Source organism: Enterobacter sp. HG048 (assembly GCF_024702055.1).
GTDB classification, from domain to species: Bacteria; Pseudomonadota; Gammaproteobacteria; order Enterobacterales; family Enterobacteriaceae; genus Enterobacter; species Enterobacter dykesii.
The window spans coordinates 114,792-170,538 of the sequence record NZ_JANLIZ010000007.1 but is presented as its reverse complement, the minus strand read 5'-3'; the positions used below and the strand labels follow the sequence as shown (position 1 = coordinate 170,538).

Here is a 55,747-nt window from a genome sequence, read left to right as displayed (position 1 = left end):
CTTCTTCTTCCCGTTTTTCACGCAGTTCAGGCGTGAGTTCAGTTACGTATTCAAACCCCAGCTTTGCATAGAACGGCGCGTTCCACGGTACGTCCCTGAACGTCGTCAACGTTAGCGACGCCAGCCCCAGCGTGCGGGCATGGTCAGCCGCACGGGCGATGAGCTGCCGGCCAATCCCCTTTCCCTGCCAGTCCAGATCAACCGAAAGCTCCACGATAAAAAGCGACGAAGAGTGCGCTTCGGCGAGGATAAACCCGACGGGCTGGCCGTTCGCCAGCGCCAGCCAGCTTAGCCCACGTTCGGCATACCCAAGGTGCTGCTCAGCGGAAATGACCTCGCCGTCGGCAAGCCAGGCGAGATCCGGACTTTCACGAAAGCGCTCGCCCGCCGCGCGTTCAATGGCGGGCAGGGCGATAATGTCGTTAGGGGTAGTGGGGCGAATATGAATGTGCATGGCGGCAAGTATAGCCTCACCCGTCGCCATTATTCCGAGCAGATCAGCACCGGCGAGTAAAAATTGCTGATCACCAGCGCGTCTTCCGGCGTGCGCTCTATCGTCAGAAGCCTTTTATTGCCCAGCGTCAGGCCCGCGACGTACTTTTCAAAGACCCCGGGCGGCATGGCATCGTGGCTAAAACGCTCCACTTTTTGAATGATAATTTCATACAGTTCGCCCTCCACGTGACGCCATTTAAACATCTCCTGGCGGGAAACCTCCCAGCTGCGCGGGGCATTCACCACGCTGCCGTTTAGCGTGATGTACCCCGTTTTGTCAGGATGAAAACGCATAATGATCTCGCCGTCAAAGGTGAAATCGTGGCTGTCGCGCCGGTCGGAGAAGGTCAGGTTTCCATCGCAGGCTACCGATAGCGGGGGCGTGTGGAAGTACCAGGCCAGCGCGGCGCCCAGCAGCAGCAGGTTGAGGAGCAGGATTAGCCAAACTTTTTTGTGTTTCATATCACCACTCGTAATAGTAAAGCGTACGACAGGCGCTGGCTTTGCCCCGCGTGAGTGAACACTGGGAGAGCACCAGCCGCCCTTCGTGGCCGTAGAAAAGCGTTCTCTGAATGTGCATATAGAAAATCGAATTTTTCAGGCACGGAAGATGGCCGTCCTGCTGAAGAGTCTGCGCCAGCCCAATCGCCTTCTCATGGAACACGTCCGCCAGCGGCGTAAAGGTGTAGACCGGACAGGTGCCGATATGCGTCAGCAGATGGATCTCCCGCTGCGAGTTTTCTGGCTTGATGAGCGCTATCCAGATGCATAGCGCAACGACGACCAGCGTGAGCGCGCCGCAGAACAGCCATTCCGGGCGAACGCGCCATGCAGCTTGCGCCGTTTCGGCGGTCGGTGGGGCCTCCTCCAGCGGGGTAACCGTGACGTCTGCGCTGAGCATAAAGCCTGTTTTCGGTACGGTAACGATAAACAGCTCGTCGGGTAGCAGGGTCGCCAGCATCTTGCGCAGAATGCTGATGTACTGGTTTAAGGAGTTATTAGACCCCTGGAGCCCTCGCCGATCCCAGACTTCCTGAAGAAAGGTTTCCCGTTCGACCACGTTCCCATGATGCTGAACCAGCAGCCTCAGGATGGTATTGGCCGTACAGGTGAGGAGCTGCGCATCGTCATCCGGCGCATTGATAAGAGAAACAGAACCGTCCTCGTCGTTATAGACGATGGCGTCAGCAAGCAGGTATTTCATAAGTTGTTGTAATAAAAACAGAGATAACGAATATAAAGAGAAGGCTTACGCCTTCCGGGCAGCACTGCTGGCTATTTTAACGCCACTGTTACCGATAACATTGATCCAGGCAGGATTTTGGGTGGTTTAATAAGTCAGCGTGATAATCACGTCATCAATAAATTCCCCGGTACCCGTTAGCGGCTGCGCCGGGACCTCGCCGTAAACGGTGTAGTTCTGGGTGCCGCCTGCGGGATTGGTGACCTGCAGCGCATCGCCGCTGTTTTGATCCCCCCAGCGTTGCGTGGCCGCCTCATCCTGCCAGAGCCCGTAGCGCAGGCACTGGCCCTCGCTGTTGCAGAGCTGCCGCTGATTACCGCTGGCATGGTTACCTTTGCCCATGGCAAGGGTGAACGCGATTCCGGCCGGACAGCGCGTGGTGACGGTGGCGGTGGATCGCGTCGGGCGCAGGGTAGCGGTGCTGGTCAGGGTGCCGAAGTTAAGCGGAGTTACGTGCTCGATGTAGCATCCCTGGCTGATTTCGGCCTGCGCGTTGGTGCCGCCCTGCACCTGCTCCCCCTCTGCTGAACCGTCCGAGCAGTTTTGCAGCGCATCCTGACGCATGGCGCTGTGCCAGGCGATGCGCAGATTCATGTTGTAGTTGTAATAGTGGTAGGCCGGAAGCTGGCTTTGCCCTGCCGGAATGGTGGCGATAAGCGGAAAGGTACCGCTGACGTTGGCATTGCTTTCCGCGGCCAGGGTCTGCTGAATCAGATTCCCGCTGCTGGCAGGCCCCAGCTCCTGAGCGCGCGCTGCGCCGTTAAGCAGGCGGAAGAGGAGGGTGTACTGTTTCCCCTCCTGGTCCCCCGGCGAGATCATCTCAAAAGGCGGGGCGTCTACGCTGCTCAGGCAGACGTTGATATATTCCGTCCTGCCCTCGTTGTCGGCCTGGCAGCTAAATTTTACCTCGGTGTTGACGGAGGTTGTATTGCCCGCCACGACGTTGCCAAAGTTAATGGCAGGCGTGGAGGTTATCCAGCAGGCTGCCGCCATCGCCTTCACGGACAGGACGAGCAGCAATAATAACGGCGCTCTTAATGACACAGTTGTTCTCCGATATTCTGTATTGATGACGCGGTACGCGGCGCCGCAAGCGTGACCCGGCATTCCCTCTCACCGGTCTTCACCACCAGTTCACCCGGCAGGGGCGGATCTTCAAGCCAGATAAAGCCGTCGCGTCCCACGATCGTGGCGCCCTGCGGCGTTGACACGACGCTGCCCAGCGGGAGCGGCCTGCGGTGGCTGTCGACCAGTCGGGCCTGAACCGTGACGGCGTGATGGACGTTAAAATCGACTTTTACCGCGCTGCTGTTGCCCGGTCTGGCATGCATGTCGGTGACGGGAGCGATCACATCGGCGGGCAGATCGAGCGGGTTAATGCTGATTTTGCTGTTGTGGTAACGCGGCAGGTCGGTCAGCATGAGGTAACCGTCCCCATCCGTTTCACCGGCCGGGCGGTTTTCCAGCATCACCGGTACGTGCCCAATGCCGTGCGTTGACACCAGCGCTATGCCCTGCTGGATATAGCGCAGCGCGTGCAGGCTGCCATCCAGCAGCGTCAGGCTGCCTTCGGCAGAGGCGTACTGGTTGCCCTGGTGAGCACCTTGCTGCAGCCCAACGTGCCATTCGCCCGCTCGTCCCAGATAGCCTACGTCCGCATATCTTTCACGTCGTTCGCCAAAGCCCTGGCCCAGCTCCCATGACCAGCCGCCGGCCTCATCGTCCGGCTGGTGGCGGTAATCCATGCGCGGTTTATCCCGGCTGGCCTGAACGGAGAGCGTGTCCTCGCGACCCAATGGGACGGAAAGCAGCAGCTGAACGTGACTCGACGAATCCGTAAACGAGCGGGTATAGCTCAGCGTGGTGGAGATGTGTGCTGGCAGCGACAGCGACCAGGAGGCGTTGAGGTAACGCTGTGTATTGCCCTGAATGTTCTGCTGTACCCAGCCCGCGCCAACGGTTCCGAAGTGGGGGACGGACTGGCTTACCCAAACGCTGTCGCTGCGTCTGACGGGCGCGGCACCGCTCATACGGGCGTTGTCGGCGAATCCCGCCCCGGTACGGACGGTGCTGGCAGAAATGCCCGTTCCTCTGCCGTTCCACTGCCAGCCGAGGCCCCACTGAACGCCCTGTCCGTAAGGGCTGTCGCTCACGGCAACGTGCTGGCTGACCACCCCTACGGCGGGAGAGACCAGCCAGTCAGCGCCCGTGCCCACGTTGCGCAGCCTGCGCTGCTGTTCCGTATGCAGCGCCAGCGTCAGGTGATTATTCACCCCATAGCGCCAGCCCGCGTCCAGCAGAGGCGAGGCGGCATAGTCGTCGGAGTGCTGGGCGTAGTTTTCCCGCATCCAGCCGATGTCCAGCGAGCCGCTGCTGAGCCCTTCCGCCAGCATGCCCGGCGCGCCGTAGAGATCGAGCTGTACGGCGCGACGCTGGCCGTTGATATCGGTAATGACCACCTCCGCCTGCCCGCTGCCGGTGAAGGAGGGCAGGGTATCCAGCAGAAAGTCTCCCGGCGTGACGCGCTGACTGCTCTGCTTAAGGCCGTCGATATACAGATCGACCGTGGAAGGCAGCACGGCCGTGTCGCTGTAGCGGCTGCGCGGTTCGGTATTAAGCTGGGGATTGAGCTCAAAATTACGTGCCCAGTGCAGACCGCCAAAGCGTACCTGCCGGCTCCAGCGGGTGCCGGTGGTGATGCTGTCGCCCAGCGCCAGCGTGGTCAGCGAGTCGGTATTATCCCACTGCCAGCGGGTTTCGAGACGGGTGTGGGTAGGCCGACCGGCGCTGTTTTCCTCCCCGGCATGGCTTGAAAAACTGCTGCTGAACGTTCCGGGTAATCCTCCGGACGCGGTCAGCATGGTCTGGGCGTTAAGCTGGCGCTTCCCCTGCGCATCGCTCGCGTAGAGCGCGTATCCGAGCGTATACGCGCTGACGGGCTGCGCATCAGGATAGCGGTAAAGCGGTGTGGGCTTTGAGACGGTCAGATGCTGCTGGCCCTCGAACGCCTCTGCCTCTGCGGTAATCGACACCTGCTGGGACAGCACGTCGACATTGACCTTCAGGCCCGGCAGGGACGTCAGCTCAACCCACCCGGCGCGATCGTCTGGGGCGTGAAGCCCCAGCTTTTTCATGTCGCTGCGGCTTATCCATAGCGCATTATCCACCACCCGGCAGGCCCAGAGCTCGCCTCGCGGGGCGTGGTTCACGGTAATGGCCAGCCATTGTACGGTGTCGGCGGGTTCAGCCCGGGCTGACAGCATGAGCGGTAGCCAAAACAGGAGCGCGAGAAGCGAGCGGGCGCAGGGGTATCTGGCTGGCATGGTGGTCATCATTGAGATAGACGCGCAGCGTGCTGAGCGCGTGTCGTGAAGCCTGCTTAAGCGGTAAAAGGGCGGTTTGTCCCGGGAGCACATAGCCCGCCAGGCCTTTAATCGAGCCTACAACCTGCCCATCGGCCGTCAGGGCCTCGAGGTGGCTCAGACGGATGTGGCGGTTTCCGGCGTTAAAGCAGCGGAGGGTAGCCGGCATTTCTGCCTGCTCACAGCTCAGTGCATCGTGGCTGGCTGGCGCGTCCTGGTTCCCGGCAATAAACACCGGAATCGAGTAGCGCAGCAGGAAGTGCACCGCGTTGGGATTGGCGGCACGGGACGTGGCGTCCGGCAGCTCGTCGATGACCAGCCGGTAACTTTGCTCCTGTGCACGGATGCCAGGCTGCATGACGATAATGCGCACCAGCTGCTGCTGGCCCGGCGCCAGTGATGTCATCGCCGGGCTGCTGACCACCTCCCCGGTGGCCACCAGAACATCTTTACCGTTTTTTTGCGTCCATTCGTATACCCGAATCTGCGCATGGATGGCCGCTTTCCCACTGTTAGTGAGATAGACCGCCGCTGCCCGCTGATTGCTCTGCAGGTCGAGCGTTACCGGGGCCACCTGAAGCGTGGCGGCCAGCGCGTAGCGCGACAGCAGTGCCAGCATCATGAGCCACAGAATGAAGCAGGGAAGGAAGCGACGCACGATCAGTACTCCAGTTTTAACGTGATATCGTCGCTGTAGGTACCTGCCTGGGCGGTTGTCAGCGCCCCGGCTTCAATGATGCCATACAACGTTTCCTCCTGTTCCGAACCGTTGCCGGTATCGTCCAGGCCATTCGTGCCGGTGATTTGCGTCTGTTTGCCTTCGTCGGCAAAGAGCTTCCAGGCAATCTTCTGCGCGCCCTTTTCGCCGTTTTCCGGCTTCAGCCAGAAGGTACCGTTTTCGCCGTCGTTGCTGGTGGCTGTGAGGGTGAAAGGCGTGCCGTTGGTACAGACGATATCGACCTGCGTTTTGGCCTGGATTTCGCTCGACTCATCGGAGCCGTGACGCGAGAAGTTGAGGTCGTTGGCTTTAAGGGTGCACGACTTCACGACCTCAAGTGATACGTGCATCGTCGCGCTTGCAGTACTGTCTGCGGCGATCGCAGCAGCAGGAAGCAGGAGAACGGAACAACATACAAGGGTGGGAATAATTTTCATGATCTTATTTCCTGACGTGAGTAACAGTGCAATTACAAAGCGAATGACTGAGCGTCCAGCAGGCAGAGTTTTCGATGGAATTCCGCCAGGCTGTGACAACAAAATTTGTTCATCGCGTTACGCTTGTGGGTGTAGATCGTTTTAGGGGACTTATTCATGATTTTTGCGATGCGAACCGGACTGAATCCTTTATGGAGCAACATGCAAACCCGCCTCTCCTGATGCGAGAGCGTGGCGGCGTTTTCGAAGGAAAATGTCGTGTCGCTAAAACAGTGGCTTAGCTGCGCAAACGAGAGGTTGTCCGCGACCACTCGGACCCGCTCGTTGCGCAGGCAGGCGTGAACGTCGCAGACCCGAGCGGCATCCGTAAATACCAGCCAGTTCTCTCCAGCGTGTGTATTGAGCAGCCGTTCCTGGAGATGTAAAAGCCCTTCAGAATTAACGTTATGAATCCAATACATCTCCGGGCGAGGGGTAACGGCCATCGAAATCATCGAATGGAGGCCAAGCCATAAAAACGCATTGCCGCTCAGAACGATGACCTGATAGCCAGCATTAGGAATGAAGGGCGTCATTTTTTGCCCCACAGATAGCCCTGGCCGTAGTCGGCCACGCTGGCACGGGCCAGCGCGAAATCCCCTGCGGTTTCGATGCCTTCTATCAGCACCTTGCTGGCGACGCGCTTGAACTGGCGGGTGAGATGCAGGAACTTTGCCTGCTCGATGCGTCCGCTCCAGAAGGTATGTTTATCAATCTTGACGCCGCAGAAGCGGATCTGGCTGGTCAGAAGATCGGGAAGAAGGTCTTCGCAGACATCGTCTGCCCAGACTTCGATCCCCCACTGGTGGAGCGTCGCGATGCATTTCCGCAGTGCCTGGCTTTGCGTATCCTCGAGCTGGACCATCGTATGGAGATCGGTGACCTCGATAGCAAGTCTCTCCGGGCAGGGTGTCTCTTCTTTTAGCCTGTCGAGGAAGTCCGTTTCCAGCAGTAAATCCGATGTCGCATTGAGATAATACTTGTCGCCATCCTTGCAAAACATGGCATGACGAAGCTGCGCAAAGAAGTGCGCTTTACGCTGCGTTGCGGGCATCGAGCCAAAGTAATCTTCAAGATTGACGTGGGGCTTTGCCGTAGACAATACCTCCCAGGCAATCACATTTTCACTGCGCAATGCCCGGATGGATTCGAACTTATAGCCGGTTAGCATGATAAAAGTGCGTAACGCTCCGTTGTGATTTCAGGAGTCGCACATTTTATGGATTTGTATTTTGGCGGGATATTTATAGATAAAAACGACCCATATAAAGTGTTTTTATCTAATTTATAAGCATGCTATAGGATTATTTATTTTCATAAGCGCCCGACAGTACGCCGGGCGCGACGCGTATTAACCCGCTCTGCTGACGATTTTGATTTCAACCATGCCGATCCCGAGCTCGCGCGGTGAGTGCCCAAGGATATTCCCCTCGTTCGTGGACTGCGGGTCCGGCGGCACGATCACCAGGGTATTGCTGCGCGAAGGATTCTCAAAATGCAGCGTCTGCGTGCTCACGTCGTTCCCGAGCGTCAGCGTCTGCTCCCGATCGCCCACGCGCACGGGGACGGGCTTGTTAGCGTTGGGGCCATACGCTCTGGCGGTGATCACCAGGTCGAACTGTTCCGGCAGGGGATGGGCGTACTCAATTTTTACCTCGTTGCCCAGCTGCGCGTTGGACCAGCGCCCCCACGACTCCGGACGCGAGATGCCGCTAAACTGCTTCACTTCCTCGGGCGCGCCGGCCACGTTAAAGATAAAGCTATCCGCTTTGTAGCGAATATCGTTATCGCTGACTTTAAGCATGTCGATGTTGTGCTGATAGCGCGCGGTATCAATCACCGTATCGTTGAACGCGGTTTTGCCTTTCCACTGCGCCTTATCCACGTGCTGCACGGTTTGCTCCCCGCCGAGCTGACCCTGAGAGACGCACCAGTCGGTAGAAAGCGCCAGCGGCTGCGACCAGAGCTGGCCCATTTTGTAGCACCGGTCGACCCAGACGAAATTATCGCGTGGGGCAAAATCGGCCAGCTGATAGCGCAGCGGCGCGGAATATTCGCTTTCCGGCAGCGGCTCGACGCGCCCCTCCGACACGCGCACCAGCAGCGGCAGACGGAAGCTGCTGCCCGAGAAGGCAATCGTGTTTTTATCCCGATCGACGGTGAAGTCCTTCATCTCTTTCGGGAAGTTCCACAGGCGGATAATGTCTGGCTTCCAGGCGAGAATTTTATCCTTCATGTTGAGAAACACTTCCGACAGGGATTGCCCCGACAGCGTGCTGCGGCCAAGGCCAATAAAGTTGTCGCCGCCCAGAATGTCCAGCACGGTTGCGCCGTTATCCATGGAGTTGCGTTTGGTGGCAATTAGCTCCTGCTGCGGCTGGTCGCCGCGCAGGACGAAGAACAGGTTGCTGCGATCCTGCTTGTTGAGCCGATCCCAGGCGCTGTTTTTCATCGCCAGATGGTCAGACGAAACGACGATGACGGTGTTTTTAAACCAGGGCGAGGCTTTGATTTTCTCGACCAGCGCGGCAATGTGCTCCTGGCTGCAGGTCACGGCGCTGAAAGACTTGTTGCTTTTGCCGTCCACGTCATAGCTTTTGCGTTTACAGCTGCGCGAGACGAACCCGTCCGGATGGTGGGTATCCACCGTCAGCGCAAAAAGGGAGAAACGCTTGCCCGTGCGGGAAAGCTCCTCGAATTTCTTCCAGGTTTCGTCGAGTACCGTATCGTCATAGAAGCCCCAGTCGTTACGGTAGCTCGGATCGGCAACCGTCGTTTTTAACTCTTCTGAGCCATACAGGTGGTCAAAACCGTGGGATTTCAGGAACACGTCTTTTCCGGCAAAGCGCAGGTTTGCCCCCTGCACGAAATAGTTTTCGTAGCCGGAGTTTTTCAGGATATCGCCGAGGCAAATATTCTGCGGGAAGAACGTCGACATCGAGGCTGAGGCGTTACCTTCAAAAGGCGCGAACAGCGGGATACCGCACTGGGAGGCAACCATCCCGGCAATCGTGTAATCCGTACCGGGCAACTGCATGGTGTGGCTGAAGTCGAGCCCTTCGTTTTTCAGCGCGCCCAGGTCTGGCGTCAGGTTCGGGAAGGCATCGTTATCAAAGTACGTGCGCTCCAGGCTTTCACCGTAGATGTAGACCAGATTGAGCTTCGGGTTGGCGATTGTTTTCGACGGTTCTTTGTAGTAAGCCGCGAAATCCGGATCGCCATCGCGCGACTGGGATTTCACCAGCTCGGCGATCTGATGGAACGCCGGGCTAGCGTCGACGGAGGCCAGCGCCAGGAATAATGCCAGCAGGCTGTAGCCATGATGGTGCGGAAGATGGCGACGTCGACGCAGCACCCAGGCCAGCGCGCCAAAAATCGTCACCAGCGCGGCGATAAGGCCGAGCCCCGGAAGAATGTATTTGCCCACACCCGCGCCCGTCAGGCTGTTCGTCAGCGTGTAGAGCACCGCATCGTTAATACCGTCACCGGTAAAGTAGTCGCTGGCGTATAAGGTAATGTTTAAAATAATAAAAATGCCTAGCACCACCAGCGTGGCGATAAACCACCAGGTGTGACGGCCGGCTTTCCAGGCGTAAACGCCGACAGAAGCCAGAAAAAGGATAAGAGACATGAATTCTGACAACAGCATATCCTCATGACGCCAGGTGCTTCGCTGGCTAACTGTTTATTTTTGAGTCATACAATGTAATTGCGATGTCGTTAAGCTGCAATTTTAGTGTCACGAAAGTGTGCTGTTGTTAGGATTTGGTTTAGAAAATCGTTTTTATGAAGATGGACACATCCTGACAAACGGACGCTGAGACGGTGGCAGGTGGGAAAAAGGCTCGTTTAGCGCCGCGCTGCAAGACTATCGCATTAAACGCGGCGTGTTGTGGCAGAAAATGGGGTGGCTCAGGAGAGGAAATTAACGCCTTGTTTCAGCACCAGATCGCAGGCTTTGGTTTTCACCTGTTTTGCCAGAGAAGAGTTGCCGAGGGTGCTCAGATTCAGCTGCTGGCCGTTTTGCGCGTTAAGCAGGCCCTGAATGCCGTCCATATAGTTGGTGTCCGCTTTCTGCTCCTGGGTATCCAGACCTAGTTTACCCAGCACCTGATTTTTCACGTTTTGCGCGTCGGTCACTGAGGCCAGCTTTTGCTTCGCGCAATATTCCAGAATCCCCGCCGCGTTGTTCATCGTGCCCGCGCTAAGGCTCTGAGAGCTGTTGCCCAGCAGGCTGGTGAGGGAAGAGGCGGAGAGTCCACCCTGAGAGCTGCTGCTCTCTTTGGTCAGCTCATTTGCTGCGCTTGACAGGGACTCCTGCCAGGACGCCGCTTGCGCTATGCCGGTCACCAGCAGCGCGCCTAAAAAGGTGCTGATTAGAATCTGTTTTTTCATCATGGCTCTCTCAAAAAGGTCCGTTTTGGGCCGAAGGGGTTCCAGTATATACCTATGCCCTGACGGCGATTCCTGGAACTGTCTTAATACTCTTTGCCGGTAACGCGGCTGCGGTAACTTTCCCAGTCGAAGATGACATAGAGACTGTTACCGAGCTTCATGCGGTCCATGACGCGCTCTCCCAGCAGGCGGGTCATCTCGTCAATGTTGTGGTTCGTCAGCATGCCGGTAGGGCGTTTGGACGAGGAGCGGCGATCGACAATCTGGTTGATGATCACTTTTTCATAGCGGGATTCTGTCTGAACGCCAATCTCGTCGATGACCAGTAAATCGACATTGCTCAGATCGTTAAGCAGCTGTTCTTCGCTGGTTTCGCGGTTGCTGAAGGTATCTTTCATCGCGGACATGATGTCGGCCACGGTGATGATAAGAACCGATTTACCCCGCAGAAGCAGCTCGTTGCAGATAGCGGCTGCAAGGTGGTTTTTTCCGGTGCCCGGCTTGCCGCTAAAGATGAAGCTGGCGATATTGCCGTCGAATTCATCCACGTACTGACGGGCGGCGGCGAGGGCGTTCATCTGCCCGTTGGTCTCGATTTTATAGTTATCGAACGAGCAGTTCTGGTGCAGGGGACGGATACCGGAACGGTTAAAGGTGCGCTGCATTTTCATCGCCCGGTTTTCCCGGGCGAGCGCGGCTGCGCGAATCTCACCTTGCTCTTTTTGCCACGCCAGCAGCTCTTCACCCGTGGTAAAGGCGGGCTTCACGTTGGCAGGCATCATTTTTTGCAGACGTTTCATCAGGTCGCCGACGTTCTTCATTTCGCACCTCGGAATCCGCTGGGGATCTGTTTATCCGGTTCTGAAAACGCGTTGATATCGCGTTTGGGCTGGCCGTTGTTGCCGGCGCGGGTAATTTGAAGATGGCGCGCGAGCTTTTGCTGCCACTGAATATGGGTGAAGACTTTACCTTCCGCCTGCCACCAGGCGGTAAACGCGGCGAGCTCTTCCGCGGTGGCCGGTTGGGTTAACGCAATGCCCCACAGCGCGGCCTGCCGCTGAAAATCCGCATCCGGCTGCCAGCCCGCGTACAGGGCAAATTTTCCCATCGGAACGGTCACCGGGACGTTAACCGGTTCTTCAAAGAACTGGTTGTCCAGCGTGATATCGCTCGCCGGGCGCGACAGTTGCGCTTCAATCTCCAGAAGCTGTGCCAGGCGTTCCGGCGTGATAGCGTAGAACGCCGGCGCGTTGTCGGCAAAAACCGCAACCGTGCCGCCTTCGGCATGGGTCAACACACCGCGTGGGTCGCGCATAAAGGCATCAATGCCAGCAATGCTGGTGGTCAGAATTCTGGAGGACATAACGCTTACTCTACTGATTACTACGGGCGTGATATGGGCTTATGGTAGCACAGAGAGAGGAAAGGGAAGGAGGGGATTTCCCCGGTGGCGCTGCGCTTACCGGGGCTACAGTCGTAGGCCTGATAAGCACAGCGCCATCAGATATTTATCACGCGATGATATTCAGGGTCACGTCGATGTTGCCGCGGGTCGCGTTAGAGTATGGGCAAACAATGTGCGCCGCATCGACCAGCTTTTTGGCTTCCGCGGGATCCATACCCTCAACGTGGATGTTCAGTTTTGCCTCGATACCAAAACCGGTTGGCAACGGACCAATACCCACTTCGCCTTCAATAAAGGCATCTTTTGGCAGGGTGAATTTGTCGCGTGCGGCCACGAACTTCATCGCGCCCAGGAAGCAGGCAGAGTAGCCCGCAGCAAACAGCTGCTCAGGGTTCGTTACTTCTCCGCCCATGCCGCCCATCTCTTTTGGCACGCCCAGTTTTACGTCCAGTACACCATCGGAAGAGGTCGCGCGGCCATCACGGCCACCGGTTGCTTTTGCTTTGGCGGTATAAACTACTTTTTCTAAAGACATGGCAGGTTCCTCATCTTGCTTTAATGTGTGCTATTAAATAGCGTACGATATATATGGATAATAATAACGCGTAAAGTATAGCTTTACGCGCGGTGTAGCTGTTGTCGCAAAAGTTCGAGCTGCTGTTTGAGCGCCAGCAAAGTGTCGGTATCACACTGCGCTGCGCAACCCACCGCATGGGGAATACCCAATGCCTGCTGCTGCAGTTCACGTCCCGCTTCACTCAGGGTGACGGCGACCTGACGTTCGTCTTTGCGCGAGCGGTGACGGTTGATTAACCCGCCGCTTTCCAGCCGTTTTAACAGCGGCGTCAGGGTCGCAGAGTCCAGAAACAGGCGTTCGCCGATGTCCGACACCGTGACGTCATCCTGCTCCCACAGCACCAGCATCACCAGGTATTGCGGGTAAGTCAGGTTCAGCGGTGCCAGCAGTTGCCGGTACAGCTTATTAAGCGCCAGATTTGCCGAATAGAGGGCAAAGCAGAGCTGGTTATCCAGCTTGAGCGCAGCGGTTGCGTCGTTCGTTTTCGCGTTCATGAGATGAATATAGATAGTGTGCGATTTAATTGCAAGCAATTTTATGGGCAGGTGTAGCGGAGCGCCACCTGAACGGCCATTTTGCGGTAGTGCTGGCGCTGAGCCTGTTCATCCGCCCCGTCTTCAAACAGCAGCGTAAAGGTGTAACTGTTGGCTACGTAGTGAAAGCTGAAGCTGCTTATCAGGCGGTGAAGATCGCGGGCGTCAACCGTCTGGCTGAAGAGCTGTTTTTCTTTGCCCCGGTGCAGGATGCCCTCCAGCAGGTCGAGCGCGCTACGGTTGACCTGGCGAAGATAGCTTGATTGCTGCATAAAGCGGCCGCGCTGCATGTTTTCCATGCAGATAATCCGGATGTAGTCCGGGTGGTCGGCATGATAGTCAAAGGTGGCTTCAACCAGGTTCACCAGCGCTTCGACGGGGGGCATTCCCGCCAGGCTTAGCGCTTTTTCACTGGCGCGAATCTGGGTGTAAACATGTTCCAGAACCAGGAGATAGAGATTCTCTTTATTCTTGAAATGGTAAACCACCATGCGTTTGGTGGTACCCGCTTTTTCCGCGATCTGCTCCATGCGGGCACCGTTCAATCCATACTCGGCAAAAAGCGCGATGGCGCTCTGAAAAATTTTCTCTTTCAGGCTGGATTCTTCGCTGTGCTCGGGGTGTTCGCTGCCAGGGTTAGCCACATCCTTTCCTTATTTTCACCAAACGGACCAGAAGGATTATCTCCATGGCAGCGAAATAACACAAATATCAAACGCGTGGGCGTTTGCGATACAGCCACAGTCCAGGGATCGACAGTCCAATAGAAAGCGCTCCGACGATTGACGACGCCTTAAGAAAGTTGCTCAGAAGGAGGATCATCTGCGGCTCGGTGTAGCCAAAATGACTGATTTTCACCGCGGAAATCATCGCCGTATAGGCAGATATGCCCGGGAACATCGGGATCACGGCGGCGACGGTGAACACCTTGGGATGCGCCAGATACCAGCGCGACCACTGGATGCCGATACTGCCGACCAGCATGGAGGCCATAAATGTTGACCATTCGATGTTAAAACCCGCGGTCATCATCACCATTCGCGAGCCATGACCAATCGCGCCCAGCAGCGCACACCACCGCAGAGCACGTTGCGGAACGTTAAATACCATCGCAAAGCCGACGGCAGGAATGGCGGCCAGAAGCATGTCCTGTGCCAGCGCCAGCAGAAAATCTATCACGCCCATCCGCGTAACCCCCAGAGTGTCATTGCCATCACTACGCCGATGCAGGTCGCCAGCGTCAGCAGGCTGGCAATAGCCCAGCGTGCCAGACCGGTATTGATGTGCCCTTTAAACATGTCAGCAACGGCGTTGATCAACGGAAAGCCCGGAACCAGCAGAAGCACGCTCGCGGCCATGGCAATCGTCGGGGTAGTGGCAAACTGCGGCAGGCGCAGCAGCAGGCCGGAAACCGTGGTGGCGACAAACGCGGTAATGCAGAAGTTAATTTGCGGATGCAGCTGTCTGTGCGTCAGCAGCTGGCGAACATACATAGCGATACTGCTGGCGAAAAAGGTGACGATCGCGCCATCCCAGCCGCCTTTATTAAGCTTACAAAAGCAGGCGCACGACAGCCCTACCATCACCACGACAAGCCAGCGCGGATAACGTAATGGCTTAATTTGGCTGAACCGTTTTTCAATCTCCCGAAGATCGAGAAGCTTATGTTCAGCAAGGATGACGATGTGCTGCACTTCGGTCACTACGTGCATGTTAATGCCGCGGTCGTGGTTTTTGCGGGTGGAAGTCAGGCACTGACCGTCTTTGATCGTGGTCAGCACGATGGCGTTGGATGAAATAGCGCTTTCGACGCTATCCATACCCAGCGCCAGTCCCAGCCGGGTGGAAAGCTCCTCAACCAGCGCGCTTTCCGCGCCGTGCTGGAGCAGAAAAAGACCGCATTGAATACATAGCCGCGTGATAGCACGCTGCGTTGACCGATCTGCCTGCATGTATTGTCCTGAAGAAGATGGAAAGTTGCCGGTTGGCCCATAGCGATTACTTTTAGCACAAAGTGCAGTGCCTCTTGCTGTGGGCCAGATCAAGGTTTATGCAAACAGTTGCTGCCCTTAAGTGCAGAAGGGGTTGGGATTAATTCATCATTTTAGTGAATTATTAATATTAAAGGATAAGTAATATATATTTAGTTATTCTAATTTTATATTGTAGTTATTTTAATGACACTGCAATTAAATTTAATTTCGCTTTGTGAGATATTACTGCTGTTTAGGCATTTCTTAAACTACGAATACATCTCATCTTCTGCTTGTATTAACCTGCTTTACACTCAGGGACGAAAATACTCATACGTTGATGCGTTTTAACGTTACTCATCAAATGAAGAATGGACACGGAGGGTCTATGTTGTCTTTGCACGGTAAGCATAGCGTTATCATTAGCCGGATACCGGTCATGCAAAACGGGTTAGGGGGCGTGATGACTCGCCATTTCCCCGACTTTGAATTGACCTATTGCAGCTCATTGCAGGAGTTAACACTGCTCCAGCTACGCCGCGCTGACGTCATCATTGCCGATATTACAGGCGAATACTGGAATCCTCGGGGCGCACTCGAAGAGTATTTCAGTTTATTGAATCAATACCGGAACATTCACTGGATCTTTTTAGTTTCGCGGCCACTTAACCCCGTTGCCGTTGAGTTACTTGTGCGCCCGGAAAGTACGTTGCTTTCTGATATGGAACCCATTGAAGGGCTGGTTAACGCGATTCGGGCAGGTAGCGAACGCGCAGAGCGGGTAAGCCAGACGTTGTTAACCATGGAACCTCAACGTCCGGAGGACGAAGACGAACAGGTTATCGCGCTCACGTACTCCGAACGCAAAGTATTGCGGCTGTTAGGTAAAGGATGGGGGATTAACCAAATCGCCACATTGCTTAAGAAGAGCAATAAAACTATCAGTGCGCAGAAAAACAGTGCGATGCGACGGCTGTCATTACGCAGTAATGCCGATATGTACGCCTGGATAAACAGTACACAGGGAATGCGAGAGCTGAGTTTGATGTCAGCCTATGGAGAGTTCGAGGAATGGAAAAAACCGATTCAACAAGACATATCGCCATCGTCGAAAATTGCACGATGAGTGCTGTTGGGCTACAGCATCTTTTTGCGATGCCCGGCCTGAATCATTATCAGCTGCATCTGTTTAGTGAATTTGACAGCTTTAAGAAAGCACTTCAGCACATCAATTTTTTCTCGCTGATCTATTCATATTCCGATGCGCGAGAAGAGCGTCGTAGCTGCCTGGCGCACCTGCGGGATTTTGCGTTTACGCATGGCCATATCCAGCGCATTATCCTGGTCGCTGATGAGATGGAAGCAAGATTAATTAGTCATCTTTCCCCGTCACGCCTTCACGGTGTGGTCAGCAAATCGCTGACGCTTGAGCGGCTGCAGAATGAACTCATGGTATTGCTGAGTGAAACCCTGCGCATCAATGACAATATGATGAATCACTGGTACCGGAGTCAAAGCAGAATGTTAAGCCCAACGGAACGGGCAATATTGCGTTATATGTCTTGCGGCTATTCCATTCCTCAAATCGCGGCACAGCTTGAACGCAATATTAAGACCATCCGGGCGCATAAGTTTAATGCGATGGTGAAGTTGGGGGTAAACTCTGACGTAGGGCTACTCGATGCGGCGGATATTATTACCCACCTTTCGGCAAGAGAACCGCGAAGTTCGGCACTCAGCAAGCCGACCTTTTTATAACCTGCCTGTTGCGCGCCAGACAGGATCTGGCGCATCAATCAGATGCAAACATCAACCCATTTTGCGGACGTCAGCTCTGCCATTCTGTCAGGTGAGATACGAACGGCACTATGAATTGCGCCTGCGGCGGGCAGGACTTCGGCGTACTGCTTTAATGAAATATCGCAGTAAACCGCGAGTGGGTTTTCCAGGCCGAACGGGCACACGCCGCCAACGGGGTGACCGGTGATGGTCACCACCTCATCACTGCTGAGCATGCGCGCTTTTGCACCAAATGTGTCTTTCAGCTTTTTGTTATCCAGGCGCGCATCGCCTTTCGCTACCACCAGAATCACCTCATTTTTCACCTTTAATGACAAGGTTTTGGCGATTTGTCCCGGTTCAACACGATGGGCGGCAGCAGCCAACGCAACGGTAGCGGTACTCTGGCTAAGTTCAATGACGTCTATATCCGGCGCGTTGTCGGCAAAAAACTGCTGTACAGACTGCAAACTCATTGTTTCCTCCTGACAAATATCCTGCGTAATCTGTCATAAGAATTTATGCTCTGTAAATATCTCTTCAGTAACAAATATCCCGAACGGCTGATTTCTGGATCCTCTTCACAATCACGGAAACCGGTTACAGTAACCGGTTGCAGAGCGTGATGCGTCGATTAATACTGAGTACGTAACGTCCCCTGTATCCAATAATAAGAGCAAATTATGAAACCATTCCGTCTGAGCAGTACCACTGGTCCACAAGCCAGCAAGGTTGTGAAGGTGATTTATGGAACAACGTGCGGCGCAAATGTGCCCGTAACAAACGTCTGACAGGAGATCTGCCATGTCTGCCAACCATGCTGCGTTTAACCTGATATTCCGTTTTGTTGAAAATTACGTCAGCCCGATTGCCGGGCGGATCTCTTCCCAGCGTCATGTGATGGCCATTCGTGATGGGTTCATCTCCGCGATGCCATTCATGATTGTGGGTTCATTTTTGTTAGTGTTCGCATACCCGCCGTTTTCGCCGGATACCACCTGGGGTTTTGCCCGGGCCTGGCTGGATATGGCGAAGCAGTTTGAAGGCCAGATCCTGACGCCGTTTGATATGACGATGGGCATTATGTCCATTTATATTTGTGCGGCCATCGCCTATAACCTTGGCAAACACTATGTCAAATCGCACCAGTTAGACCCGTTTATGTGCGCCATGCTGTCGCTGATGGCGTTTCTGCTGGTCGCGGCGCCGAAAACCAAAGGCACGCTGCCAGTCGACAGCCTGGGGGGGACGGGCATTTTTACCGCGATTCTGGTGGCGATCTACTGCGTTGAGATGATGCGTTTCCTCAAGGCGCATAACATCGGTATTCGCCTGCCAGACCAGGTTCCTCCGATGATCAAAAACTCTTTTGATCTGCTGATTCCTGTGCTGGTGGTGGTGTTGACGCTCTATCCTCTGAGCCTGCTCATTCAGTCTCAGTTTGGCATGCTGATCCCGCAGGCCATTATGTCGGTCTTTAAACCTTTGGTTTCCGCAGCGGATTCCCTGCCTGCGATCCTGCTGGCCGTGTTGATTGGCCATCTGCTGTGGTTCGCCGGGATCCACGGAGCCGCCATCGTCTCCGGGATGCTGCAGATGTTCTGGCTGACTAACCTGGGCGCGAACCAGACCGCACTGGCCGCCAGCCAGCCTCTGCCGCATATTTTTATGGAGGCGTTCTGGACGTTCTTTATCGTTATTGGCGGGTCGGGAGCCACGATGGGGCTGGTGATTTGCTATCTGCGTAGCCGTTCAGCACATTTACGCTCTATCGGTCGTTTGAGCGTGGTACCCAGCTTCTTTAACATCAATGAGCCTGTCATTTTCGGTACGCCAATCGTGATGAACCCGGTGTTCTTTATTCCGTTCCTGCTGGCACCGATGGTAAATGCAGTGCTCGCCTGGGCGGCGATGACGTTTGACCTGATTGGCCGCGTCATCTCAGTGGTCCCGTGGACGGCACCGGCGCCGATAGGCGCAGCCTGGGCCCTGGGATGGGATTTCCGTGCGGCTATTCTGGTTGTGGTTCTGGCCTGCGTATCGGCAATCATCTACTTCCCGTTCTTCAAAGTGTACGAGAAACAGCTGCTGGAGCAGGAAGCGGAAGAAGCGCAGCGTAACGCGGAAGAGGACAATCCGCAGGTGGCATAGTTAAAAACAAAACGGCAACTCAGGTTGCCGTTTTTAGGGTTTGTTCCTTCTCCCTATGAGAGGGGGGAGGGCATCGGGCCGGGCCCGACTACTTCAGCGTGCAATCTCCGCACTGCTTAACGTCCGGCAGGCGGTAGCGCTGGCAGCAGGTGCGGCGAACCAGAAGCCCATCACGGAGCACGACGGTACGGAATAACGGGTTGTCACGGCCATCGGAAAGCTGTTTTGCAAAGAAACAGGATTGACGCAGGGCATCAACGTTCTCATCACCAAGCAGAGGCTTCATTTCCGTTAAATACCAGTGGATTAAATAGCCCGTATTGCTCCAGATAAGCTTCGCGTTAATCTCTCCCGTCGCTTCCAGCGCTTCCACCACCGGGATCAGGGCCTGAGTGATAAGCCGCTCCATACGTTTCTGAGCCGTCAGGTGTTCAGCGTTCTGGTCTTCGTGCAAATCAATCCAGAAACAGGATGCGCGCCCGGTTTCGTGAAACTCGACGTGGAAATTATCCGGCGAGAGTTCCAGCATGCTCTTCTGGGTTAACAGCGCCAGCATGAGGGGAGGTACCATCAACCCGATATACCACTGCGCCCAGAGAGAGAGCAGTGGTTTATTTTCCCGCGTAAGAGTGGGCTGATTGCGATAGATATGGTCGGAATAGGTGGCCAGCAGCGACTGCAGTTTTGTCGGTTGACGCCACTCTGAGAGCGTCATGGCGTGGTTCGGGTGCGCTTCATCAAGGCGGATAAAGTCCAGCAGGTGGGCGCGCGTCTCCGCAATCTTATCCCGTATGGCATCCGCAAGCGAAGCATTCCCGCTGGTGAGAGGCGCTCGCCAGAGGAGGGGTTCGACGATGTGTGCGGTATGCGTAGCCATAGTATAGATAGAAATCTAAATGATAATGATTGCCAATCCTAACTATTGCTCATACCAATGGCAAGACTTTTGTCCGGGCGACACCGCCGTGATGTTTATGCCGTCTGCAGCTCTTCACTCAACAGAATGTTATTGCGCCCCATATGCTTTGCTTCGTAGAGGGCTTTGTCCGCTTTTTCCAGCGCGCCTTCCACGTCTTCATCCTCGAAAATAGCAATACCAATGCTGATGGTGACGTTTGTCGCGACACTCTCGTTAAACAGATGCGGGATTTTCAAATCGTAGACTTTCTGACGGATCCGCTCGGCCGTCTGGCGGGCATGTTCGAGAGAAATATTGGTCAGCAGCACCATAAACTCTTCTCCGCCAAAACGCGCCACAATATCGCGAGAACGCACGGCGTCGCGGATTGCCGCAGAGACGCGCTTCAGCGCCTGGTCGCCCATCATATGGCCATAATGATCGTTGTAGGCTTTAAAGTGGTCGATATCCATCAGCAGAACAAAATGCTCGCCATTTTCTACCGTCGGCAGGTTCTCCAGACGGCTTTGCAGACCGCGACGATTATAGAGCCCGGTAAGCGGGTCCATCATGCTGAGATCGGTAAGAGTTTCTCGCTCTTCCAACAGGCGAGAAAGCAATTCCTGAGCGAAACGATCGTTACGCGTTTGCAAAATGTTATGAATAGCAATTGCGACCACAGGAAGTGCGAAAGAATAGCTCATTCTCAGCCATATATCGTGATCGCTTAGCCACAGGCAGACAATAAAAGTGGGCAATGAGTGCAGCGTAAATGCTTTGATATTACTGGCGAATGCCAGCGTTCCGATAAAAAGTACCGTTAATAGAGCGATTAACAAATACGTCGCGTGGTCGTGAGTAATTAAGGCGAATTTAGACTCAATTTGCCAGGCCCACAAAATACCGAAGATCCCTGAAACAACGGGAATATTGATCTTCCGCGCGCGCTTTCTCCAGTGCCAGACGAACAGGCCGGTGCTGATGGAGAAAATAGCAATAAGTGGGGCAGATAACAGGCGTACAGAATTGAGCGGATTTGTTACCGAGAACACTGCCGAAGTTGCGTTCAGAAATAAAAATAAACGTAACGACAATTGATATTTTCTGTGAACCAAAGACCGCCAGGATTGTGATGTCATAGTCGTGCGTTTTTATTAAAATTTAATTAAAACAAATAAGTAGGTGCTGTTTCGCAATAAAACATGCAAAAAACTCAAAGAGTAATTATCAGAAAATCTTTAGATGTTGTTAACAGGTGTGCAATTTATCACCTTAGGCAATTCCTGTCATTACGGGAAAGGTAAAGGTCCATGGATTTTGATTCATTCAGCTGACAAATGATAATCTGTGTCATATGATATTGGTTATCATTATCGTTGTGAGAGGGCAGATCATGTTGAACAGGGCGCTTGGCAGTGGTTGGGGGGTATTGCTACCGGGAGCCATTCTCGGCGGGTTGATGTTTGCCGATCTCTCCCTTGATACCTGGAAAGCGCTCATTGTGTCAGGCCTGTTAGTCACGTCAGGCATGATCTGGCATAAGCAGCTGCGCCACTTTGTTTTACTGCCATCATGCGTAGCACTGGTCAGCGGAATTCTGGTGATACTGATGAGTTTGAAATAACAGGGAAAAACAAGAGGAACTTCAGAAGGGATGTAAGATAATTGGTGCGAGGGGGGGGACTCGAACCCCCACATCCTAAGGACACTAACACCTGAAGCTAGCGCGTCTACCAATTCCGCCACCTTCGCACAGTCATCTTACTATTTTTGATATCGCCTCGTTGGTGCGAGGGGGGGGACTCGAACCCCCACATCCGTAAGGACACTAACACCTGAAGCTAGCGCGTCTACCAATTCCGCCACCTTCGCCCAGTGCGAGCAATATCATTGTGATTTATGGTGCGAGGGGGGGGACTCGAACCCCCACATCCGTAAGGACACTAACACCTGAAGCTAGCGCGTCTACCAATTCCGCCACCTTCGCATACCATCGATACTGTAAAAGTATCGTAACCACGGAGGCGCATTCTAGATGTTTTCAGCTTTACGTCAACAGAAAAGTGCGCGCTACGCCTTGATTGCTGCAAAAATGGCCGATGCAGGCGCCATGCGGAGCCGGATGGCGCTTGCGCTTATCCGGCCTGCAGGAATGGCGATTACTTTTTGGCCTGGCGCGTCATGACGGTACGGTAGACCTTAAAGCGGCCGGTCTGGGCGATCACTTCGTGGAAGCCGAAGGTTTCGTCCAGCACTTTCGGATACGCCAGGAAGGCGTTCGCGACAATACGCAGCTCACCGCCGCTGTTGAGGTGACGGACTGCGCCACGGATCAGCGTTTGTGCCGCTTCCAGGCTGGTTTCCATACCGTCGTGGAACGGCGGGTTAGAGATGATCATGTCGAAGCGACCGGTGATGTCGGAGAAGACGTTGCTGGCAATCACCTCGCCTTCAATGCCGTTTGCGGCAAGCGTTGCGCGGCTGGCTTCAACCGCCGGGGCGCTCACGTCACACAGGGTTAAGCGCACTTTGGGGGAATGGCTGGCAAGCACGGTAGAGAGCACGCCCGCGCCGCAGCCCACGTCCAGCACTTTGCCTTTGGTGTGCGGCGTCAGGGTGGAGAGCAGCAGCTTGCTGCCCGTATCCAGCGCGTCACGGCTGAACACGCCCGGCAGCGTTTTGATGGTCAGACCGTCAAGCTGGTACTCGTCCCGGTAAGCCTGAGGATCAAACGTTGTCTGTTTTTCCAGACGGCCATGGTACAGACCACAGCGGCGAGCGCTGTCGACTTTATTCAACGGCGCGTAGCCTTCCAGCATCTGTTCAGCGCTACGCACGCCGCTGCGGTTCTCACCCACCACGAAAATATCGCAGCCGACCGGCAGCAGGGAGAGCAGGTTCATCAGCTGGAACTGGGCTTCCGGTTTATTCTTCGGCCAGTAGTAAATCAGCGTGTCGCAGTCGGCGATATCGCTCTGCTCCGCCACCAGGCTAAAGCGCGCGCGCTCGCCCATCTGGCGGCTCAGCACCTGCCAGTGGTGGTAGTATTGGGTGTGGGCACGGCTTTCAGCACAGTCGAAACGCGCAGGCAGGTCATCCTGCATATCTCCGGCAAACAGAATACGGCTTTCTTCGAAATCATCACTGTGACGCAGCAAGACTTCACTTGCCGGGGTAAATGCAGACATGAATTGTTCCTCAATAAACTCAGGCGGGGATTATAGTAGGTAGATGGCGCACTTTCGACACATTTGCTATATTTGCGCGCCTGAGAGACAGGAGTTTTCCCTATGACATCCCGACGAGACTGGCAGTTGCAGCAGCTGGGCATTACCCAGTGGGCTTTGCGTCGCCCGACGGCGTTGCAGGGCGAAATCGCCATTTCCATCCCTGCACACGTACGCCTGGTGATAGTGGCGGAAGAACTGCCTGCCCTGAATGAACCCCTGATCGATGATGTCCTTCGCAGCCTGAAGATGACGGCCGACCAGGTTTTACAGCTGACGCCAGAGCGTGTCGCGATGCTGCCTCCTGATAGCCGCTGTAACAGCTGGCGTATCGGAGAGACAAACGAGATCCCCCTCCAGGGGAGCCAGATCTGCACGCCAGCGCTGGACGAACTGAAAGCCAACCCAAAAGCGCGCAGCGCGCTATGGCAACAAATCTGCGAATATGAACACGATTTCTTCCCTCACGACGCCTGACCTGACCACAGCGTTTGCGATTGAAACACGCGCCCACGCGTTTCCGTGGAGCGAAAAAACCTTCGCCAGCAATCAGGGCGAACGGTATCTGAACTTCCGTCTGGACGTTGACGGCACCATGGCCGCCTTCGCGATCACGCAGGTTGTTCTTGATGAAGCGACGCTGTTTAATATTGCGGTTGATCCTGCGTTCCAGCGCCGTGGGCTGGGAAGAGAACTGCTCGAGCATCTCATTCGTGAGCTCGAAACCCGTGACGTTTTCACCCTGTGGCTGGAGGTGCGCGCGTCTAATGTCGCCGCCATCGCGCTCTATGAAAGCTTAGGCTTTAACGAGGCGACAATCCGCCGTAACTACTACCCCACCGCAGAGGGACGTGAAGACGCCATCATAATGGCTCTGCCGATTGGATAACGAATATAAGGTTGTAACGATGAAATGGGACTGGATTTTCTTTGATGCCGACGAAACGCTGTTTACGTTCGATTCGTTCGGCGGCCTGCAGCGGATGTTTCTCGACTATAGCGTGACCTTCACCGCTGAAGATTTTCAGGACTATCAGGCGGTCAACAAGCCGCTGTGGGTGGATTACCAGAACGGTGCCATCACCGCGTTACAACTTCAGCACCAGCGCTTTGACGTCTGGGCGGAACGCTTAAAGGTCAGTCCAGGGACGCTGAACGATGCGTTCCTGAACGCGATGGCCGATATCTGCGCGCCGCTGCCGGGCGCGGTTTCCCTGCTGAATGCATTGAAAGGCAAGGTGAAACTGGGGATCATCACCAACGGTTTTACCGCCCTGCAGCAGATCCGCCTCGAACGCACCGGCCTGCGCGATCATTTCGACGCGCTGGTGATCTCGGAAGAGGTGGGTGTACCTAAACCGGATCCGCGTATTTTCGACTACGCGCTGGCGCAGGCCGGTCATCCTGACCGCGATCGCGTCCTGATGGTGGGTGATACGGCAGAGTCAGATATCCTGGGTGGCATGAAGTCAGGTTTGTCGACCGTCTGGCTCAACGCGCATGGCCGCGTGAAGCCTGAAGGCATTGAGCCGACCTGGACCGTGACGTCGTTGAACGAACTGGAGCAACTCCTGTGTAAACAATGATTGCCTGCCCCCTATTGATGGGTAAAATAGCCGCAATTTTGTATTCCATGATGCGTGGCGTGCTGCCGCGCTTATAAAAGAAGATTTAATTATGACGTTGTCTCCTTATCTGCAAGAGGTAGCCAAGCGCCGCACTTTTGCCATTATCTCTCACCCGGATGCCGGTAAAACGACCATCACCGAGAAGGTGTTGCTGTTCGGACAGGCGATCCAGACCGCGGGCACCGTTAAAGGCCGTGGCTCCAGCCAGCACGCAAAATCTGACTGGATGGAGATGGAAAAGCAGCGTGGTATTTCGATTACCACCTCCGTGATGCAGTTCCCGTATCACGACTGCCTGGTGAACCTGCTGGACACCCCGGGCCACGAAGACTTCTCCGAAGATACCTACCGTACCCTGACGGCGGTGGACTGCTGTCTGATGGTGATCGACGCCGCGAAAGGTGTAGAAGACCGTACCCGTAAGCTGATGGAAGTCACCCGTCTGCGCGATACGCCGATCCTCACCTTTATGAACAAACTCGACCGTGACATCCGCGATCCGATGGAGCTGATGGATGAAGTGGAAAACGAGCTGAAGATCGCCTGTGCGCCCATCACCTGGCCCATTGGCTGCGGCAAGCTGTTCAAAGGGGTGTATCACCTCTATAAAGACGAAACCTACCTGTATCAGACGGGTAAAGGCCACACCATTCAGGAAGTGCGCATTGTTAAAGGTCTGGACAACCCGGATCTGGACGCGGCGGTCGGGGAAGAGCTGGCCGCGCAGCTGCGCGACGAGTTGGAACTGGTCAAGGGCGCATCTCACGAATTCGACAAAGAGCTGTTCCTGAGCGGCGAAATCACACCGGTCTTCTTCGGTACCGCACTGGGTAACTTCGGCGTTGACCACATGCTCGACGGTCTGGTGGAGTGGGCGCCGCAGCCGATGCCGCGCAAAACCGACACCCGTGAAGTGGAAGCTAAAGAAGAGAAGTTCACCGGCTTCGTGTTTAAGATTCAGGCCAACATGGACCCGAAACACCGCGACCGCGTGGCCTTTATGCGCGTGGTGTCCGGTAAGTATGAAAAGGGCATGAAGCTGCGCCAGGTGCGTATCGGGAAAGACGTTGTCATCTCCGACGCGCTGACCTTTATGGCGGGTGACCGTTCGCACGTTGAAGAAGCCTATCCGGGCGACATCATCGGTCTGCACAACCACGGCACCATCCAGATCGGCGACACCTTCACACAGGGTGAAATGATGAAGTTCACCGGTATTCCGAACTTCGCGCCGGAACTGTTCCGCCGCATTCGCCTGCGCGATCCGCTTAAGCAGAAACAGTTGCTGAAAGGCCTGGTCCAGCTCTCCGAAGAGGGCGCCGTGCAGGTCTTCCGCCCGATTGCTAACAACGATCTGATCGTTGGTGCGGTCGGTGTGCTGCAGTTTGACGTGGTTGTCGCGCGTCTGAAGAGCGAGTACAACGTGGAAGCGATTTACGAGTCCGTGAACGTCGCGACCGCGCGCTGGGTTGAGTGTTCTGACGTGAAGAAATTCGAAGAATTTAAGCGTAAGAACGAAATTCAGCTGGCGCTGGATGGCGGCGATAACCTGACCTATATCGCGCCAACGATGGTGAACCTGAACCTGACGCAGGAACGTTACCCTGACGTTCAGTTCCGTAAAACCCGCGAGCACTAATCCCCTCTCAGAGCACGGCTCCCGCCGTGCTCTTCTTTAATTCCTGTCTTATTAATCCCTTGCGGAATGTTCTTAATTCAACGCAATTTCACGCTATTCGCGCGTTTTTTACCCAATTCTGAAAGCGGCTCTGTGAGAGTGATCTATATTTAACTCAGTGTTTAACACCGGGCGTGGATAAATTAACTGTTCAATGCATGACTTTAGGTTATCCATTTTGCCCGCGTGTTTATTCGCAATATATATAACTACTAAGGAAGTATGTAGCCCGAATAACGGGTCAACACAGGAATAGATCGATGAATATGACAAGACTGAAGATTTCGAAAACTCTGCTGGCTGTAACTCTGGGTAGCGTTCTGGTGAGCGGTTCCGCTCTGGCGGAAAGCAGCACCATGGATAAAGCACAGTCCACGGCCGATACCGCAGGGCAAAAAATCGATAGCTCTATGAATAAAGTCGGCAACTTCATGGACGACAGCTCAATCACAGCAAAAGTGAAAGCCGCACTGGTGGATGATGAAGCCATCAAAAGTACCGATATTTCCGTTAAGACCGACAAGAAAGTGGTCACGCTGAGCGGCTTCGTAGAAAGCCAGTCTCAGGCCGAACAGGCGGTGAAAGTCGCGAAAGGCGTTGAAGGCGTTGCGTCCGTCAGCGATAAGCTGCACGTACGTGACGGTAAAAACGCGTCGGTGAAAGGTTATGCCGGTGATGCAGCCACAACCAGCGAAATCAAAGCTAAACTTTTAGCAGATGACATCGTGCCGTCCCGTAAGGTGAAAGTGGAAACCACCGATGGTGTGGTTCAGCTTTCCGGTACGGTAGATTCGCAGGCGCAAAGTGAACGCGCCGAGTCCATCGCGAAAGCGATTGACGGTGTGAAAAGCGTTAAAAACGATCTGAAAACGAAGTAAATCTTGACCATTCGCCCGTTTGGCTAACACCTGCGGGCGATATAAGAACGACTCTGGAAAAACGCCGGTGAGTGACCTGAGCGCTCACGTTTAGCGGCCGACATTAACTATGGTAAAGGAGAAGCTTATGTTTCGTTGGGGCATTATATTTCTGGTTATCGCGTTAATTGCCGCCGCATTGGGCTTTGGTGGACTGGCAGGTACAGCGGCATGGGCAGCTAAAATTGTCTTCGTTGTGGGTATTATTCTGTTCCTGGTCAGCCTGTTTACGGGGCGTCGACGTCCATAGCAAACGCAATATTTCTTAAACAAAATAAAGCCAGTCACTGTGACTGGCTTTTTCTTATTTGCGTAACAGGGCGGGTGCGTTACTGTGGTGTTATAAAATAATCAAAAACAGGAAAGCAGAGGTGGGGCAACGAATTCCCGTTACGCTCGGCAATATTGCGCCGCTGACGTTAAAACCGTTCCGCGCAGGTCAACTCGCGCTGGTCTGCGAAGGTGGAGGACAGCGCGGCATTTTCACCGCCGGCGTGCTGGACGAATTTATGCGCGCGCAGTTCAACCCGTTTGACCTTTACTTCGGCACCTCTGCCGGGGCGCAGAACCTCTCTGCTTATGTTTGTAATCAACCTGGCTATGCGCGAAGGGTAATCATGCGCTACACCACGGCAAAAGAATTTTTTAATCCGGTGCGCTTTGTGCGCGGCGGCAACCTGATCGATCTTGACTGGCTGCTGGAGTCGACCTCCAGCCAGATGCCGCTGGCCATGGATACCGCTGCCCGTCTGTTTGATAGCGGCAAAGAGTTCTGGATGTGCGCCAGCCGGGGCGATGACTATTCGCCGGGCTATTTTTCTCCTCAGAAGGAGAACTGGCTGGACATCATCCGCGCCTCCAGCGCGATCCCCGGCTTTTATCGTACCGGTGCCCTGCTGGACGGCATTAGCTACCTGGACGGTGGGATCAGTGACGCGGTGCCGGTGCAGGAAGCCGCCCGGCGCGGGGCGAAAACCATTGTGGTGATCCGTACCGTGCCGTCGCAAATGTATTACACGCCGCAGTGGTTTAAACGGATGGAGCGCTGGCTGGGCGACAGCAGCCTACAGCCGCTGGTGAACATCGCGAAGCAGCATGAAACCACCTACGGCGCGATGCAGCGCTTCATTGAAAAACCGCCGGGCAAGCTGCGTATTTTTGAAATCTATCCGCCTAAGCCGCTGCTGAGCATGGCCCTGGGCAGCCGCGTCCCTGCGCTGCGCATGGATTACAAAACGGGGCGGCTGTGCGGGCGCTATTTCCTGGCTACGGTGGGGAAAATGCTGGCGGAGCAACCGCCGCTTCATCGTCATAAACGCATTATTTTGCCGCCTGCGATTGTCGCCAATGACGCTCTGACGACGCCGCTGGTGGATATTCCGCAGGCGAATGACGCTTTACTGGATAACGAGGATCTGGCGTGACGTACCGCTTTGTCGATACCCATTGTCACTTTGATTTCCCGCCTTTTACGGGAGATGAAGAGCAAAGCATTGCGAAAGCTGCCGAGGCAGGCGTTCAGGCCATCATTGTGCCGGCAGTGGAAGCGGCCTATTTTTCCCGGGTGTTGGATCTTTCCACCCGGCACCCCGCGCTCTATGCCGCGCTTGGCCTGCATCCGATCGTGATTGAGCGGCATCTTGATGAGCACATTGAGAGGCTTGATGAGGTCGTGCAGACCGCAGGAGACAAACTTGTCGCCATCGGTGAGATCGGCCTCGATCTTTACCGTGAGGATCCGCAGTTTGAGCGCCAGCAGACGATCCTCGACGCGCAGCTCAGGCTGGCGAAGCGCCACGATCTGCCGGTGATCCTCCACTCAAGACGCACGCACGATAAGCTGGCGATGCACCTGAAACGCATCGATCTGCCGCGCAGGGGCGTAGTGCACGGTTTCTCCGGCAGCCTGCAGCAGGCGCAGCGTTTTATTGAGCTGGGTTATAAAATCGGCGTCGGTGGCACCATTACCTATCCGCGTGCCAGTAAAACTCGGGACGTAATGGCACAGCTGCCGCTGTCGGCGCTTCTGCTGGAAACCGACGCGCCGGATATGCCGCTGAATGGTTTTCAGGGCCAGCCGAATCGCCCGGAACAGGCGGCGCGCGTGTTTACCACCCTGTGTGAACTGCGACAGGAGCCAGAAGAGGTGATTGCCGGTGCGCTGCTTGAAAACACCCGTTCGGTATTTGGCATCACGCTATAGGTAAAGCGCCGGACGAATCACCGTTATCTTCTGTTTTTCCAGCGCCCGCGCCAGCGGTTCAACGTCCTCGGGCGTGGCGCTGCGCCACGACGCCGCCTCACCGTAAACGCCATGCGCATGAAACGCGTTGATGCGCACCGGAACATTCCCAAGCCCGTGGATAAAGGTCGTTAGCGGTTTGAGGTGTTCCAGATAATCACACTGCTCCGGAATCACCAGCAGGCGGAGCTCCGTCAAACGGTGACGATCTGCCAGCCAGCGGATGCTCTGCTTGATCTGCGGGTTTTCGCGCCCGGTCAGGAAGCGGTGATGCGCGTTCCCCCACGCCTTCAGATCCAGCATCGCGCCATCCAGTACCGGCAGCAGCTTTTGCCAGCCGGTTTCGCTTAACAGACCGTTGCTGTCTACCAGGCAGGTGAGGTGGCGCAGGGCGGGATCGGCTTTGATCGCGGTGAACAGGGCAATCAAAAACGGCAATTGCGTTGTGGCTTCACCGCCGCTCACGGTGATCCCTTCGATAAACGGGGTGGATTTGCGGACCTGGGTGAGGATCTCTTCCACGCTGAAGCGGTGCGCCATAGGCGTTGCCTGCTGCTGGCACAATTGCAGACAGGTGTCGCACTGCTGGCAGTCACTCTCCTGCCACCAGACGCGTCCAGCCTGAATAGTCAGCGCGTCGTGCGGGCAGTGGGGCACGCAGTCCCCGCAGTCGTTGCAGCGGCCGATCGTCCACGGGTTGTGGCAGGTTTTACAGCGCAGGTTGCAGCCCTGCAGAAACAGGGCCAGGCGGCTGCCCGGCCCGTCCACGCAGGAAAAAGGAATGACCTGACTAACTAAAGCGCATCTGCTGTTCATGGCTTATCACGCGCGGCTGACGTTCCAGAATGCGGGTATTACGTGCGGCCTCTTCGCCCAGCCACGTGGTATTGGTGCGCGATCCGGCTTCCCGGTATTTCTCCAGATCCGATAGTCGCACCATATAACCGGTCACGCGGACCAGATCGTTACCCGCTACGTTGGCGGTAAATTCACGCATACCCGCCCTGAACGCGCCCAGGCAAAGCTGAACTACCGCCTGCGGGTTACGTTTTACCGTCTCATCCAGCGTCAGGATATCGCTTATCCCGGAAGAGTAGTGTTTGTGGTGAGGAGCTACCGCCAGCAAATGGCTGATGGGATCCGGCTCGTCGCCGTAGGGCAGACGCGCGCCCGGCGTGGTGCCCGAGTCGGAACTGATCCCCGACTGCGCATGGAGCATCGCGCGCTGCTTCCTGCCGTACTTCACCGGCGTGTTTTCGACAAACGCCGCAAGCTGTTCGCTGATGCGATAGCCCAGCGCGTTGGCCTGTTCATCCTTTCCGTAGCGTCCCGCTATTCCTGCTTTCTCACAGAGCGCGTTTACCGCTTCCGCCAGGCCGTACATGCCAAACATGGGCACAAACCGATCGTCATCAATCAGCCCCTCTTTCACCAGGAAGCTATTCTCAAAGAAGCCGGATTGCTCGTACAGGAAACCGCAGCGCGCATCGATGATGGCAATTTGCTGCTGGCAGTAGTGCGGGAGCGTGCGGGTGAAGAAGTCGTCAATGGATGTGCTGCGTTCAGCAATGGCTTTGAGGTTAAGGCGCACCAGGGTGCTGCCACCGCCTGCAAGCGGCAGAGAGTTGTAACAGCTCACCACGCCGTAACGGCCTTTTGTGAAAATTTTATCATTCACTGGGCCATTAGAAATGTGCGGTTTGCTGCATTCACATATGTTTTTTGCCACCTCAAGCAGCAGGTCGTCAGGGGTGATATCGAGATCGTAGATAAAGGTCAGGTTCGGTGCAACCTGCTTCAGCTCTGCATCGGCACGCAGAATGGCACGGGTAATGGGGCCGTCAGCAGGCCCGATGTTTGCGTGCATAAACGCATCCGGCAGCGTACGGTCGAGATAGCGCCAGAAACGTTTTACTCGGCTATCGATCTCTTCTTGTGTTAGAATTCTAACATATGGAGTTAATATCGCATCAAGCTGACCGAGATAGACCGGCATCGATGTGACGGAAGGAACATGATGGTAGAGGATGGTTAACAGCGAGAGGGCGTCGTCGAGATCTTTCGCGCCTTCCAGCTCCAGCCACGCTGAACCGTTAGCGAGAAATTTTGCGTAATCCGGCAGAACGTAACGGGGTTTGTAAGGCGCATGGCCTTCGAACATGTCGCAGATAAACCCCTCGTCCAGCGCGGCGCGCGCAGCTTCAGGAAGTGCCGGATAAGGCAGGTTGTTCTCCGCTTCCAGCGCCAGAAAATGACGTTTTTGTTCCGGGGTTAACACCGGGCTTGTCACAATCTGCTGGCAACGTTGTTGCAGGGCGTCGGGCATGTTCACTTCCTTGAATATTCTACGGATGATGAACGGATTGTAGAAAGCCAGCCTGTCGGCGCTTTTGATCCGACAGGGGGTATCGCTGCTTTAGTCGGCAATTCGCAGGCTAAAGTTTGAAGAAGATCTCATTACAGTAATGCAAATTTGTACGCAGTTTTCATTAACTGTGATGAATGTCGAAGTGTGGATGCGGGTGAATGTTAGAATACTCACAGACCCGCAAGGTAAAATTTATACGGCACTGCCGTTGGAGATTGTTATGACCGATTTAACTGCAAGCAGCCTGCGCGCGTTGAAACTGATGGACCTGACCACCCTGAACGATGACGACACCAATGAAAAAGTCATCGCCCTGTGCCATCAGGCGAAAACGCCGGTGGGTAATACCGCAGCCGTTTGTATCTACCCGCGCTTTATCCCTATTGCCCGTAAGACTCTGAAAGAGCAGGGTACGCCGGACGTGCGCATTGCAACCGTAACTAACTTCCCGCACGGCAACGATGATATCGAGATTGCGCTGGCTGAAACCCGCGCGGCGATTGCTTACGGCGCAGACGAAGTTGACGTGGTGTTCCCGTACCGCGCGCTGATCGCCGGCAACGAGCAGGTCGGTTTTGACCTGGTGAAAGCCTGTAAAGACGCGTGCGCGGCGGCAAACGTGCTGCTGAAAGTGATCATCGAAACCGGCGAGCTGAAAGAAGAAGCGCTGATTCGTAAAGCATCTGAAATCTCCATCAAAGCCGGTGCGGATTTCATTAAAACCTCTACCGGTAAAGTGCCGGTGAATGCGACCCCGGAAAGCGCGCGCATCATGATGGAAGTGATCCGCGACATGGGCGTATCCAAAACCGTTGGTTTCAAACCCGCGGGCGGCGTGCGTACTGCCGAAGACGCGCAGCAGTTCCTGGCGATTGCCGACGAGCTGTTTGGCGCCGACTGGGCGGACTCCCGTCACTACCGCTTCGGCGCGTCCAGCCTGCTGGCTAGCCTGCTGAAAGCGCTGGGTCACGGCGACGGTAAGAGCGCAAGCAGCTACTAAGATTTGAATTGCCGGGTGAGCGTAGCGACCCCGGCCTACTTCGGGAGGTTACCGTGTTTCTCGCACAAGAAATTATTCGTAAAAAACGTGATGGTCATGCATTAAGCGACGAAGAGATCCGCTTCTTTATCAACGGCATTCGTGATAACACCGTCTCTGAAGGGCAGATTGCGGCTCTGGCGATGACCATTTTCTTCCACGATATGTCGATGCCTGAGCGCGTGTCGCTGACCATGGCGATGCGAGATTCAGGAACCGTTCTGGACTGGAAAAGCCTTAACCTTAACGGCCCGATTGTGGATAAACACTCCACCGGCGGCGTGGGCGATGTGACGTCTCTGATGCTCGGCCCGATGGTGGCAGCCTGCGGCGGTTATATCCCGATGATCTCCGGACGTGGCCTGGGCCACACCGGCGGTACGCTCGACAAACTGGAAGCCATTCCGGGCTTCGATATCTTCCCGGACGACAACCGCTTCCGCGACATTATTAAAGACGTTGGTGTGGCGATTATCGGCCAGACCAGCTCTCTTGCTCCGGCAGACAAGCGTTTCTACGCGACCCGCGACATCACCGCGACCGTTGACTCCATCCCGCTGATCACCGCCTCTATCCTGGCGAAGAAACTGGCAGAAGGGCTGGACGCGCTGGTGATGGACGTGAAGGTCGGCAGCGGCGCGTTTATGCCGACGTATGAACTCTCAGAGGCGCTGGCCGAAGCGATCGTGGGCGTGTCCAACGGTGCGGGCGTGCGCACCACTGCGCTGCTCACCGACATGAACCAGGTGCTGGCGTCCAGCGCCGGTAACGCCGTCGAAGTGCGTGAAGCGGTGCAGTTCCTGACCGGTGAATACCGCAACCCACGTCTGTTCGACGTCACCATGGCACTGTGCGTTGAGATGTTAATCTCCGGCAAGCTGGCCAAAGACGACGCAGAAGCCCGCGCGAAACTGCAGGCGGTGCTGGACAACGGCAAAGCGGCGGACATTTTCGGCCGCATGGTAGCAGCCCAGAAAGGCCCGACCGATTTCGTCGAAAACTACGCGAAATACCTGCCAACCGCGACGCTCAGCAAAGCGGTGTATGCCGATAGCGAAGGGTTTGTCTCTGCAATGGACACCCGTGCGCTGGGTATGGCGGTGGTCTCAATGGGCGGCGGCCGTCGTCAGGCGTCAGACACCATTGATTACAGCGTCGGCTTTACCGATATGGCCCGTCTGGGCGACAGCGTTGACGGTCAACGTCCGCTGGCGGTGATCCACGCGAAAGACGAAGCCAGCTGGCAGGAAGCGGCTAAAGCGGTGAAAGCGGCTATTACGCTTGACGATAAAGCGCCGGAAACCACACCGACTGTCTATCGCCGTATCACCGAATAGCGGTATACTGATCTGATCGATAATTTTTGAAGCACTACGTACGGAGAACAATTATGAAACGTGCATTTATTATGGTGCTGGACTCATTCGGCATCGGCGCAACCGAAGATGCAGAACGTTTTGGTGACGTGGGTTCCGATACCATGGGCCATATCGCGGAAGCCTGTGCAAAAGGCGAAGCGGACAACGGTCGTAAAGGCCCTCTGACTCTACCTAACCTGACCCGCCTCGGGCTGGTGAAAGCGCATGAAGGCTCTACCGGTAAAATCGCAGCCGGTATGGACGGCAACGCGGAAGTCGTGGGCGCCTACGCCTGGGCTCACGAGCTCTCCTCCGGTAAAGACACCCCGTCTGGCCACTGGGAAATCGCCGGTGTGCCGGTGCTGTTCGACTGGGGTTACTTCTCCGATCACGAGAACAGCTTCCCGCAGGAGCTGCTCGATAAGCTGGTGAAGCGTGCCAACCTGCCGGGCTACCTCGGTAACTGCCACTCTTCCGGTACCGTGATTCTGGATCAGCTCGGCGAAGAGCACATGAAAACCGGCAAGCCGATTTTCTATACCTCTGCTGACTCCGTGTTCCAGATTGCGTGCCATGAAGAGACGTTTGGCCTGGACAAACTCTACGAGCTGTGTGAAATCGCTCGTGAAGAGCTGACCGAAGGCGGCTACAACATTGGTCGCGTGATCGCACGTCCGTTCATCGGCGACAAAGCGGGTAACTTCCAGCGTACCGGTAACCGTCACGATCTGGCCGTTGAGCCACCGGCGCCAACCGTGCTGCAGAAGCTGGTTGAAGAGAAAGATGGTCACGTGGTGTCCGTGGGTAAAATCGCGGATATCTACGCTAACTGCGGCATCACCAAAAAAGTGAAAGCCACCGGTCTGGATGCGCTGTTCGATGCCACCATCAAAGAGATGAAAGAAGCGGGCGACAAGACCATTGTCTTCACCAACTTCGTGGACTTCGACTCCTCCTGGGGCCACCGTCGCGACGTCGCAGGCTATGCGGCTGGTCTTGAGCTGTTCGACCGCCGTCTGCCGGAGCTGATGGAGCTGGTGGGCGAAGATGACATTCTGATCCTGACCGCGGACCACGGCTGTGACCCAACCTGGACCGGTACCGACCACACCCGTGAGCACATTCCGGTGCTGGTGTACGGCCCGAAAGTGAAGCCGGGCTCGCTCGGTCACCGTGAAACCTTCGCGGACATAGGCCAGACCCTGGCGAAATACTTTGGTACGTCTGACATGGAATATGGCAAGGCCATGTTCTGAATCATGTTGGGTGAGGCCTGATGCCCTCACCCCTGCCCTCTCCCACAGGAAGAGGGTGAATAGAATAAACAATGTAAAAGGAACTGAAGATGGCAACTCCTCACATTAACGCAGAAATGGGTGATTTCGCTGACGTCGTATTGATGCCGGGCGACCCGCTGCGCGCGAAGCACATTGCAGAAACTTTCCTGGAAGACGTGCGTGAAGTGAACAACGTTCGCGGCATGCTGGGCTTCACCGGTACCTATAAAGGCCGCAAAATTTCCGTTATGGGCCACGGTATGGGTATCCCATCCTGCTCTATCTATACTAAAGAGCTGATCACCGACTTCGGCGTGAAGAAAATCATCCGCGTTGGCTCCTGCGGCGCGGTGCGTATGGACGTTAAGCTGCGCGACATCGTTATCGGTATGGGTGCCTGCACCGATTCCAAAGTTAACCGCATGCGTTTCAAAGACCATGACTTCGCGGCGATTGCTGACTTCGGCATGGTGCGTGACGCGGTTGACGCGGCAAAAGCGCTGGGCGTTGAAGCGCGCGTGGGTAACATCTTCTCTGCCGATCTGTTCTATGCCCCGGACGGCGGCGAGATGTTCGACGTGATGGAGAAATACGGCATTCTGGGCGTGGAAATGGAAGCGGCGGGTATCTACGGCGTGGCGGCTGAGTTTGGTGCGAAAGCGCTGACCATCTGCACCGTGTCTGACCACATCCGTACTCACGAGCAGACCACCGCTGCCGAGCGTCAGACCACGTTCAACGACATGATCAAAATCGCGCTGGAATCTGTTCTGCTGGGCGATAAAGAGTAATTCTGTCTCTTCCCTCCCTCTCCCTGTGGGAGAGGGCCGGGGTGAGGGCATCAGACCGCACCTAGCGCACGGCCTGTGCAATCCACGCCGACAGCTCCCGCAGCTCATTTTCCTGCTCCGGGAAATCTCCGATCAACGCGTCGCATTCCTGCTGCAGCATATCCGCCCTGTACAAACAGCCCTGCAAGCGTGCCGACAGCGCCTCTAACGGTGCCGGGTTAAGGCTATCGGTAAACACCTGCGTGCGGGTGATATGGCCTTTCTCCACGTCAAAATGCAGCTCCACGCCGCCCCAGGTAAAACGCTCGTCCAGCAGATGGGAAAACGCAGGAGCCTGACCGAAGTTCCACTCCCAGCTGCTCTGGCGGGCGAAGGTTTCGGCGAAGTTGGGCAGGTCCGGGGTTTTGTCAGGGGAGATCACTTCTGCTTCCACGCGCTCGCCGTAATGTTCAAAGAACGCGTCACGGATCGCATCGCAAATCTGCTCGTGCGTAATTCCCGGCAGCAGTTCCACCAGATTTGCCACGCGACCGCGTACGGAGGTAATTCCTTTGGCCTGGAGCTTTTTCTTATCCGGATTCAGGTAGTTCGCCAGACGGCTCAGGTCAGCGTTCAGCAACAGGGTGCCGTGGTGGAAGCCGCGATCCATCGTTTCGCGATAGGCGGAGCCGGAGACCTTCCGGTCGCCCTCGGGGGTTTTCACCACCAGATCGTTTCGCCCGGACGCTTCCGCCGTCACGCCGAGTGAATTGAGCGCGTTGAGGACGATGGACGTTGAGATGGTTTTATCGTATTCCGGTTTGCCCGCCATAAAGGTAAAGCAGGTATTGCCCAGATCGTGAAACACCGCGCCGCCGCCGCTGCTGCGGCGCGCGAGACGGACGTTGTCCTCTTCCATGCGCCGCGTATTGCACTCTTTCCACGGGTTTTGCGCGCGGCCGATGACCACCGTATCGGCGTTACGCCAGAGAAACAGTACGCGCTGGGTAGCGGGCATCTGGCGGAAGATGCACTCTTCTACCGCGAGATTAAACCAGGGATCGTAAGAGTCAGAGATAAGCAGGCGTAACGTCGTCATGGCAAAGTTCCTTTTCCGAATCGTTCGCCTACTTTATCACTAATCTTTCTTCTCGCTCTCTTCGTCTTCGGGGACGGATTTGCTGGCGGTCAGCAGGAACGGGGATTGCTGCCAGCGCGAGCGCTTGCCGCGAAGCAGGGTACGCGCCAGCACAACGCCGATGGCGAGTGAAAGCAGCAGCATCAGGCGCAGAATATTGGTGGTATTATCGACCTGTTTGGCTTCAGTAGGCAGGGTGTGGGTATCGAGGGTCAGGCGCAGATAGCCCAGCGGGCCATTCTTCCCCTGAATTGGTTCGACAATCTGCTGGTTAAAGTAGCCCCCGGCTTTTTTACCGTCCAGCGCCAGCCTGTCGCGCACGTCGACGTGCTCGCCCGCGCGGGCAATCAGGTTGCCTTGCTCATCATAGACGCCGGCGTCAAGAATGCGGCTGTTCTCCGTGAGCAGGCGCAACACCTGGCCTATCCGCTTATCGTCCGGCGTTTCGGTACGCATGGACTGCGCGACGTTGAGCGTCACCTGGCGTGCCAGCGTACGGGCAAGTTCTTCAAACTGCGGGTTGCGTTGCCGTTGATGGTTTTGGCTAAACCACGATGCCCCTTGCATCAGCACTACTAATAGTGCGAGACAGGAAAGGACAATCACGGCGCGATGGAGCCGGAATTTCAGTTTTGCGCGAGCCATATTCCACCTGCTGAAAATTTACGGCTTAATGTTGCCAGAAGTGATGGTTACAGGGTAGCCTCATGCGTTATTTTCCCTCTGCAACCTTCCGGCGCGAACGAAATTACAGGAGCTTTAATGCCGAACATTACCTGGTGTGACCTGCCAACGGATGTCTCTTTATGGCCAGGATTGCCGCTCTCTTTAAGTGGCGATGAGGTGATGCCTCTGGATTACCACGCCGGTCGTAGCGGCTGGCTCCTCTACGGACGCGGTCTGGATAAGCAACGCCTGACCCAGTATCAAAGCAAGCTGGGTGCGGCAATGGTCATCGTCGCCGCCTGGTGCGTGGAAGACTACCAGGTTATTCGCCTGGCGGGTTCCCTGACGCAGCGCGCAACGCGTCTGGCGCATGACGCGGGGCTGGACGTCGCGCCGCTGGGCAAAATTCCGCACCTGAAAACCCCGGGCCTGCTGGTGATGGACATGGACTCTACCGCCATTCAGATCGAGTGTATCGACGAGATTGCGAAGCTGGCGGGCAGCGGCGAGCTGGTGGCGGAAGTTACCGAGCGTGCGATGCGCGGCGAGCTGGACTTCACCGCCAGCCTGAGACAGCGCGTGGCGACCCTGAAAGGGGCCGATGCCAACATCTTGCGTCAGGTGCGCGACGTGCTGCCGCTGATGCCAGGGCTGACGCAGCTGGTGCTGAAGCTACAGTCCCTCGGCTGGAAAGTAGCGATCGCCTCCGGTGGGTTCACCTTCTTCGCGGATTATCTGCGGGAAAAACTGCATCTGACCACCGTGGTGGCCAATGAGCTGGAGATCATGGACGGCAAGCTGACCGGACAGGTGATCGGCGATATCGTGGATGCCCAGTACAAAGCCAATACGCTAACGCGTCTCGCGGAAAAATATGAAATTCCGGTTGTCCAGACCGTCGCTATCGGGGACGGCGCGAACGACCTGCCGATGATCAAAGCGGCCGGGCTGGGTATTGCCTACCATGCCAAGCCAAAAGTGAATGAAAAGACGGAAGTCACTATCCGTCACGCTGACCTGATGGGGGTATTCTGCATTCTCTCCGGCAGCATTAATCAGAAATAACGAGGTAAACCGTGGCGAAAGCTCCAAAACGCGCATTTGTCTGTAATGAATGTGGTGCGGATTATCCGCGCTGGCAGGGGCAATGCAGCGCCTGTCATGCCTGGAACACCATCACCGAAGTGCGTGGTGTGGCGGCTTCGCCGAGCGTTGCCCGCAATGAACGCCTGAGCGGCTATGCCGGTAACGCGGGCGTGGCGAAGGTGCAAAAACTTTCGGACATCAGCCTCGAAGAGCTGCCGCGCTTCTCCACCGGGTTCAAAGAGTTTGACCGCGTGCTCGGCGGCGGCGTGGTGCCGGGCAGTGCGATCCTGATCGGCGGTAACCCGGGGGCGGGTAAATCGACCCTGCTGCTGCAAACGCTCTGCAGGCTCGCCGAACAGATGAAAACCCTGTACGTCACGGGCGAAGAGTCTCTGCAGCAGGTGGCGATGCGCGCTCACCGCCTCGGCCTGCCGACCGGCAACCTGAACATGCTCTCCGAAACCAGCATCGAGCAGATCTGCATGATCGCCGAAGAAGAGCAGCCGAAGCTGATGGTGATCGACTCCATCCAGGTGATGCACATGGCGGACATTCAGTCCTCGCCGGGCAGCGTCGCGCAGGTGCGTGAAACCGCGGCTTACCTGACGCGCTTTGCCAAAACGCGCGGCGTGGCGATTGTAATGGTCGGCCACGTGACCAAAGACGGCTCGCTGGCCGGGCCGAAGGTGCTTGAACACTGTATCGACTGCTCTGTGATGCTCGACGGCGACGCGGACTCCCGTTTCCGTACCCTGCGCAGCCATAAGAACCGCTTTGGTGCGGTGAACGAACTGGGCGTGTTTGCCATGACCGAACAGGGGCTGCGCGAAGTCAGCAACCCGTCGGCCATCTTCCTGAGCCGCGGCGATGAGATCACCTCCGGCAGCTCGGTGATGGTGCTATGGGAAGGGACGCGCCCGCTGCTTGTCGAAATTCAGGCGCTGGTGGACGTGTCGATGATGGGCAACCCGCGGCGCGTGGCGGTCGGTCTGGAACAGAACCGTCTGGCGATCCTGCTGGCGGTGCTGCACCGTCACGGCGGGCTGCAGATGGCGGATCAGGACGTCTTCGTTAACGTGGTCGGCGGCGTCAAAGTCACGGAGACCAGCGCAGACCTGGCGCTGCTGCTGGCGATGGTCTCCAGCCTGCGCGACAGACCGCTGCCGCAGGATCTGGTGGTCTTCGGCGAAGTGGGCCTCGCCGGGGAAATCCGTCCGGTACCCAGCGGCCAGGAGCGTATCTCCGAGGCGGCAAAACACGGTTTCCGCCGGGCGATCGTTCCCGCCGCCAACGTGCCGAAAAAGATCCCGGAAGGGATGCAGGTATTTGGCGTGAAAAAACTCGCTGATGCGTTAAATGTCTTTGACGACTTATAATTACGTAAATTTGATTTTGCAGGAGGCACCGTAATTTATGTCATCATTTGACTACATCAAGACCGCAATCCGCCAGAAGGGCTGCACGCTGCAGCAGGTGGCGGACGCCAGCGGCATGACCAAAGGCTACCTGAGCCAGCTGCTGAACGCCAAAATCAAAAGCCCCAGCGCGCAGAAGCTGGAAGCGCTGCACCGCTTTCTGGGGCTGGAGTTCCCGCGTATGCAAAAGAACATCGGCGTGGTGTTCGGCAAGTTTTACCCGCTGCATACCGGGCATATCTATCTGATCCAGCGCGCCTGTAGCCAGGTTGACGAGCTGCACATCATCATGGGCTACGACGAAACCCGCGATCGTCAGCTGTTTGAAGACAGCGCCATGTCGCAGCAGCCGACCGTGCCGGACCGCCTGCGCTGGCTGCTCCAGACCTTTAAGTACCAGAAAAATATTCGTATTCATGCCTTTAACGAAGAGGGTATGGAGCCGTATCCGCACGGCTGGGACGTGTGGAGCAACGGCATCAAAGCGTTTATGGAAGAGAAGGGCATTGCGCCTAACTGGATCTACACCTCTGAAGAGTCAGACGCGCCGCAGTTCCGCGAGCATCTGGGCATCGAGACGGTGCTGATCGACCCGAAACGCACCTTTATGAACATCAGCGGGGCGCAGATCCGCGAAAACCCGTTCCGCTACTGGGATTACATTCCGACCGAGGTGAAGCCGTTCTTCGTGCGTACCGTCGCCATCCTGGGCGGCGAGTCGAGCGGTAAATCAACGCTGGTCAACAAGCTGGCGAACATCTTCAACACCACCAGCGCGTGGGAGTACGGCCGCGATTACGTCTTCTCGCACCTTGGCGGCGACGAGATGGCGCTGCAGTATTCCGACTACGACAAAATCGCGCTCGGTCATGCCCAGTACATTGATTTTGCGGTCAAATACGCCAACAAAGTGGCGTTTATCGATACCGATTTTGTCACCACCCAGGCGTTCTGTAAAAAATACGAAGGGCGCGAGCACCCGTTCGTGCAGGCGCTGATTGACGAATACCGCTTTGACCTGGTGATCCTGCTGGAAAACAACACCCCGTGGGTGGCCGACGGCATGCGAAGCCTCGGCAGCTCCGTGGACAGGCGGGAATTCCAGTCCATGCTGGTGGAGATGCTCAACGAAAACAACGTTGAGTTTGTGCATGTGGAAGAGTCGGACTACGACTCCCGTTTCCTGCGCTGCGTCGAACTGGTGAAGGAGATGATGGGGGAGCAGGGGTAAGCGTTAACCGCCCTCTCCCTTTGAGAGAGGGCATAAAACCACTCAGAATTCAACCACCACTTTCCCACGCATGTGTCCCTCCAGCACTTTACGGTGCGCCTCGGTAATGCTTTCCACGCTCAGCCCGTGCAGCGTTTCGCTGAGCGAACTTTCCACCACGCCGTTATCCACCAGCTTTCCCACCTCATTGAGGATCTCACCCTGACGCGCCATATCCGCGGTCTGGTACATGCTGCGGGTGTACATAAATTCCCAGTGCAGGGCGGCGGATTTGGACTTCAGCTTGTCCTGGTTCAGCGGACGTTCATTCTCAACGATGGAACAGATATGCCCCTGAGGCGCAATCAGGTCGCTGACCGCATCCCAGTGTCCGTCGGTGTCGTTGAGGATAAAGATATAATCCACAAAGGTGAGCCCGTGTTTCGCCAGCTCGCCTTTCAGATCGCGGTAGTTGACGACAATATCAGCCCCGCGATCGCGGCACCACCGGGCGGAATCTTCTCGGGAAGCGGTTGCGACGATCTTCACCTTGCTGTTGTGCTTCGCAAAGGGGATCGCCAGCGATCCCACGCCGCCCGCGCCGCCGATGATCAGCAGCGTTTTGTCCGCCCCGGCATCCTGAATGTTCAGGCGTTCAAACAGACCTTCCCACGCGGTGAGCGCGGTCAACGGCAGTGCAGCGGCAGCCGCCCAGCCGAGGCTGGCAGGCTTGTGCCCGACAATGCGTGCATCAATCAGCTGGTGCGTGGTGTTGCTGCCCGGGCGAGTGATGTCGCCCGCGTACCACACCTCGTCACCCGGCTTAAATCCGGTCACGCCAGCCCCCACCGCTTTGACGATCCCGCTGGCATCCCACCCGAGAATGCGCGGCTCGTTCAACCCGTTTTTAGCGATGCCCGCGTGGACTTTGGTATCGACCGGGTTAACGGAGACGGCCTTCACCTCCACCAGCAGATCGTGCTCGCCGGGCTGCGGCATCGGTGGGGTAATTTCAATAAAAACAGCAGGGTTCGCTGGGTTAACGGCAATAGCTTTAACAGACATGGTGTGCTCCTCAATGGCATGCGTTTTGTTGAGGCTAGTCTATAAAGTGGACAGCTGCGTGATAAGATGGACAATCAAGAACTCAGCGTTCGTACAGGGTGAACAATCATGTTTAAGCAGCTGCAGGATATGGCGCTGTTCGCGCTGGTGGCGGAGATGGGCAGCTTCACCGCAGCGGCACACAAAGCGGAACTGCCGAAATCCAGCGTTAGCCAGCGAATTAGCCAGCTGGAGCAGCAGGTGGGGATCCGCCTGCTGAACCGCACCACGCGCAGGATTAGCCTCACGTTTGCGGGCGAGCACTATCTGGTGCACTGTCGTGAGATGCTGGCGGCCAGCGAGCGGGCGGAGTACGCCATTCAGCGGCTGCGCGAAAACCCCAGCGGGCGGCTGCGGATCACCTGTCCGGCGGGAATTGGGGCGACGCTGCTGGCGCACATGAATGCCGAGTTTCAGCTTCGCTATCCTGACGTGTCGCTGGATGTGTCGATCTCTGATGACGTGGTGGATCTGGTCGAGGCCGGTTTTGACGTGGCGCTGCGTACCGGCAAGCCGCAGGATTCCTCCCTGATTGGCCGGATGATCGGGCACTGCCCGCGTTACATGCTGGCGTCGCCGGACTATCTGGCGCGTCGGGAGCCGCTGACGCATCCCCGTCAGTTGGTGGAGCACCGCTGCATTACGCACCGGGCGTGGTCGGAGTGGCTTCTGCGAAGCGAGAGCGAGGATTACCGCTACCTGCCGGATAACGCGCACATGACCGATAATCTGGTCTACGCCCGCGAGTGTGCGATTGCCGGTGCGGGGATCACGCTCTTACCCGCATTTCTGCTGGAAGATAAAATTGAAAAAGGTGCGCTGGTTCAGGTGCTGCCGGAGTGGAATGTTGAAGGAAACGATCTGTGGCTGGCGTATCCAAGCCGCAAGCTGAATTCACCTGCACTGATGAGCTATATCGAGTTTGCGATGCAGTTTGGTGAGGTGAAGCGGTATTACGTGGGTGGGTGATTTTGTGCGGCCTGATGCGCTTACCCTGGCGGTACAAACATAAAAAACGGCAACCGAAGTTGCCGTTTTGCTTTTATTTCGCGATACGCTTGTACTTAATACGCTTCGGCTCCAGCGCGTCGGCGCCCAGCGTGCGTTTCTTGTACTCTTCGTATTCGGTGAAGTTACCTTCGAAGAACTCCACTTTCCCTTCGTCCTGGTAGTCCAGGATGTGGGTCGCGATACGGTCCAGGAACCAGCGGTCGTGCGAGATAACCATCGCACAGCCCGGGAACTCCAGCAGGGCGTTTTCCAGCGCGCGCAGGGTTTCGATATCCAGGTCGTTGGTTGGTTCATCGAGCAGCAGAACGTTACCGCCCACCTGCAGCAGCTTCGCCAGGTGCAGACGACCGCGCTCACCGCCGGACAGCTCGCCCACGCGTTTGCCCTGGTCGGTGCCTTTGAAGTTAAAGCGGCCAACATAGGCGCGGCTTGGCATCTCGGTGTTGCCGATACGCATGATATCCAGACCGCCGGAGACTTCTTCCCACACGGTTTTGCTGTTATCCATCGCGTCACGGAACTGGTCAACGGAGGCCAGCTTCACGGTTTCACCCAGGGTGATAGAGCCGCTGTCAGGCTGTTCCTGACCCGACATCATGCGGAACAGAGTGGATTTACCCGCGCCGTTCGGACCGATGATCCCGACGATAGCGCCTTTCGGTACGGAGAAGGTCAGGTCGTCGATCAGCAGGCGGTCACCGTAGGACTTACGCAGGTTGGTCACTTCAACCACTTTATCCCCCAGACGTGCTCCAGGTGGAATAAACAGTTCGTTGGTTTCGTTACGTTTCTGGTATTCGGTGTTGTTCAGCTCTTCAAAGCGTGCCAGACGGGCTTTGCCTTTAGACTGACGGCCTTTCGCGCCCTGACGAACCCACTCCAGCTCTTTCTCGATAGACTTACGACGCGCCGCTTCCTGTGAAGCTTCCTGCGCCAGACGCTGATCTTTCTGCTCCAGCCAGGAAGAGTAGTTGCCTTCCCACGGAATACCTTCACCGCGGTCCAGCTCCAGGATCCAGCCAGCGACGTTGTCGAGGAAGTAACGGTCGTGGGTAATCGCCACAACGGTGCCTTCGAAGTCGTGCAGGAAGCGCTCCAGCCACGCCACGGATTCTGCATCCAGGTGGTTAGTCGGTTCGTCGAGCAGCAGCATGTCTGGTTTTTCCAGCAGCAGGCGGCACAGCGCCACGCGACGGCGTTCACCCCCGGAGAGGTTCGCGATTTTCGCATCCCAGTCCGGCAGACGCAGGGCATCAGCCGCGCGCTCCAGCTGCACGTTCAGGTTGTGACCGTCGTGCGCCTGGATGATCTCTTCATACTTGCCCTGCTGTGCGGCCAGCTTGTCGAAGTCCGCATCCGGCTCAGCGTATTTGGCATACACTTCGTCCAGACCTTTCAGCGCGTTAACCACTTCGGATACCGCTTCTTCAACGGATTCGCGAACGGTGTGTTCCGAGTTCAGCTGAGGTTCCTGCGGCAGGTAACCAATCTTGATGCCAGGCTGCGGACGGGCTTCACCTTCGATGTCTGTATCAATGCCGGCCATGATGCGCAGCAGGGTGGACTTACCGGCACCGTTGAGACCCAGAACACCGATTTTTGCGCCCGGGAAGAAGCTCAGCGAGATATTTTTAAGAATATGACGTTTCGGCGGGACAACTTTGCCGACACGATGCATGGTATAAACGAATTGAGCCACGTTGGACTTCGCCTCTTTTATCGTAATGAGAAGGAATTTCAGCCTCGAAGTGTAGCCTTTTTCACGCCCTAATCCCAGCCAGGAACGTCGGGAGTGTTAAAACGCGCAAGAAAGGTAAAAAAGTGTCCATGACGTGGCGCGTTGAAGGATGCCTGGTTAGCATAAGTTAATTAGACTTTGACGTGGCAAGACGCTGCAATTGACGAAAAAACAATGAGGAAGAGCTTGTGGAAAAAGCCAAACGGGTGGTCTGGCGTCTGCTGGCTGCCAGCGTATGCGTAATGGCGGTAAGCCAGGCGGTGCATGCCGATTCACTGGATGAACAACGTAACCGCTACGCCCAGATTAAACAGGCGTGGGACAACAAGCAGATGGATACCGTGCAGGCGCTGATGCCGACGCTAAAGGATTATCCGCTGTATCCGTATCTGGAGTATCGCCAGATTACCGACGATCTGATGAACCAGCCTACCGTCACCGTGAATAACTTCATTCAGGCGAACCCGACCCTGCCGCCTGCCCGAAATCTGCAGTCTCGTTTCGTTAACGAGCTGGCGCGTCGCGAAGACTGGCGCGGCCTGCTGGCGTTTAGCCCTGAAAAGCCGAACGCCACCGAAGCCCAGTGTAACTATTACTACGCAAAATGGGCGACCGGCCAGCAGGAAGAGGCCTGGGCCGGAGCGAAAGAGCTCTGGCTGACCGGAAAAAACCAGCCGAACGCCTGTGATTCCCTGTTTAGCGCGTGGCGTGCTTCCGGCAAGCAGGATCCGCTGTCCTACCTTGAGCGCATCCGTCTGGCGATGAAAGCCGGCAACACGCGTCTGGTGACCACGCTGGCGGGGCAGATGCCGTCTGATTACCAGACGATCTCCACGGCGGTTATCGGGCTTGCAAACGATCCCAACAGCGTGCTGAGCTTTGCCCGCAGTACGGGCGCGACCGATTTTACCCGCCAGATGGCGGCGGTGGCCTTTGCCAGCGTGGCGCGTGACGATGTGGAAAACGCGCGGCTGATGATCCCGCAGCTGGTGCAGGCGCAGCAGCTTAATGAGGAGCAAACCCAGGAGCTGCGCGACATTGTGGCGTGGCGACTGATGGGCACCGATGTGACCGATGAACAGGCGCGCTGGCGTGACGATGCCATTATGCGTTCGAACTCCACGTCGCTGGTGGAACGCCGCGTGCGCATGGCGCTGGGCACGGGCGATCGCCGTGGGCTGAATACCTGGCTCGCGCGGTTGCCAATGGAGGCCAAAGAGAAGGACGAATGGCGCTACTGGCAGGCTGACCTGCTGATGGAGCGCGGTCGTGATGATGAGGCCAAAGAGATCCTCCATTCGCTGATGCAGCAGCGCGGGTTTTACCCGATGGCAGCCGCGCAGCGTCTGGGTGAGGAATACACCTTCCGTATAGATAAAGCGCCTGCCAATGCGAACCCGGCGCTGACGCAGGGGCCAGAAATGGCGCGCGTTCGCGAGCTGATGTACTGGAATATGGATAACACCGCGCGCAGCGAGTGGGCGAATCTGGTGACCAGCCGCACCACCGACGAAAAAGCCCAGCTTGCCCGCTATGCGTTTGATAATCACTGGTGGGATCTTAGCGTGCAGGCGACGATCGCCGGTAAACTCTGGGATCATCTGGAAGAGCGTTTCCCGCTGGCGTACAAAGATCTTTTCGATCGCTATACCAGCGGCAAAGATATCCCGCAAAGCTACGCGATGGCGATTGCCCGTCAGGAGAGCGCGTGGAACCCGAAAGTCCGCTCCCCGGTGGGCGCCAGCGGCCTGATGCAGATTATGCCGGGCACGGCGACGCACACGGTGAAGATGTTTAATATTCCTGGCTACAGCAGCCCGTCGCAGCTTCTCGATCCGGATACCAACATCAACATCGGTACCAGCTATCTCCAGTACGTGTATCAGCAGTTCGGCAATAACCGCATCTTCTCTTCAGCGGCGTATAACGCGGGGCCTGGACGCGTGCGTACCTGGCTCGGCAACAGCGCCGGACGCATCGACGCGGTAGCGTTTGTGGAGAGCATTCCGTTCTCGGAAACGCGCGGCTACGTGAAGAACGTGCTGGCCTATGACGCTTACTATCGCTACTTCATGGGGCAGAAAGATACCCTGATGAGCGATGCCGAATGGCAGAGACGTTACTGATCGGCGTGGGTTGTGTTATGCTGTACTCGCTAAAGAGTACAAGAGGCAGCATAACATGACCCAGCATTCCCCGTATTCCTCGGCAATGGCCGAACAACGTCATCAGGAGTGGCTTCGTTTTGTGGAGCTGCTTCGCCAGTCTTACGAGCAGGATCTGCATTTACCCCTGATGCAGCTGATGCTCACGCCGGACGAGCGTGAGGCGCTGGGCACCCGCGTGCGGATCATTGAAGAGTTGCTGCGCGGAGAGATGAGCCAGCGCGAGCTGAAAAATGAGCTCGGCGCGGGTATTGCAACGATCACCCGCGGCTCAAACAGCCTGAAGTCGGCCCCAATTGAGCTGCGCCAGTGGCTGGAAGCGGTATTGCTGAAAAATGCCTAACGATAAATCGCGTTATGGAACGGGCTTAACGCCAGGATCACCGCCTGATGATAAACGCCTGAACGCGTCAGCGCGCCTGCGGTAAAGACGCCAATCGCCCCTTCTTTACGGCCAATCTCATCAATGCCGGTGTACTGCGACATCACTGGCCCGAGCGCTTCACCCGCACGGACTTTTTCCAGAATAATCTCCGGCAGCGGCAGGGTGGCCGAACGCGCTTCACCGCGCTGCTCGTGGCTTTCGATGACAACCCAGCTAAAGGTTGCGCCTTCGTCGATGCCTGCTTCAATCGCTACCCAAAAGTCAGCATCCGGTACGGCAGCCTTCGCGTTTGCCACGCGATTTCGTGCGCCAGCGCGCGTTTCCTCGCTGCCAAACGGCTGTTCAGGTACGCCACTCTCGACGCCGATAACCTCAATATGGCAGGATCCTTCGCCGAAAATCTCTTCAAAAGCCTTTAGAATTGCCTGAATTTTGGCAGGATTGGTGGTAGCAGAGACAACATGGTGCATAATTAAGCTCGATTCTAAAAAAACTCATCGCAGTATAACGGAAAAAAAGCATGTTACAGGTATACCTTGTTCGCCACGGTGAAACGCAGTGGAACGCCGAGCGACGTATTCAAGGCCAGTCAGACAGCCCTCTGACAGAGAAGGGTGTGCAGCAAGCGTGGCAGGTGGCAGAGCGTGCCAGAACGCTGGGCATTACCCACGTGATTACCAGCGATTTAGGTCGCACGCAGCAGACGGCGCGCATCATTGCAGATGCCTGCGGCTGCGATGTGATGCTTGAGCCGCGCCTGCGCGAGCTGGATATGGGCGTGCTGGAAAAACGCCATATCGATACGCTGACGGAAGCGGAGGAGGGCTGGCGCCGCACGCTGGTGAACGGTACCGAAGATGGCCGTATTCCTGAGGGCGAATCCATGCAGGAGCTTAGCGTACGCATGCACGCCGCGCTGGCGGAATGCCTGAAGCTTCCAGCTGGCAGCCGTCCGCTGCTGGTGAGTCACGGGATTGCGTTGGGTTGCCTGGTGAGCACCATTCTGGGGTTACCGGCTTACGCTGAGCGCCGTTTGCGTCTGCGCAACTGCTCCATTTCCCGGATTGATTATCAGGAAAGCGCGTGGCTGGCGTCGGGCTGGGTAGTGGAGATGGCAGGGGACATTTCGCATCTCGATGCCCCTGCGCTTGACGAACTGCAGCGCTAACGACGGATCGGAATCAAGAATTCCATACGCAGATTGATGGGGCCTTCTTCCGGTTTGGCATCCTGCGCCGGGTAGTAGCGCTCAATGTCCTGACCTTTACGGCGATTCAGATTCAGCATCGGCATGCAGGTCCCGTAAACGGTCAGGATAAACTCCTGAACCCCCGTTCCCAGCCCTTCATACGCGAACATCACGTATTCGCCGCCTTCCAGCACGACAGGCTTTGATCCCTGAATGTAGCCATTGGCCATATCGGGCGTCAGCGCGGTGGTGTAGAACACCTCCTGCTCGTCGTCTTTTTCCTGGCTTGGGTGCGTTTCGTTGAGGCCGTACAGGATCGGCGGGATCGTCGGTGCGTGGCTCAGGAAATCGCGCCAGAACTGGACGCGCATCTGATGACGGAACTCTGAAATCTGCTCCAGGGAGCACGAATAGCTCTGCGTCGTGCCGATCAGATGGGTTTCCGGCAGTGTAATAATTTCATACTTCGGCATCGCGAATTCGCCCAGACGCAGCGGCGGACGCATACCAAACGAGCTCCAGTCAGGCGAGCGGCGATAAAGCGCAGGCGTCAACGAGAACTGTTTTTTAAAGGCGCGGGTGAAGGTCTGCTGGGAATCGAAACGATATTGCAGGGCAATATCCAGAATCGGCCGCGCGGTCAGGCGCAGTGCCACAGCAGATTTTGATAAACGACGTGCGCGAATATAGGCCCCGATAGCATGACCGGTGACATCCTTGAACATCCTTTGCAAATGCCACTTGGAATAGCCTGCTTTAGCCGCCACATTATCCAGTGACAAAGGCTGGTCGAGATGACCTTCCAGCCAGGTGAGCAGGTCGCGAATAATTCCAGCCTGATCCATATACTATCCTCATCCTTAAAACAGCAGGTGCCTGATAACAGGTTAGCGGATAATAGCATTTTTTGATGTTTTAGCATTCAGTGTTTTTTTTGCGCATTCATGCTTTTTAGAGCACATTACAGGCAGATATATTCTAATCCTGTGATCTTGCTACATTTTTGTCTAAAGTGTTGAATAATTGCTCAGTGTAATTTTAAAGAATGGTAACAATATGAAATACAAGACTTTGATCTTCACCGCGTTGATGCTGATGGTTGGGCGTGTGGCGCAGGCAGAACAGATTGGCTCCGTCGATACCGTGTTCAAAATGTTCGGTCCGGACCACAAAATCGTGGTGGAGGCGTTTGACGATCCGGACGTGAAAAACGTCACCTGCTACGTCAGCCGCGCGAAAACGGGCGGTATCAAAGGCGGGCTGGGGCTGGCGGAAGATACTTCCGATGCGGCGATCTCTTGCCAGCAGGTGGGCCCGGTTGAGTTGAGCGATAAAATTAAAAACGGCAAAGCGCAGGGCGATGTGGTGTTCCAGAAACGGACCTCGCTGGTATTCAAAAAGCTGCAGGTTGTGCGTTTCTACGATGCGAAACGCAATACGCTGGCTTATCTGGCCTATTCTGACAAAGTGGTGGAAGGTTCGCCGAAAAACGCGATCAGCGCGGTGCCGATTATGCCGTGGCGGGAATAAAAAAAACGGCGCAAATGCGCCGTTTTTTAATGCGTTAACTGCGGGATTACTCCTGCAGATCGCCGCAGAAACGGTACCCTTCGCCGTGGATCGTGGCGATGATTTCCGGCGTATCTGGCGTAGATTCGAAATGCTTACGAATACGACGAATGGTCACGTCTACGGTACGGTCGTGCGGTTTCAGCTCACGGCCGGTCATTTTCTTCAGCAGCTCTGCACGGGACTGAATTTTGCCCGGGTTTTCGCAGAAGTGCAGCATCGCGCGGAATTCACTGCGCGGCAGTTTATACTGCTCACCGTTCGGGCTGATCAGCGAACGGCTATTGATATCAAGTTCCCAGCCGTTGAATTTGTAGCTGTCTACGCTACGACGCTCTTCGCTGACCGTACCCAGGTTCATGGTGCGGGACAGCAGGTTGCGTGCACGAATGGTTAACTCGCGAGGGTTGAACGGCTTGGTGATGTAGTCATCCGCACCGATTTCCAGGCCAAGAATTTTATCAACTTCGTTATCACGGCCCGTCAGGAACATTAACGCGACGTTCGCCTGCTCGCGCAGTTCGCGCGCCAGAAGAAGACCGTTTTTGCCCGGCAGGTTAATATCCATGATCACCAGGTTGATATCATTTTCAGAAAGGATCTGATGCATCTCTGCGCCATCGGTCGCTTCAAAGACATCGTAGCCTTCTGCTTCGAAAATGCTCTTTAACGTGTTGCGTGTTACCAACTCGTCTTCAACGATAAGAATGTGCGGGGTCTGCATGTTTGCTACCTAAATTGCCAACTAAATCGAAACAGGAAGTACAAAAGTCCCTGACCTGCCTGATGCATGTCGCAAATTAACATGATCGGCTTAACGTGACTAAAGTACGTAATTGCGTTCTTGATGCACTTTCCATCAACGTCAACAACATCATTAGCTTGGTCTTGGGTACTTTCCCTTTGGACCCGACAGTGTCAAAAACGGCTGTCATCCTAACCATTTTAACAGCAACATAACAGGCTAAGTGACACCAGACACCCAATAAAACTACGCTTCGTTGACATATATCAAGTTCAATTGTAGCACGTTAACAGTTTGATGAAATCATCGTAGCGGAATGCTAGCCTTTGTCACAATTTTTCAATAAACCAACTAGTTGCGGACATTGATTTATAAACGAAGCGAATCCAATCAGAATAGGGTATTCATGACGCCATTATCATTATAAAACATAGGGATAATAGTGTTCTGTTAACATTCTAACTGATTGTTCAGACAAGGAATAGTTTAGCGTTTTTAATTTGTTATGAAACGCTATTTCGGTGATTTGTGTTGCAATTTTGTAAATTCGCGCTGCGTAATATGTTGAAGTGCATCACATTTTTGCCCGCTAACTGATTAAAAAGAGAGCATAAATGCATCTGTCGATTGTACTGGTCGCCCCAGCCAGAGCCGAAAATATAGGCGCTGCCGCGCGCGCCATGAAGACCATGGGATTTACCGATTTACGTATCGTGGACAGCACCGCGCACCTGGAGCCTGCGGCACGTTGGGTAGCGCACGGTTCGGGCGATATCCTCGATAATATAACCACTTACGCGACGCTTGCTGAGGCGCTGCAAGACATCTCGTTTACCGTTGCGACCACCGCGCGCAGCCGTGCGAAGTTCCATTACTATGCCACCCCTGCGGAGCTGGTGCCGATGCTGAGCGAGAAAAGCCAGTGGCTGGAGAAGGCCGCGCTGGTGTTTGGTCGCGAAGATTCCGGATTAACCAACGAAGAGCTGGAGCTGGCGGACGTTCTTACCGGTGCGCCGATGGTCGCCGATTATCCCTCTCTGAATTTAGGCCAGGCGGTCATGGTCTACTGCTATCAATTAGCCTCCCTAATACAAATCCCTCAACCTCAGGCAGAAGGGGCAAATGAAAATCAGCTGGCTGCGCTGCGCTCTCGCGTTGAGCAACTGTTGTCTCAGCTGGGTGTGGCGGACGATCGGAAAATGGCTGACTGGCTGCAGCAGCGTTTGGGGCGTCTTGAGCAGCGGGACACCGCCATGCTGCACCGTTTGCTGCACGATATTGAAAAAAAATTGGCCGAGTAAAATACTGCCATAAGTTTTTACTATGGCGAATAAGTCTGTCTGGATGGGTTGCATCTGGGGGAATCGGATGAAAATAAATCTGTACGCAGCGGGACGTGAGAGTCTTCCGAATTGTGATCAAATTAAAAATTCGTTGACTTAAGGTGCCCGATCCTTTAACCCTAAAAGAATACAGGACAGACAGATAATAATGACAGAGTACACAACATCCATGAAACGCATCAGCATCACCACCATTACTACAACCATCATCATTACCACAGGTAACGATGCGGGCTGACGCGTACAGGAAAAACAAAAAAAGCCCGCACCTGAACAGTGCGGGCTTTTTTTTCGGCTAAAGGAAACGAGGTAGAACCATGCGAGTGTTGAAGTTCGGCGGTACATCAGTGGCAAATGCAGAACGTTTTCTGCGTGTTGCCGATATCCTGGAAAGCAACGCCAGGCAGGGGCAGGTTGCTACCGTGCTCTCTGCCCCGGCAAAAATCACGAACCATCTGGTGGCGATGATTGAAAAAACCATTGGTGGCCAGGATGCACTCCCGAACATCAGCGACGCAGAGCGTATCTTCGCTGACTTGCTGCAAGGGCTGGCAGAGGCGCTGCCTGGCTTCCCGCACGCTCAGCTGAAGTCCTTCGTTGAGCAGGAATTCGCGCAAATCAAACACGTCCTGCACGGCATCAGCCTTCTCGGCCAGTGCCCGGATAGCGTCAACGCGGCGCTGATCTGCCGTGGCGAAAAACTCTCTATCGCCATCATGGCCGGCGTGCTGGAAGCGCGCGGTCATAGCGTGACCGTGATCGATCCCGTTGAAAAACTGCTGGCGGTGGGCCACTACCTCGAATCCACCGTTGATATCGCCGAATCAACCCGCCGTATCGCCGCCAGCAAAATTCCGTCTGACCATATGATCCTGATGGCAGGCTTCACCGCCGGTAACGAGAAGGGAGAGCTGGTGGTGCTGGGCCGTAACGGCTCTGACTACTCCGCCGCCGTGCTGGCCGCCTGTTTACGCGCAGACTGTTGTGAGATCTGGACTGACGTCGACGGCGTCTATACCTGCGACCCGCGCCAGGTACCCGATGCCAGGCTGCTGAAGTCGATGTCGTACCAGGAAGCGATGGAGCTTTCCTACTTCGGCGCCAAAGTGCTTCACCCGCGTACCATCTCCCCGATTGCCCAGTTCCAGATCCCTTGCCTGATTAAAAACACCGGTAACCCGCAGGCGCCGGGTACGCTGATTGGCGCGAGTACCGATGAAGATGGTCTGCCGGTGAAAGGCATCTCCAACCTCAACAACATGGCGATGTTCAGCGTCTCCGGTCCGGGGATGAAGGGGATGGTCGGCATGGCGGCGCGCGTCTTTGCCGCTATGTCCCGCAACGGTATCTCGGTGGTGCTGATTACCCAGTCTTCTTCCGAATACAGCATCAGCTTCTGCGTGCCGCAGGCCGACTGCCTGCGCGCCCGCCGCGCGCTGGAGGAAGAGTTCTACCTGGAGCTGAAAGAAGAGCTGCTGGAGCCGCTCGCCATTCAGGAACGCCTGGCGATTATCTCTGTGGTCGGCGACGGTATGCGCACGCTGCGCGGTATCTCCGCCAAGTTCTTTGCCGCGCTGGCGCGCGCCAATATCAACATCGTGGCGATTGCCCAGGGCTCGTCAGAGCGTTCAATTTCTGTTGTCGTGGACAACGATGACGCTACCACCGGCGTACGCGTGGTTCACCAGATGTTGTTCAACACCGATCAGGTTATCGAGCTGTTCCTGATTGGCGTCGGCGGGGTGGGCGGCGCGCTGCTGGAGCAGGTGAAGCGTCAGCAGGAGTGGCTGAAGAAGAAACATATCGATCTGCGCGTCTGCGGAATTGCCAATTCCAGAGCGCTGCTGACTAACGTTCACGGACTGAACCTGGAAAACTGGCAGGCTGAGTTGAAAGAGGCAAAAGAGCCGTTCAACCTGGGCCGCCTGATCCGTCTGGTGAAAGAGTACCACCTGCTCAACCCGGTGATTGTCGACTGTACCTCGAACCAGGCGGTGGCCGACCAGTACGCCGACTTCCTGCGCGAAGGTTTCCACGTGGTGACGCCGAACAAAAAGGCCAACACCTCGTCGATGGATTACTATCACCAGCTGCGTCTGGCGGCGAGCAAGTCGCGCCGCAAGTTCCTGTACGACACTAACGTGGGGGCCGGCCTGCCGGTTATCGAGAACCTGCAGAACCTGCTGAACGCGGGCGATGAACTGCAGCGCTTCTCCGGCATTCTCTCCGGCTCGCTGTCGTTTATCTTCGGCAAGCTGGATGAAGGGATGAGCCTGTCGGAAGCGACCCTCGCCGCGCGCGAGCTGGGCTATACCGAGCCGGATCCGCGTGACGATCTCTCCGGTATGGACGTGGCGCGTAAACTATTGATTCTGGCACGTGAAACGGGGCGTGAGCTTGAGCTTTCCGATATCGTGATTGAACCGGTCCTGCCGGCAGAATTTGACAGCAGCGGTGATGTCGCTGCCTTCATG

The 55,747-nt window shown here is 55.8% G+C and carries 59 protein-coding genes, 3 tRNA genes and 1 other annotated feature (2 of these 63 only partly in view); of the genes, 28 read left to right on the top strand and 34 right to left on the bottom strand.

Features of this window, described 5'->3' with window-relative positions:
* The 18 genes from NUX24_RS11200 to NUX24_RS11115 form a co-directional block, all read right to left on the bottom strand.
* On the bottom strand, positions 1–454 hold the 5' portion of the coding sequence (locus NUX24_RS11200) for a GNAT family N-acetyltransferase (RefSeq protein ID WP_257831549.1). The gene continues 53 nt to the left of window position 1, outside the view; only the first 454 of its 507 coding nucleotides appear in the window; its start codon is at positions 452–454; its stop codon lies beyond the left edge, outside the window.
* A 29-nt stretch (positions 455–483) separates the two neighbouring features.
* Positions 484–957 carry a hypothetical protein gene (locus NUX24_RS11195; protein ID WP_257831548.1) on the bottom strand — a complete coding sequence of 158 codons (474 nt, stop codon included), beginning with the start codon at positions 955–957 and terminating at the stop codon, positions 484–486.
* 1 nt (position 958) lies between these two features.
* Positions 959–1,699, bottom strand: coding sequence for a winged helix-turn-helix domain-containing protein (locus tag NUX24_RS11190; protein ID WP_257831545.1), 741 nt, complete (start codon positions 1,697–1,699; stop codon positions 959–961).
* 126 nt (positions 1,700–1,825) lie between these two features.
* Entirely contained in the window at positions 1,826–2,782 is a 957-nt protein-coding gene (locus NUX24_RS11185) for a spore coat U domain-containing protein (RefSeq protein ID WP_257831544.1), read from the bottom strand.
* The gene (locus tag NUX24_RS11180; protein WP_257831541.1) at positions 2,773–5,061 is read right to left on the bottom strand and encodes a fimbria/pilus outer membrane usher protein; all 2,289 of its coding nucleotides are present in this window, start codon (positions 5,059–5,061) and stop codon (positions 2,773–2,775) included. The genes NUX24_RS11185 and NUX24_RS11180 overlap by 10 nt, the downstream gene beginning before the upstream one ends.
* On the bottom strand, positions 4,982–5,758 hold the full coding sequence (locus tag NUX24_RS11175) for a molecular chaperone (RefSeq protein WP_257831539.1): 777 nt from the start codon (positions 5,756–5,758) through the stop codon (positions 4,982–4,984). The genes NUX24_RS11180 and NUX24_RS11175 overlap by 80 nt, the downstream gene beginning before the upstream one ends.
* Before the next feature lie 2 nt (positions 5,759–5,760).
* Complete coding sequence (locus tag NUX24_RS11170; RefSeq protein ID WP_047651623.1) at positions 5,761–6,255, bottom strand: spore coat protein U domain-containing protein; 495 nt, start codon at positions 6,253–6,255, stop codon at positions 5,761–5,763.
* A 32-nt stretch (positions 6,256–6,287) separates the two neighbouring features.
* The gene (locus NUX24_RS11165; RefSeq protein ID WP_257831536.1) at positions 6,288–6,830 is read right to left on the bottom strand and encodes a LuxR family transcriptional regulator; all 543 of its coding nucleotides are present in this window, start codon (positions 6,828–6,830) and stop codon (positions 6,288–6,290) included.
* A complete protein-coding gene (locus tag NUX24_RS11160) occupies positions 6,827–7,465 on the bottom strand; it encodes an EAL domain-containing protein (RefSeq protein WP_047651621.1) in 639 nt (212 codons plus the stop codon). The genes NUX24_RS11165 and NUX24_RS11160 overlap by 4 nt, the downstream gene beginning before the upstream one ends.
* A gap of 180 nt (positions 7,466–7,645) precedes the next feature.
* Positions 7,646–9,937, bottom strand: coding sequence for a phosphatidylglycerol--membrane-oligosaccharide glycerophosphotransferase (opgB, locus tag NUX24_RS11155; RefSeq protein ID WP_257831534.1), 2,292 nt, complete (start codon positions 9,935–9,937; stop codon positions 7,646–7,648).
* A gap of 269 nt (positions 9,938–10,206) precedes the next feature.
* Positions 10,207–10,689, bottom strand: a complete 483-nt coding sequence (locus NUX24_RS11150) for a DUF2501 domain-containing protein (RefSeq protein WP_126328994.1) — start codon at positions 10,687–10,689, stop codon at positions 10,207–10,209.
* A gap of 83 nt (positions 10,690–10,772) precedes the next feature.
* Entirely contained in the window at positions 10,773–11,510 is a 738-nt protein-coding gene (gene dnaC / locus NUX24_RS11145) for a DNA replication protein DnaC (RefSeq protein WP_013095461.1), read from the bottom strand.
* Positions 11,507–12,052 (bottom strand): primosomal protein DnaT, encoded by a 546-nt coding sequence (dnaT, locus tag NUX24_RS11140; RefSeq protein WP_047651619.1) that lies wholly within the window; start codon positions 12,050–12,052, stop codon positions 11,507–11,509. The genes dnaC and dnaT overlap by 4 nt, the downstream gene beginning before the upstream one ends.
* Positions 12,053–12,200: 148 nt before the next feature.
* The gene (locus tag NUX24_RS11135) at positions 12,201–12,629 is read right to left on the bottom strand and encodes an organic hydroperoxide resistance protein (protein WP_023310299.1); all 429 of its coding nucleotides are present in this window, start codon (positions 12,627–12,629) and stop codon (positions 12,201–12,203) included.
* A gap of 83 nt (positions 12,630–12,712) precedes the next feature.
* Complete coding sequence (locus NUX24_RS11130; RefSeq protein WP_033146484.1) at positions 12,713–13,165, bottom strand: MarR family winged helix-turn-helix transcriptional regulator; 453 nt, start codon at positions 13,163–13,165, stop codon at positions 12,713–12,715.
* A gap of 41 nt (positions 13,166–13,206) precedes the next feature.
* On the bottom strand, positions 13,207–13,848 hold the full coding sequence (locus NUX24_RS11125; RefSeq protein WP_023310301.1) for a TetR family transcriptional regulator: 642 nt from the start codon (positions 13,846–13,848) through the stop codon (positions 13,207–13,209).
* Between the two features lie 67 nt (positions 13,849–13,915).
* On the bottom strand, positions 13,916–14,389 hold the full coding sequence (locus tag NUX24_RS11120) for a threonine/serine exporter (RefSeq protein WP_023310302.1): 474 nt from the start codon (positions 14,387–14,389) through the stop codon (positions 13,916–13,918).
* On the bottom strand, positions 14,380–15,156 hold the full coding sequence (locus tag NUX24_RS11115) for a threonine/serine exporter ThrE family protein (protein ID WP_023310303.1): 777 nt from the start codon (positions 15,154–15,156) through the stop codon (positions 14,380–14,382). The genes NUX24_RS11120 and NUX24_RS11115 overlap by 10 nt, the downstream gene beginning before the upstream one ends.
* A 409-nt stretch (positions 15,157–15,565) precedes the next feature.
* Here NUX24_RS11115 and NUX24_RS11110 point away from each other — a divergent pair, with 409 nt between their 5' ends.
* Both NUX24_RS11110 and bglJ read left to right on the top strand, forming a co-directional pair.
* Positions 15,566–16,303 carry a LuxR C-terminal-related transcriptional regulator gene (locus NUX24_RS11110; protein ID WP_047651618.1) on the top strand — a complete coding sequence of 246 codons (738 nt, stop codon included), beginning with the start codon at positions 15,566–15,568 and terminating at the stop codon, positions 16,301–16,303.
* Positions 16,300–16,935, top strand: a complete 636-nt coding sequence (gene bglJ / locus NUX24_RS11105) for a DNA-binding transcriptional activator BglJ (RefSeq protein WP_047651617.1) — start codon at positions 16,300–16,302, stop codon at positions 16,933–16,935. Before NUX24_RS11110 ends, bglJ begins: the two co-directional genes overlap by 4 nt.
* Before the next feature lie 38 nt (positions 16,936–16,973).
* Here bglJ and NUX24_RS11100 read toward each other — a convergent pair whose 3' ends face one another.
* Entirely contained in the window at positions 16,974–17,432 is a 459-nt protein-coding gene (locus tag NUX24_RS11100; protein WP_008502085.1) for a YbaK/EbsC family protein, read from the bottom strand.
* 328 nt (positions 17,433–17,760) lie between these two features.
* Here NUX24_RS11100 and NUX24_RS11095 point away from each other — a divergent pair, with 328 nt between their 5' ends.
* Positions 17,761–19,107, top strand: a complete 1,347-nt coding sequence (locus NUX24_RS11095; RefSeq protein ID WP_257831528.1) for a PTS sugar transporter subunit IIC — start codon at positions 17,761–17,763, stop codon at positions 19,105–19,107.
* A gap of 88 nt (positions 19,108–19,195) precedes the next feature.
* Here the strand turns inward: NUX24_RS11095 and fhuF are convergent, their stop codons facing one another.
* On the bottom strand, positions 19,196–19,984 hold the full coding sequence (gene fhuF, locus NUX24_RS11090) for a siderophore-iron reductase FhuF (RefSeq protein WP_257831526.1): 789 nt from the start codon (positions 19,982–19,984) through the stop codon (positions 19,196–19,198).
* A 95-nt stretch (positions 19,985–20,079) separates the two neighbouring features.
* Positions 20,080–21,144 carry a diguanylate cyclase gene (locus tag NUX24_RS11085; protein ID WP_257831524.1) on the bottom strand — a complete coding sequence of 355 codons (1,065 nt, stop codon included), beginning with the start codon at positions 21,142–21,144 and terminating at the stop codon, positions 20,080–20,082.
* Positions 21,145–21,359: 215 nt separating this feature from the next.
* On the opposite strand from NUX24_RS11085, the gene NUX24_RS11080 reads away from it, so the two are divergent.
* Complete coding sequence (locus NUX24_RS11080; RefSeq protein WP_047651610.1) at positions 21,360–21,629, top strand: DUF1435 domain-containing protein; 270 nt, start codon at positions 21,360–21,362, stop codon at positions 21,627–21,629.
* 42 nt (positions 21,630–21,671) lie between these two features.
* Here the strand turns inward: NUX24_RS11080 and NUX24_RS11075 are convergent.
* The 4 genes from NUX24_RS11075 to rsmC form a co-directional block, all read right to left on the bottom strand.
* A tRNA-Leu gene (locus tag NUX24_RS11075) sits at positions 21,672–21,757 on the bottom strand.
* 33 nt (positions 21,758–21,790) lie between these two features.
* A tRNA-Leu gene (locus NUX24_RS11070) sits at positions 21,791–21,877 on the bottom strand.
* Positions 21,878–21,905: 28 nt separating this feature from the next.
* A tRNA-Leu gene (locus tag NUX24_RS11065) sits at positions 21,906–21,992 on the bottom strand.
* Positions 21,993–22,164: 172 nt separating this feature from the next.
* Positions 22,165–23,193 carry a 16S rRNA (guanine(1207)-N(2))-methyltransferase RsmC gene (gene rsmC, locus NUX24_RS11060; RefSeq protein ID WP_257831522.1) on the bottom strand — a complete coding sequence of 343 codons (1,029 nt, stop codon included), beginning with the start codon at positions 23,191–23,193 and terminating at the stop codon, positions 22,165–22,167.
* Positions 23,194–23,295: 102 nt separating this feature from the next.
* Here rsmC and NUX24_RS11055 point away from each other — a divergent pair, with 102 nt between their 5' ends.
* From NUX24_RS11055 to NUX24_RS11020, 8 genes are all read left to right on the top strand, one after another.
* Positions 23,296–23,709: a DNA polymerase III subunit psi gene (locus NUX24_RS11055; protein ID WP_257831520.1), complete on the top strand. Its 414-nt coding sequence runs from the start codon at positions 23,296–23,298 to the stop codon at positions 23,707–23,709.
* On the top strand, positions 23,678–24,121 hold the full coding sequence (rimI, locus tag NUX24_RS11050; RefSeq protein WP_047742882.1) for a ribosomal protein S18-alanine N-acetyltransferase: 444 nt from the start codon (positions 23,678–23,680) through the stop codon (positions 24,119–24,121). Before NUX24_RS11055 ends, rimI begins: the two co-directional genes overlap by 32 nt.
* 19 nt (positions 24,122–24,140) lie before the next feature.
* Positions 24,141–24,818 carry a pyrimidine 5'-nucleotidase gene (gene yjjG / locus NUX24_RS11045; protein ID WP_039260913.1) on the top strand — a complete coding sequence of 226 codons (678 nt, stop codon included), beginning with the start codon at positions 24,141–24,143 and terminating at the stop codon, positions 24,816–24,818.
* 91 nt (positions 24,819–24,909) lie between these two features.
* On the top strand, positions 24,910–26,499 hold the full coding sequence (gene prfC, locus NUX24_RS11040) for a peptide chain release factor 3 (protein WP_028015433.1): 1,590 nt from the start codon (positions 24,910–24,912) through the stop codon (positions 26,497–26,499).
* A gap of 299 nt (positions 26,500–26,798) precedes the next feature.
* The gene (gene osmY / locus NUX24_RS11035) at positions 26,799–27,416 is read left to right on the top strand and encodes a molecular chaperone OsmY (protein ID WP_047651608.1); all 618 of its coding nucleotides are present in this window, start codon (positions 26,799–26,801) and stop codon (positions 27,414–27,416) included.
* A gap of 127 nt (positions 27,417–27,543) precedes the next feature.
* Positions 27,544–27,705, top strand: a complete 162-nt coding sequence (locus tag NUX24_RS11030; RefSeq protein WP_003856556.1) for a DUF1328 domain-containing protein — start codon at positions 27,544–27,546, stop codon at positions 27,703–27,705.
* Between the two features lie 121 nt (positions 27,706–27,826).
* Positions 27,827–28,879 (top strand): patatin family protein, encoded by a 1,053-nt coding sequence (locus NUX24_RS11025; protein ID WP_257831513.1) that lies wholly within the window; start codon positions 27,827–27,829, stop codon positions 28,877–28,879.
* Positions 28,876–29,658, top strand: coding sequence for a TatD family hydrolase (locus tag NUX24_RS11020; RefSeq protein WP_257831511.1), 783 nt, complete (start codon positions 28,876–28,878; stop codon positions 29,656–29,658). The genes NUX24_RS11025 and NUX24_RS11020 overlap by 4 nt, the downstream gene beginning before the upstream one ends.
* Here the strand turns inward: NUX24_RS11020 and NUX24_RS11015 are convergent.
* Together NUX24_RS11015 and NUX24_RS11010 are read right to left on the bottom strand one after the other, a co-directional pair.
* A complete protein-coding gene (locus NUX24_RS11015; RefSeq protein ID WP_257831509.1) occupies positions 29,653–30,513 on the bottom strand; it encodes a YjjW family glycine radical enzyme activase in 861 nt (286 codons plus the stop codon). The genes NUX24_RS11020 and NUX24_RS11015 overlap by 6 nt on opposite strands.
* Positions 30,488–32,023, bottom strand: coding sequence for a YjjI family glycine radical enzyme (locus tag NUX24_RS11010; protein WP_257831507.1), 1,536 nt, complete (start codon positions 32,021–32,023; stop codon positions 30,488–30,490). Before NUX24_RS11010 ends, NUX24_RS11015 begins: the two co-directional genes overlap by 26 nt.
* 262 nt (positions 32,024–32,285) lie before the next feature.
* Between NUX24_RS11010 and deoC the strand changes: the two genes are divergently transcribed.
* The 4 genes from deoC to deoD all read left to right on the top strand — a co-directional run bounded on the left by deoC (position 32,286) and on the right by deoD (position 36,530).
* The gene (deoC, locus tag NUX24_RS11005; RefSeq protein WP_003856543.1) at positions 32,286–33,065 is read left to right on the top strand and encodes a deoxyribose-phosphate aldolase; all 780 of its coding nucleotides are present in this window, start codon (positions 32,286–32,288) and stop codon (positions 33,063–33,065) included.
* Positions 33,066–33,118: 53 nt separating this feature from the next.
* Entirely contained in the window at positions 33,119–34,441 is a 1,323-nt protein-coding gene (gene deoA / locus NUX24_RS11000; protein ID WP_047651601.1) for a thymidine phosphorylase, read from the top strand.
* 53 nt (positions 34,442–34,494) lie between these two features.
* A complete protein-coding gene (deoB, locus tag NUX24_RS10995) occupies positions 34,495–35,718 on the top strand; it encodes a phosphopentomutase (protein WP_033144579.1) in 1,224 nt (407 codons plus the stop codon).
* Positions 35,719–35,807: 89 nt separating this feature from the next.
* A complete protein-coding gene (gene deoD / locus NUX24_RS10990) occupies positions 35,808–36,530 on the top strand; it encodes a purine-nucleoside phosphorylase (protein WP_010427122.1) in 723 nt (240 codons plus the stop codon).
* A gap of 61 nt (positions 36,531–36,591) precedes the next feature.
* Here the strand turns inward: deoD and lplA are convergent, their stop codons facing one another.
* A complete protein-coding gene (gene lplA / locus NUX24_RS10985; RefSeq protein WP_048975084.1) occupies positions 36,592–37,608 on the bottom strand; it encodes a lipoate--protein ligase LplA in 1,017 nt (338 codons plus the stop codon).
* Positions 37,609–37,647: 39 nt separating this feature from the next.
* On the bottom strand, positions 37,648–38,292 hold the full coding sequence (locus tag NUX24_RS10980) for a YtjB family periplasmic protein (RefSeq protein ID WP_193805080.1): 645 nt from the start codon (positions 38,290–38,292) through the stop codon (positions 37,648–37,650).
* Between the two features lie 117 nt (positions 38,293–38,409).
* Here NUX24_RS10980 and serB point away from each other — a divergent pair, with 117 nt between their 5' ends.
* From serB to nadR, 3 genes are read left to right on the top strand one after another with little or no spacing between them, the layout of a single operon-like run.
* Positions 38,410–39,378 carry a phosphoserine phosphatase gene (gene serB / locus NUX24_RS10975; protein ID WP_023310325.1) on the top strand — a complete coding sequence of 323 codons (969 nt, stop codon included), beginning with the start codon at positions 38,410–38,412 and terminating at the stop codon, positions 39,376–39,378.
* An 11-nt stretch (positions 39,379–39,389) separates the two neighbouring features.
* Entirely contained in the window at positions 39,390–40,775 is a 1,386-nt protein-coding gene (radA, locus tag NUX24_RS10970) for a DNA repair protein RadA (protein WP_023310326.1), read from the top strand.
* A gap of 37 nt (positions 40,776–40,812) precedes the next feature.
* A complete protein-coding gene (gene nadR, locus NUX24_RS10965; protein WP_006810194.1) occupies positions 40,813–42,045 on the top strand; it encodes a multifunctional transcriptional regulator/nicotinamide-nucleotide adenylyltransferase/ribosylnicotinamide kinase NadR in 1,233 nt (410 codons plus the stop codon).
* Positions 42,046–42,087: 42 nt separating this feature from the next.
* On the opposite strand, the gene NUX24_RS10960 is transcribed toward nadR, so the two are convergent.
* A complete protein-coding gene (locus tag NUX24_RS10960) occupies positions 42,088–43,089 on the bottom strand; it encodes a zinc-binding alcohol dehydrogenase family protein (protein ID WP_257831497.1) in 1,002 nt (333 codons plus the stop codon).
* Between the two features lie 108 nt (positions 43,090–43,197).
* Between NUX24_RS10960 and NUX24_RS10955 the strand changes: the two genes are divergently transcribed.
* Positions 43,198–44,097: a LysR family transcriptional regulator gene (locus NUX24_RS10955; protein WP_214577083.1), complete on the top strand. Its 900-nt coding sequence runs from the start codon at positions 43,198–43,200 to the stop codon at positions 44,095–44,097.
* A gap of 73 nt (positions 44,098–44,170) precedes the next feature.
* Here NUX24_RS10955 and ettA read toward each other — a convergent pair whose 3' ends face one another.
* Positions 44,171–45,838: an energy-dependent translational throttle protein EttA gene (gene ettA / locus NUX24_RS10950; RefSeq protein WP_257831494.1), complete on the bottom strand. Its 1,668-nt coding sequence runs from the start codon at positions 45,836–45,838 to the stop codon at positions 44,171–44,173.
* 227 nt (positions 45,839–46,065) lie between these two features.
* Here ettA and sltY point away from each other — a divergent pair, with 227 nt between their 5' ends.
* Both sltY and trpR read left to right on the top strand, forming a co-directional pair.
* Positions 46,066–48,003 (top strand): murein transglycosylase, encoded by a 1,938-nt coding sequence (sltY, locus tag NUX24_RS10945; protein WP_047651592.1) that lies wholly within the window; start codon positions 46,066–46,068, stop codon positions 48,001–48,003.
* A gap of 55 nt (positions 48,004–48,058) precedes the next feature.
* On the top strand, positions 48,059–48,385 hold the full coding sequence (gene trpR / locus NUX24_RS10940; RefSeq protein WP_047651590.1) for a trp operon repressor: 327 nt from the start codon (positions 48,059–48,061) through the stop codon (positions 48,383–48,385).
* Here trpR and yjjX read toward each other — a convergent pair.
* A complete protein-coding gene (yjjX, locus tag NUX24_RS10935; protein ID WP_047651589.1) occupies positions 48,382–48,897 on the bottom strand; it encodes an inosine/xanthosine triphosphatase in 516 nt (171 codons plus the stop codon). The two genes, trpR and yjjX, sit on opposite strands and share 4 nt — an antisense overlap.
* Positions 48,898–48,947: 50 nt before the next feature.
* Here yjjX and gpmB point away from each other — a divergent pair, with 50 nt between their 5' ends.
* Positions 48,948–49,595, top strand: coding sequence for a 2,3-diphosphoglycerate-dependent phosphoglycerate mutase GpmB (gene gpmB, locus NUX24_RS10930; RefSeq protein ID WP_023310332.1), 648 nt, complete (start codon positions 48,948–48,950; stop codon positions 49,593–49,595).
* Here gpmB and robA read toward each other — a convergent pair.
* Positions 49,592–50,461, bottom strand: a complete 870-nt coding sequence (gene robA, locus NUX24_RS10925; protein WP_047651588.1) for an MDR efflux pump AcrAB transcriptional activator RobA — start codon at positions 50,459–50,461, stop codon at positions 49,592–49,594. The two genes, gpmB and robA, sit on opposite strands and share 4 nt — an antisense overlap.
* A gap of 211 nt (positions 50,462–50,672) precedes the next feature.
* Between robA and creA the strand changes: the two genes are divergently transcribed.
* The gene (creA, locus tag NUX24_RS10920) at positions 50,673–51,146 is read left to right on the top strand and encodes a protein CreA (protein WP_032660778.1); all 474 of its coding nucleotides are present in this window, start codon (positions 50,673–50,675) and stop codon (positions 51,144–51,146) included.
* Positions 51,147–51,192: 46 nt separating this feature from the next.
* Here creA and arcA read toward each other — a convergent pair whose 3' ends face one another.
* On the bottom strand, positions 51,193–51,909 hold the full coding sequence (gene arcA, locus NUX24_RS10915) for a two-component system response regulator ArcA (RefSeq protein ID WP_003856501.1): 717 nt from the start codon (positions 51,907–51,909) through the stop codon (positions 51,193–51,195).
* Positions 51,910–52,004: 95 nt separating this feature from the next.
* On the opposite strand from arcA, the gene yjjY reads away from it, so the two are divergent.
* The 4 genes from yjjY to thrA form a co-directional block, all read left to right on the top strand.
* The gene (gene yjjY, locus NUX24_RS10910) at positions 52,005–52,145 is read left to right on the top strand and encodes a protein YjjY (protein ID WP_085928893.1); all 141 of its coding nucleotides are present in this window, start codon (positions 52,005–52,007) and stop codon (positions 52,143–52,145) included.
* Positions 52,146–52,544: 399 nt separating this feature from the next.
* Positions 52,545–53,231 (top strand): tRNA/rRNA methyltransferase, encoded by a 687-nt coding sequence (locus NUX24_RS10905; RefSeq protein WP_257831487.1) that lies wholly within the window; start codon positions 52,545–52,547, stop codon positions 53,229–53,231.
* Between the two features lie 211 nt (positions 53,232–53,442).
* Positions 53,443–53,511: a thr operon leader peptide gene (thrL, locus tag NUX24_RS10900; protein WP_015572623.1), complete on the top strand. Its 69-nt coding sequence runs from the start codon at positions 53,443–53,445 to the stop codon at positions 53,509–53,511.
* Positions 53,450–53,566 (top strand) — a sequence feature (Thr leader region). (Overlaps the previous gene by 62 nt.)
* A 24-nt stretch (positions 53,567–53,590) precedes the next feature.
* On the top strand, positions 53,591–55,747 hold the 5' portion of the coding sequence (gene thrA / locus NUX24_RS10895; protein ID WP_257831486.1) for a bifunctional aspartate kinase/homoserine dehydrogenase I. The gene runs 306 nt beyond the window's last position; the window shows 2,157 of its 2,463 coding nt (coding positions 1–2,157); it begins with the start codon at positions 53,591–53,593; its stop codon lies off the right edge, out of view.

Excerpts from the sequence above, each read along its gene's own strand:
- NUX24_RS10980 (WP_193805080.1), bottom strand. The coding sequence starts at position 38,292 with ATGGCTCGCGCAAAACTGAAATTCCGGCTCCATCGCGCCGTGATTGTC.
- prfC (WP_028015433.1), top strand. The coding sequence starts at position 24,910 with ATGACGTTGTCTCCTTATCTGCAAGAGGTAGCCAAGCGCCGCACTTTT.
- dnaC (WP_013095461.1), bottom strand. The coding sequence starts at position 11,510 with ATGAAGAACGTCGGCGACCTGATGAAACGTCTGCAAAAAATGATGCCT.
- NUX24_RS11180 (WP_257831541.1), bottom strand. The coding sequence starts at position 5,061 with ATGCCAGCCAGATACCCCTGCGCCCGCTCGCTTCTCGCGCTCCTGTTT.
- serB (WP_023310325.1), top strand. The coding sequence starts at position 38,410 with ATGCCGAACATTACCTGGTGTGACCTGCCAACGGATGTCTCTTTATGG.
- arcA (WP_003856501.1), bottom strand. The coding sequence starts at position 51,909 with ATGCAGACCCCGCACATTCTTATCGTTGAAGACGAGTTGGTAACACGC.
- lplA (WP_048975084.1), bottom strand. The coding sequence starts at position 37,608 with ATGACGACGTTACGCCTGCTTATCTCTGACTCTTACGATCCCTGGTTT.
- NUX24_RS11100 (WP_008502085.1), bottom strand. The coding sequence starts at position 17,432 with ATGAGTTTGCAGTCTGTACAGCAGTTTTTTGCCGACAACGCGCCGGAT.
- rimI (WP_047742882.1), top strand. The coding sequence starts at position 23,678 with ATGAACACGATTTCTTCCCTCACGACGCCTGACCTGACCACAGCGTTT.
- NUX24_RS11095 (WP_257831528.1), top strand. The coding sequence starts at position 17,761 with ATGTCTGCCAACCATGCTGCGTTTAACCTGATATTCCGTTTTGTTGAA.
- fhuF (WP_257831526.1), bottom strand. The coding sequence starts at position 19,984 with ATGGCTACGCATACCGCACACATCGTCGAACCCCTCCTCTGGCGAGCG.
- NUX24_RS11190 (WP_257831545.1), bottom strand. The coding sequence starts at position 1,699 with ATGAAATACCTGCTTGCTGACGCCATCGTCTATAACGACGAGGACGGT.
- NUX24_RS11110 (WP_047651618.1), top strand. The coding sequence starts at position 15,566 with ATGTTGTCTTTGCACGGTAAGCATAGCGTTATCATTAGCCGGATACCG.
- NUX24_RS11015 (WP_257831509.1), bottom strand. The coding sequence starts at position 30,513 with ATGAACAGCAGATGCGCTTTAGTTAGTCAGGTCATTCCTTTTTCCTGC.
- NUX24_RS11010 (WP_257831507.1), bottom strand. The coding sequence starts at position 32,023 with ATGCCCGACGCCCTGCAACAACGTTGCCAGCAGATTGTGACAAGCCCG.
- NUX24_RS11170 (WP_047651623.1), bottom strand. The coding sequence starts at position 6,255 with ATGAAAATTATTCCCACCCTTGTATGTTGTTCCGTTCTCCTGCTTCCT.
- NUX24_RS11080 (WP_047651610.1), top strand. The coding sequence starts at position 21,360 with ATGATATTGGTTATCATTATCGTTGTGAGAGGGCAGATCATGTTGAAC.
- NUX24_RS11085 (WP_257831524.1), bottom strand. The coding sequence starts at position 21,144 with ATGACATCACAATCCTGGCGGTCTTTGGTTCACAGAAAATATCAATTG.
- creA (WP_032660778.1), top strand. The coding sequence starts at position 50,673 with ATGAAATACAAGACTTTGATCTTCACCGCGTTGATGCTGATGGTTGGG.
- rsmC (WP_257831522.1), bottom strand. The coding sequence starts at position 23,193 with ATGTCTGCATTTACCCCGGCAAGTGAAGTCTTGCTGCGTCACAGTGAT.
- NUX24_RS11135 (WP_023310299.1), bottom strand. The coding sequence starts at position 12,629 with ATGTCTTTAGAAAAAGTAGTTTATACCGCCAAAGCAAAAGCAACCGGT.
- robA (WP_047651588.1), bottom strand. The coding sequence starts at position 50,461 with ATGGATCAGGCTGGAATTATTCGCGACCTGCTCACCTGGCTGGAAGGT.
- dnaT (WP_047651619.1), bottom strand. The coding sequence starts at position 12,052 with ATGTCCTCCAGAATTCTGACCACCAGCATTGCTGGCATTGATGCCTTT.
- deoD (WP_010427122.1), top strand. The coding sequence starts at position 35,808 with ATGGCAACTCCTCACATTAACGCAGAAATGGGTGATTTCGCTGACGTC.
- NUX24_RS11115 (WP_023310303.1), bottom strand. The coding sequence starts at position 15,156 with ATGCAGGCAGATCGGTCAACGCAGCGTGCTATCACGCGGCTATGTATT.
- NUX24_RS10960 (WP_257831497.1), bottom strand. The coding sequence starts at position 43,089 with ATGTCTGTTAAAGCTATTGCCGTTAACCCAGCGAACCCTGCTGTTTTT.
- NUX24_RS11030 (WP_003856556.1), top strand. The coding sequence starts at position 27,544 with ATGTTTCGTTGGGGCATTATATTTCTGGTTATCGCGTTAATTGCCGCC.
- NUX24_RS11055 (WP_257831520.1), top strand. The coding sequence starts at position 23,296 with ATGACATCCCGACGAGACTGGCAGTTGCAGCAGCTGGGCATTACCCAG.
- NUX24_RS11160 (WP_047651621.1), bottom strand. The coding sequence starts at position 7,465 with ATGCTAACCGGCTATAAGTTCGAATCCATCCGGGCATTGCGCAGTGAA.
- NUX24_RS11120 (WP_023310302.1), bottom strand. The coding sequence starts at position 14,389 with ATGGGCGTGATAGATTTTCTGCTGGCGCTGGCACAGGACATGCTTCTG.
- bglJ (WP_047651617.1), top strand. The coding sequence starts at position 16,300 with ATGAGTGCTGTTGGGCTACAGCATCTTTTTGCGATGCCCGGCCTGAAT.
- NUX24_RS11195 (WP_257831548.1), bottom strand. The coding sequence starts at position 957 with ATGAAACACAAAAAAGTTTGGCTAATCCTGCTCCTCAACCTGCTGCTG.
- osmY (WP_047651608.1), top strand. The coding sequence starts at position 26,799 with ATGAATATGACAAGACTGAAGATTTCGAAAACTCTGCTGGCTGTAACT.
- NUX24_RS11150 (WP_126328994.1), bottom strand. The coding sequence starts at position 10,689 with ATGAAAAAACAGATTCTAATCAGCACCTTTTTAGGCGCGCTGCTGGTG.
- trpR (WP_047651590.1), top strand. The coding sequence starts at position 48,059 with ATGACCCAGCATTCCCCGTATTCCTCGGCAATGGCCGAACAACGTCAT.
- yjjX (WP_047651589.1), bottom strand. The coding sequence starts at position 48,897 with ATGCACCATGTTGTCTCTGCTACCACCAATCCTGCCAAAATTCAGGCA.
- gpmB (WP_023310332.1), top strand. The coding sequence starts at position 48,948 with ATGTTACAGGTATACCTTGTTCGCCACGGTGAAACGCAGTGGAACGCC.
- nadR (WP_006810194.1), top strand. The coding sequence starts at position 40,813 with ATGTCATCATTTGACTACATCAAGACCGCAATCCGCCAGAAGGGCTGC.
- yjjG (WP_039260913.1), top strand. The coding sequence starts at position 24,141 with ATGAAATGGGACTGGATTTTCTTTGATGCCGACGAAACGCTGTTTACG.
- NUX24_RS11130 (WP_033146484.1), bottom strand. The coding sequence starts at position 13,165 with ATGAACGCGAAAACGAACGACGCAACCGCTGCGCTCAAGCTGGATAAC.
- NUX24_RS11165 (WP_257831536.1), bottom strand. The coding sequence starts at position 6,830 with ATGACGCCCTTCATTCCTAATGCTGGCTATCAGGTCATCGTTCTGAGC.
- NUX24_RS10955 (WP_214577083.1), top strand. The coding sequence starts at position 43,198 with ATGTTTAAGCAGCTGCAGGATATGGCGCTGTTCGCGCTGGTGGCGGAG.
- deoC (WP_003856543.1), top strand. The coding sequence starts at position 32,286 with ATGACCGATTTAACTGCAAGCAGCCTGCGCGCGTTGAAACTGATGGAC.
- NUX24_RS10905 (WP_257831487.1), top strand. The coding sequence starts at position 52,545 with ATGCATCTGTCGATTGTACTGGTCGCCCCAGCCAGAGCCGAAAATATA.
- deoB (WP_033144579.1), top strand. The coding sequence starts at position 34,495 with ATGAAACGTGCATTTATTATGGTGCTGGACTCATTCGGCATCGGCGCA.